This window comes from Nonomuraea sp. NPDC050663, assembly GCF_044456985.1.
Classification (GTDB): domain Bacteria; phylum Actinomycetota; class Actinomycetes; order Streptosporangiales; family Streptosporangiaceae; genus Nonomuraea.
In genome coordinates this window covers 1-56876 of the sequence record NZ_JBITGL010000031.1, presented here as the reverse complement: position 1 = coordinate 56876, position 56876 = coordinate 1, and the positions used below count along the sequence as shown (strand labels likewise).

The following is a 56876-nucleotide window of genomic DNA, read 5'->3' as shown; positions in this document are numbered from 1 at the left end:
CGGTGGCTTCCGAGTGGTTCCAGGAGGCCCTGCGCGACCCGTCCAAGCGCGACCGGTTCTGGTTCGCCGACGAGCCCGCCAACGAGTGGAAGTCGATCTTCGGCGGCCCCGCGTGGTCGCAGGTGGACGACGGCCAGTGGTACCTGCACCTGTTCGACCCGGGCCAGCCCGACTTCAACTGGACCAACCCCGAGGTTCACCAGGAGTTCCACGACGTGCTGCGCTTCTGGTTCGACCGGGGCGTGGACGGCATCCGCATCGACTCCGCGGCGCTGCTGGGCAAGGACTTCGCCGGCGGCGACCCCGACGGCTACACCGACCTGCCCGAGGTGCACGAGATCTACCGCTCGTGGCGGCGGCTCTCCGACGAGTACGACCAGCGCATCCTCATCGGCGAGGTCTGGTTCGCCGACCAGGAGCGGTTCGCCAGTTACCTGCGTCCCGACGAGATGCACACCGCCTTCAACTTCGACTTCCTGGCCGCTCCGTGGGACTGCGCGAAGCTGCGCGCCTCCATCGAGCAGACGCTCGCCACGCACATCCCGCTCGGCGCGCCGCCCACCTGGGTGCTGTCGAACCACGACGTGGCGCGCGTGGTCACCAGGTACGGCAGGGCCGAGACGTCGTGGGACCACGGCGAGCGGCGTGACGGCGTGCCGTCCGACCTCGAACTCGGCTACCGCCGATCCCGCGCGGCCGCGCTGCTCGCCATGGCGCTGCCCGGCTCCATCTACGTCTACCAGGGCGAGGAGCTCGGCCTGCCCGAGGTCGACGCCATCCCCGACGAGCTGCGCCAGGACCCCATGTTCACCCGCTCAGGCGGCACCGTGCCGGGACGCGACGGCTGCAGGGTGCCGATGCCGTGGTCGGGGGAGGAGCCGCCGTTCGGCTTCGGCGCGGGCGACACGTGGATGCCCCAGCCGGCCGACTGGCGCAAGCTCACCGTCGAGACGCAGGAGGCCGACCTCGGCTCCATGCTCAACCTCTACAGGACCGCGCTGACGATCCGGCGCGAGCACCTCGGCGACGGCTCGCTCACCTGGCTGGACCTCGGCCCCCAGGTGCTGGCCTTCACCCGCGAGTCGGGCCTGACCTGCGTGGTCAACTTCGGGCCCGACCCGGTGCGGCTCCCGGCACACGGCAGGCTCCTGCTGGCGAGCGGCTCGCTCGACGGCGACGCGCTGCCGGCCGAGACCGCGGTGTGGCTCGCCTGAGGCCACGATCCACCCCGCGTACGGCGGGCTGCCCCGTGCCGCCCGCCGTACCCGAAACTGCCCGGCGCAACACGACAGGCGGCTTGCGAGGAGCCGCGTCGGAGGTACCGGCGTGAAGTTCCGGATCCTGGGATCACTCACCGTCGACGCAGAGGCCGGCCCGGTCGATCTGGGCCCGGCCAAACAACGCACGGTCCTGGCGGCGCTGCTGCTGGAGGCCAACCGGATCGTCCCGGTCGACCGCCTGGTGGCGGCGGCCTGGGAGGGCGAGCCGCCCCGGTCGGCGGTGGCCAACGTCCGCACCTACGCGTCCCGATTACGCAAGCTGCTCAGGGAGCGCGTCGAGAGCCGCCCGCCCGGCTTCGTCCTGCACGTGGGCGACGACGAGCTGGACCTGGCCGCCTTCCGCGAGCTGGCCGGACGGGGGCGGGCCGCGCTGGCGGCCGGTCACGACGGCGAGGCGGTCGCCACCCTGGGCGAGGCGCTGTCGTTGTGGCGGGGCGCCGCGGCCGAGGACCTCAGCCGCTCGGCGGGGCTGGAGGCGCCGCTGGCGGCGCTCGACGAGCAGCGGCTGGCGGTGCTGGAGGACTGGATCGCGGCCAGGCAGCGGCTCGGGCACGACGGGCAGCTGATCGACGAGCTGCGGCGGCTGACCGACACGCATCCGCTGCGCGAGCGGTTGTGGTCGCAGCTCATCCTGGCGCGCTATCGCAGCGGGGACATCGGGGGAGCGCTGGCGGGGTACGCGCTGGCCAGGAACGCGCTGGCAGAGAACCTGGGCGTGGATCCGGGTCCCGAGCTGGTGCGCATGCACCAGGCGGTGCTCACCAGGGATCCCGCGCTCGACCTGCTCGACACCCACCCGCCGGGCCCGCCGCTCCGCCACCCCGCCGACAGCCGCCATCCGCCCGCTCCCGACCCCGGTGCGCGCCAGCACGCGGTGCCGCGGGAACTGCCCGCCGACACCTCCGTCCTGGTCGGCCGCGACAAGGAGCTGCACCTCCTGCTCGACTCCGTCATCGGCGGTCCCGAGCACTCCCACGGGCCCACCGTCCTGGTCCTGCACGGCCCGGCGGGCATCGGCAAGTCCGTCCTGGCCGTGCGCGCGGCGAGCCTGCTGGCCGAGCACTTCCCCGACGGCCAGCTCTTCGCCGACCTGCGCGGCACCGCGACCTCCAGGAAACAGCCGCGCAAGGTCCTGGCCGGCTTCCTGCGCTCGCTGGGCGTGCCCGACCGGCGCATCCCCGACGACGAGGACGAGAGCGCCGCCCGCTACCGCTCGATCACCGCCAACCGGCGGCTGCTCATCCTGCTGGAGGACGCGGCCGAGGAGGCGCAGGTCAGGCCGCTGCTGCCCGCCGCCCCCGGCAGCGTCGTCGTCATCACCGCCCGCCGCCCGCTGGCCGCCCTCGACGGCGCCGCCCACCTGCACCTGGAGCGCCTGCCGCCGGACGCGGCCGAGGAGCTCCTGGTACGGCTGTGCGGACCGGAACGGGTGGAGGCCGAGCGCGAGGAGGCCCGCCGCCTGGCCGCCCGATGCCGCGGGCTGCCGCTGGCGCTGCGCATCGCCGCCGCCCGTCTCGTCGCCGACCCCCTGCTTCCGGTGTCCGCGCTCGGCGACCATCTCGAATACGGAGACCTGACCATTCATCTCTCTTGATACATCGGCCATACATCGATGAATGTATGAGAAATAACGGCCCCCTCGTTAGTGTCGTTTCCGGTTCGGCAGGAACCTGATCGAGAGGAAATCGGAAATGGCACTGTTGGAAAAGGCGGCCGACCGCCTGCTCTCCATGGTGGCGCCGAAGAAGGAAGCGGCCGCCGCCTGCAACCCGTACTGCTGGTGGCAGCAGATCTGGGACGGCTGGTACCAGTACTGCTGCAAGTACCCGAACTGCGACGTCGTCTGCCGCTGACGTGAGGGTTCCCGGGGGCGGGCGGCCGGTCCGCCCCCGGAGACCCGAGGGATGCCATGAATGGTGTAGCAGCGGGTTGTCAATGGGCGCTCGGAATTGTTTTCCTGGCCGCCGTGGCCGGTAAGGCGCGCGATTTTCCGGGTTTTCGCTCGTCCCTTTCCTCGATGGCGCCAGGAATGGCCGGCTGGGCCGTTCCCGTCGTCATGGCCGAAATGTTCACCGCTTTGTCGCTGCTGATTCCCGCGAGCGCCCGGTGGGGTTTCGCGGCGGCCGCGGCGCTGTCGGCCGGGCTGGCCGCGGTCGTGCTGCGGGCACTGGCGCGCGGGCACCACGAGCCGTGCCCGTGCTTCGGCGTGAGCGCCAGGCCGCTGGGCCGCAGGCATGTCGTGCGCAACGGGCTGCTGATCGTGCTCGCCCTGGCCGGGCTGGCCTCGGGCGATCCCGCGGGGCCGGGCGCGGAGGGCTGGCCGGTGGCCGTGCTCGCCGGCGGGTGCGCGGCGGTCCTGCTGATCTTCTTCGACGACCTCGTCGAGCTGTTCCTCCCTGTCTCCAGGAGTGTGTGATGGTCTATCTCGTCGTCGTGCTGACCGTGTTGTGCCTGGTCAATCTGCTGCTCACGGTGGGAGTCGTCCGGCGGCTGCGCGAGCACACCGAGCTGCTGGCCGAACAGGCCGCCGCGCCGCCACCGCCGTTGCGTCCTGGCACGCGGGTGCCGGGCTACGCGGAGCTGACCGGCGCGACGGAGGAGAGCGTGATCGGCTTCCTGTCGCCCGGCTGCGAGCCGTGCCGCACCCTGCTGCCGGGCTTCCTGGAGCGCGCGGGCGCCGCAGGCTCCTCCCTGGCCGTGGTGGTCGGCGGCGCGGAGCGGGCCAAGGAGTACACCGACCGGATCACCGGGCACGTCGAGGTGGCCGTCGAGGAGATGGGCGGCCCCCTGACCTCGGCCTTCCAGGTCACCGTCTTCCCGACCTTCTTCGTGGTCGCCCCCGACGGCACCGTCCTGGGCAGCGGCAACGGCCTCACCGCGCTGGAGCGGCCCGCCGGGGCGGGCGCCAGGCCGTGACCGGGCGAGGGGGGACGAGGCCAGGGGGGACGAGTCCAGCGGGGACGAGGCACGCCGCCGCCGAAGCGGCGCGGCTGATCTGGGCCGCGGCGCCAGGCGGAGTGGCGGCCTTCCTGCTGGTGACGCTGGCGGAGGCGGCGGCCCCGGTGGTGGCCGCGTGGATGCTGAAGCTGACGCTCGACACGCTGGCGGCCGGGGGCGACATCCTGTGGCCCGCGCTCGGCATGGCCGCCACCGGGCTGGCCACGGCGACGGCGCCGCAGCTGACCCGCTACCTGTCGGCCGAGCTGGGCAGGCGGGTGGGGCTGCGCGCGCTCGACCGGCTGTTCACCGCGCTCGACCGGTTCGTGGGGCTGGCGCCCTTCGAGGATCCCGCCTTCCTGGACCGGCTGCGGCTGGCCCAGCAGGGGGCGAGCACCTCGGGGCAGTTCGTGTCCGGCGCGTTCGGCATGGCCAGGGCGGCGGTGACGCTCGCCGGCTTCCTGGCCGCGCTGCTGGTGATCAGCCCGCTGCTGGCGCTGGTCGTGGCGGTCGCGGCGGTGCCGGCGTTGTGGGCGGAGCTGACGTTGTCGCGCGGGCGCGCGGCGATGCTCTGGCGCATCACGCCCAACCAGCGCAAGGAGATCTTCTACAGCCAGCTCCTGGGCAGCGTGGAGGCCGCCAAGGAGATCAGGCTGTTCGGCCTGGGACCGTTCCTGCGCGGGCGCATGCTCGGCGAGCGGGACCGGGCGAACGCGGGACAGCGGGCGATGGACCGCAAGGAGCTGGCCGCCCAGGGCGGCCTGGGCCTGCTCGGCGCGTTGGCCGCGGGCACCGGGCTGGTCTGGGCGGTCCTCGCGGCGCGGCGCGGCGAGCTGACCGTGGGCGACGTCTCGCTGCTGCTGGCCGCCGTGGCCAGCACCCAGGTGGCGGCCTCCACCCTGGTGCGTTCGGCCGCCGACACCCACCAGCAGCTGATCATCTTCGGTCACCACACCGCCGTCGTCACGGCCGAGCCCGACCTGCCGCTGCCCGGCGCCCCCGCCGCGGTCCCGGCCGGAGGACAGGGCATCGAGCTGCGCGACGTCTGGTTCCGCTACAGCGACGAACACCCCTGGGTGCTGCGCGGGGTGAACCTCACCATCCCGACCGGCCGGGCCGTGGCCCTCGTCGGCCTGAACGGCGCGGGCAAGTCGACGCTGGTCAAGCTGCTGTGCCGCCTCTACGACCCGACCAGGGGCACGATCCTGTGGAACGGTGTGGACGTGCGCGAGCTGGACCCGGCCGAGCTGCGCGGGCGCATCAGCGCCGTCTTCCAGGACCACATGGGCTACGACTTCAGCGCCTCCGACAACATCGCGGTCGGCGACCTCACCGCCCACGGCGACCCGGCCAGGATCGGCTCCGCCGCGCAACGCGCGGGTGTCCACGACCAGCTGATGGCCCTGCCCCAGGGTTACGACACCCCGCTCACCCGCACCTTCGCCGACGGCACGGGAGCCGGGGTGATGCTCTCGGGCGGCCAGTGGCAGCGGGTCGCGCTGGCCAGGGCCATCCTGCGCGGTGACCGCGACCTCATGATCCTCGACGAGCCCAGCTCCGGGCTCGACCCGCAGGCCGAGCACGACGTGCACGAGCGCATGCTGCGCTACCGCGCCGGGCGCACCAGCCTGCTCATCTCCCACCGGCTCAACGCCGTACGGCACGCGGACACGATCGCGGTCCTGGACGAGGGGGTCATCGTGGAATCAGGACACCATGACGAGCTGATGGAAGCGGGCGGCGGCTACGCCCGGCTCTTCCACCTGCAGGCGCAGGGCTACCGCGACGAGCTGGTGACGCCGTGACCGCGGCGTGGATCGCCCTGGCCGCGGCCCTGCTCGTGGCTGTGCCCGTGGGGCTGCTGTGGTGGATCAGGAGCCGCTTCGTCGTCGTCACCGTCAACGGCGGCAGCATGCGGCCCACCTACGAGCCGGGCGACCGGGTGCTGGTGCGCCGGGTGGCGGCCGGGCGGGTCAGGGCGGGCGACGTCGTGCTGATGGCCAGCGCCGCCCCGGTGCTGCGCGGCGGGGAGGGGCTCGGGCTGGTCAAGCGCGCGCTGGCCGTACCGGGGGATCCGGTGCCGCGCGAGCGGGTGCCGGCGCTGGCGGGCGCGCGCGAGCACACCGTGCCGGAGGGGCGGGTCGTGCTGGTCGGCGACCATCCGGGCAGCGACGACTCGCGGCAGTACGGCTACTTCCCGCTGGCCGATCTGCTCGGCGTCGTCGTCAGGAAGTTGCCGTGAGCGGGCGCAGCGGCGGGCTGACCTGGGCGCAGCGCGAGTGGTTCATGTGGGTGCCTCCTGGTTCGCCCAGCGCCTTCGAGGCCAACCAGACGTGCGTGTCGCCCGGCTACGGCGCGGGGCTCGACCACGTGATCGCCGCCGTGCGCGACGTGCTGGCCAGGCACGAAGGCCTGCGCACGATCGTCAGCCACGAGCCTGGTGGCGTGCGCGAAGCCGGGCACGCGGCCGCCGACGTGCGGGCGGAAGGGCACGGGGCGGTGGGCGAGCTGCGCCAGCACGTGCGGGCGGACGAGCCGTTGGGGGAGCTGCGCCAGCACGTGCAGGCCGTCGACGAGCGGCTGGCCGACGTCGTCCGCGTGCACCGCGACGGCGGCGAGCTCGGCCAGGCCGCGTGGCACCCCTTCGACCTGACTGCCGAGTGGCCCGTCAGGGTGCACGTGTTCACCGTCGGGCGCCGGGTGCGCAGGATCGCCCTCGTGCTCGACCACTCGGCCGTGGACGCCTGGGCGATCCGGGTGCTCTGCTCCGACCTGGCCGCCGCGATCAGGGCCCGGTCCGCCGGGCTGGAGCCGTACGGCCCGCGCCAGGTGGAGCAGCCGATCGACGCCGCCGGCTGGGAGGCCTCGCCGCAGGGCCGGGCGCACCAGGTGCGGGCGGAGCGGTTCTGGCACGCCAGGCTCACGGACCTGCGCGAGCGGCTCGACGGCTACCGGGCCAGGCCCCGGGCGGGCCTGGGCCTGTCCGCCGAGCCGTACCACTCGTGCAGGCTGGCCTCCGGGCGGCTGGCCCGGGCGGCGGCGGCGCTGTCGGCGGCGAGCGGGTTGCCGGTCGCCTCCGTCTACCTGGCGGCGTTCGGCGTGACCGTGCGGCGAGCCGAGGACGCCCCGGCCGCCGGGGTCTTCGCGTTCACCGCCAACCGGCTGAGCGCGGGCGCCAAGGCCTCGGTGCGCAAGGCCGTCATGCACGCGCCCGTCGTCGTCGGCGACGGCGGTCTCGGCGACGAGCTGCACGGATGCGCCGCGCAGCAGCTGCACGGGCACCGCTTCGCCAACCTCGACCCGCGCGCGTCGACCCGGATGTGCGACGAGCTGCTCGGCGGCCACCACAGGACCGGGGTGGCGTACGCGCGCTTCAACTACATCGACGACACGGTGGTGGGACCGCTGGCCAACAGCCGCTCGCTCGACGAGGAGGCGATCCGCTACCAGGACCCGGCCGAGCAGGAGCGCCTGTTCCACCGCCGGCCGCGTGGCGACGGCGCGGAGTACCAGCTGACCGTGCAGCACAGCCCGGCGGGCGCGCTGCTGACGCTGGCCTGGCGCGAGGACACCGGCTGGGGCGAGCAGGCGGAGGACATGCTGCGCGGGCTGGCCGAGCTGGTCGTGGGGGAGGCGTCGCGATGAGCACCACGACCCGGCTGCTCGCGGCCCGCGCCGCCGAGAACCCCGACGGCCTGGCGCTCGTGCTGCACGGCGTCGGCGAGCTCACCCACGGCCGGTGGCAGGACCGCGCGCTGGCCGCCGCCCGCGGCCTCGTGGCGCGGGGGCTGCGGCCGGGCGAGCGGGTCGGCCTGAGGTACGGCGGGGCGGGCTGGCTCGACTACGCGGTCGCCTTCCTGGCGGTGCACCACGCGGGCGGCGTCGCGGTGCCGCTGCCCGCCCACCTGAGGGAGGCCGAGCTCTCCCGCCTGCTGGGGGACTGCGGCGCCACCGCCCTCCTGCACGACGACGACGGCCTCCGTTCGCTTGGACCGCTCCGCTGGCGAGCATCTCTCGCGGAGCTCGACGGAGCCGACGCCGACCTGCCGAGCCCGCCCTCGCCGGCCGACCTGGCGCAGATCCTCTACACCTCGGGCACCACCGGCAGGCCCAAGGGCGTGGCGGCGACCCACGCCAACCTCGCCTGGGGCAGGGGCGGCAGGCGGCGCCCCTTCGCCCACTCCAGGCACCTCGTCCACGCCTTCCCGATCGGCACCAACGCCGGCCAGATCATGCTCATGAACGCCCTCGACGCCCACCCGGCGGTGGTCACCCTGCCCGCCTTCACCCCGGTGCGCTTCGCCAGGCTCATCGAGGACCACGCCGCAGGCACCGTCTTCGTCGTCCCAGCGATGGCCGTCGAGCTGCTCGACTCCGGCGCGCACCGGCGCTTCGACCTGTCGAGCGTCCTGCTCCTCGGCTCGGCCGCGGCACCGCTGCCCGAGGCGGTCTGCGCCCGGCTGGCCACGGCGCTGCCGAGGGCGACGATCACCAACTACTACACCTCGACCGAGGCCGCCCCCGCCCAGACCGTCATGATGTACGACCCGGCCAGGCCCGGCAGCGTCGGCCGCGCCGTCGCGGGCGGCCAGGTCAGGATCGCCACCGCCGACGGCGAGCCGCTGCCCGTGGGCGAGACGGGCGAGGTGTGGCTGCGCTCGCCCGCCGTACCGCGCACCTACTACGGCGACCCCGAGTCGACCCGCGGCGTCTTCCGCGACGGCTGGATCCGCATGGGCGACCTGGGCCGCATGGACGCCGACGGCTACCTCTACCTCGTCGACCGGGCGGGCGACGTGGTCAAGTCGGGCGGCTTCAAGGTCTCCACGCTCCACGTGGAGGAGGCCGTCTACCAGCACGCCGACATCGTCGAGGCGGCGGTGGTCGGCGTGCCGCACCCGGTTCTCGGCACGCAGCTGGCCGCCGCGGTGGTGCTGCGCGCCCCGCTGCCGCCCGAGGATCTGCGGGCCTTCCTGGCAGGACGGCTGGCCCCGCACGAGCTGCCGGCACGCGTGGTGGAGCTGGAACGCCTGCCACGCAACGCCGGCGGCAAGGTCGACAAGCACGCGCTCCGCAGGAGGTTGGGATGAGTCAGGCATCGTTCGTGCAGCACGGGATGTGGGTCATGCGGGGCGCGGGCGCCGCCTACCACATGCCGATGCTCGTGGAGTTACCCGGCGAGGCCGACCCCGGCGTGCTGGCCAAGGCGTGCGCGGCGGTGGCCGAGCGCCACCCGCTGCTCTCCGGCGCCCTGCGCGAGCAGGACGGCGTGGCCGTGATGGTCCCCGCGACCAGGCCGCCCGAGCTGCGCGTGGCCCGCCCCGGAGAGAGCGTCGAGGACGACATCGCCCGCCCGTTCGACCTCGGCACCGGGCCGCTGGTGCGCTTCACCCTGTTCGCGCCGCGCACCCTGCTGGTGACCGCCCACCACGTCGCCTTCGACGGGCACTCCAAGGACCTGCTGCTGCGCGACCTGCTGGCCGCCTACGACGGCGCGGTCCAGGACCCGCCCGCCGCCGGCTTCGCCGAGCTCGCCGAGGCCGAACGTGAGCGGGTGGCGCGGGCCCTGCCCGAGGCCCGCGCCTTCTGGCGGCCGCGCTGGAGCGAGCCGGTGCCGGTGATGGTCGCCGGGCACCTGCTGAGCTCGCGCGCGTCGGGGCCGGGCGAGGTCCTGGCCTTCGAGCTGCCCAGGGTCGAGCTCGACGGGCTCACCGTCTTCGAGACCACGCTCGCCGCGCTGCACGCCCTGCTGTTCCTGTACGGCAACAGCCGGGTCAGCACCGCCGTGGACCTGTCCACGCGGCGCCCCGAGAGCGAAGAGGTGATCGGCCCGTTCGTCAACGAGCTCCCCGTCGAGTCACGCCCGGACGCCGGCCTGCCCTTCCACCGCTTCGCCGGATCGTTGCGCGCCGAATGCCGGGCGATCTACCGGCACCGGGAGGTGCCGCTGGCCCGCGCGGTGCCGGGCCTGCGGCCGCACGCCGCGCTCGCGCCCGTCTCGCTCAGCTACCGCAGGCGGCAGCCCTACCACGGGACCGCAGGGGTGGACTGGCTGGTGCACAACGGCGCGGTGCGGGGCGAGCTGCAGCTGCAGATCGTCGACGACGGGCAGGTCCTGACGGCCAGCTTGCGCTGCTCGGCGCGTGCCGCCGCCGTGGCGGGCGAGCTGGCCGCGCACCTGCGTGCCGTACTGGAGCAGGTCGCGGCCACGCCGCTGGTGGCGATCGGCGAGCTGGCCGAACCGGCGGCGGAGCACGTCGCGCAGGCCGCCGCTCCCGAACCCCGGGCTGCGGCGGGGCCAGTCGACGAGGAACTGGCCGGAAGGTTGCGCGCCATCTGGGAGGAGGTCCTGCAGATCTCGCCGATCGGCGTGCACGACGACCTGTTCGACCTCGGCGGTCACTCGCTGACCGTCACCCAGATCATCGCCCGCATGCAGGGGCAGCTCGGCATCGAGGTGCCGCTCGACCTGTTCTTCGACAATCCCACCATCGCCGGAGTGCTCGATGAACTGCGCGCCCGCTGATCTGGAGGCGATGCTGATGATCAGGCACTTCGAGCTGGCGCTGCTCGACCTGTTCGCGCGGGGCGAGCTGGGCGGCACCACGCACACGTGCCTGGGCCAGGAGTACGTGCCCGTCGCGCTGACGCCCCTGCTCGGCCCCCGCGACCACGTGTTCAGCAACCACCGCGGGCACGGCCACTATTTGGCCAGGTTCGGCGACCCCCACGGCCTGCTGGCCGAGATCATGGGCCGCGAGGGCGCGATCTGCGGCGGCGTCGGCGGCAGCCAGCACATCCGCCGCGAGGGCTACCTGTCGACGGGCGTGCAGGGCGAGAGCCTGCCGCTGGCGGCGGGCAGCGCCCTGCACCTCAAGCGCACCTCGCCGGGTGCGCTGGCCTGCGCCTACATCGGCGACGGCACCTGGGGACAGGGCGCCGTGTACGAGACGCTGAACATCGCCGCGCTCTGGAAGCTGCCGTTGCTGGTCGTGGTCGAGCACAACGGCATCGCCCAGTCCACACCCGCCTCCGCGCACCTGGCGGGCGACATCGCCGGTCGCGCCGCCGCCTTCGGCGTGCGTCACGTGACCGTCGGCTCGCTGGAGGTCGGCGAGATCAGGCAGGCGCTGGAGCCGCTCGTCGCCGAAGTGCGGCTCGGCGAGCCGCTGGTGGCCGAGTTCGTCACCCATCGGCGCGGGCCGCACAGCAAGGGCGACGACACCCGCGACCCAGCCGACGTGGCCCGCATCCCCGACTGGCACGCCCGCCACGCGGCGTCGGGCGGCTTCGAGGCGATGGACAGGGCGGCGCGCGAGCTGATCGCGGCCGTCGTCGCGGAGGTCTCCGCCCGCCCGCCCGCGCGCCGGGAGGAGGCATGAGAGTGGCGGAGAACCTCAACGCCGCCCTGCACGGCGTGCTCGGCGACGACCCGGACGCCTACCTGCTCGGCGAGGACATCCTCGACCCGTACGGCGGGGCCTTCAAGATCACACGCGGCCTGTCGGAACGTTTCCCAGGACGCGTGCTCGGCACCCCGATCAGCGAGAACGCCATCACCGGCATCGCCACCGGGCTGGCCCTGGCCGGCGACACCGCGATCGTCGAGATCATGTTCGCCGACTTCGTCGCGCTGGCCTTCGACCAGATCTACAACTGCGCCAGCAAGTCGGTCACCATGTTCGGCTCGCGGGTGCCGATGCGCCTGGTCGTGCGCTGCCCCTCGGGAGGCGGGCGCGGCTACGGGCCCACCCACAGCCAGAGCCCGATGAAGCACTTCATCGGCATGCCGGGCCTGGCGCTGTACGAGATGTCGCCGCTGCACGACAACCGGGCGGTCTTCGCCGAGATGCTGGGGCGGGCGCAGCCGTGCCTGTTCTTCGAGGACAAGGTGCTCTACACGCGGCGCATGTACGACGTGCCCGCGCCGTTCCGCTGGGAGGCGGAGGGCGGCGTGGCCAGGGTGTGGCTGGACGAGCGGCCGGACTGCGTGATCGTCGCGCCCGGCGGCATGGTGCCCAGGGCGCTGGAGGCGATGCGCTCGCTGCTGCTGGAGTCGGAGATCAGCTGCACGCTGGTGGTGCCGTCGCGGCTGTACCCGTTCACCGCCGACGTGCCCGCCGCGCGGGCGGTCGTCGTGGTCGAGGAGAGCACGGCGGGCGGCACCTGGGGATCCGAGGTCGCGCAGGTGCTGCACCGGCGGTTGTGGGGCTCGCTGCGCCGGCCGGTCACCCAGGTCAGCTCCAGAGACAGCGTCATCCCCGCCGCCGCGCACCTGGAACGCGAAGTGATCGTGGACGCCGGCGACATCCGCGAGGCCGTGAAGGGGGCGCTGCGTGACTGACATCAGGGTGCCGAGACTCAACTCCAACGACGCCGACTACCTGGTCGTGGAGTGGCTGGCGGGCGACGGGAGCGAGGTCGAGGAGGGCGAGCCGCTCGTCGTGGTCGAGACGTCCAAGACCGCCGAGGAGCTGGAGAGCCCGGCCGCGGGCTTCGTGCGGCACGCGGTCGCGGCCGGGACCACGGTGACACCCGGCCAGGTGATCGCCGCCGTGACGGCCCACGCAGCCCCCGCCGTGACGGCCCACGGAACGCCCGCCTCGACGCCCGCCTCCGTGATGGCCCAGGGCGCCCCCGCCGTCGCGCAGGCCCCGCTCCCGGCCGCCGGCGGCCCGGTGATCACCGAGCCCGCCCGCGCGCTCATGGCCGAGCGCGGCCTCACCGACGAGCAGGTGCGCGGGCTCGACGTGCCCGTCGTCCGCCGCGCCGACATCGAAGGCCTGCTCGCCGCCGCCCCCGCGATCACGCTGTCGCGCGTGCAGCAGGCCGTCGGCAGGGCCGTCGCCCTGTCGCACGCCACCATCCCCGCCGCGTACGCCGTCGTCCGCATGGACCTCGGCGCCGCGCTCCAGCGTGCCACCCGTCTCACCCGCGAAGTGCGCCGCCCCGTCGGCCTGGCCGAGCTGTTCGTCCACGCCGTCGCGGGCCTGCATCCCGCCTTCCCGCTGTTCTTCGCCACGCTCGACGGCGACAGAGCCGTCCTCGCGCCGGCGCCCCAGGTGGGCGTCACCCTGGACCTCGGCCACGGCCTGTTCGTGCCCGTCGTCCACGACACCTCCGACCTGGCCCGCATCGCCGTACGCCTGACCGAGCTCAGGCTCGCCGCCGCGAGCGGGACCTTCCGCGCCGAGGACCTCGACGGCGCCACCATCGCCGTCACCCTGCACACCGAGGCCGAGGTGATGCTCGCCATCCCCTTCGTCTTCCCCGGCCACGCCTGCGCGCTGGCGGTCACCGCTCCCCGGCCGGAACCCGTGGTGCTGCCGGACGGCACCATCGCGGCCCGGACCATCGCGCACATCGGCCTGGCCTACGACCACCGCTTGATCAACGGACGAGAGGCCGCGTCGTTCCTCGGCGCGCTCAAGGAGGCTCTGACGTGACGACTACCGACCACGTGATGCGCCAGTGGCTGGCCCAAGCCCTGTCGCGATGTTGCGAAGGACGGCTGAGCGCCGACGACATCATGGCGGCCGACTGCTCGTTCCTGGCCATGGGGGTCGACTCGATCGCCATGGTCAGGCTGGTGGACGCCGTGGAGTGCGAGTTCGACGTGATCCTCGACGGCCGCTTCCCCGAGGACCTGGACGCGCTGGCCGCCCTCCTGGAGCTCGAGACCTCGGGGGCCGGCCATGGCTGACCGGGTGGCGATCGTGGGCGCTGGCCTGGCGGGCTCGCTGCTGGCGCTGTTCCTGGCCCGTCGCGGCCACCGGGTGGAGGTCTACGAGCGGCGGGGCGACCCGCGCGCGATCGGATGCGAGGAGGGCCGCTCGATCAATCTGGGACTGTCGGCGCGCGGCATCCGCGCGTTGCGGCTGGCCGGACTGTGGGAGCGTGTCAGAGCCGTGTCGGTGCCGATGCGCGGACGCATGGTGCACCCGCCCTCCGGCCCGCCCTTCTTCCAGCCGTACGGCCGTGACCCCGGCCAGATCCTCTACTCGATCCGCCGCGACGCGCTCAGCTCGATCCTCATCGACCAGGCCGAGAAGCAGCCCGGCGTGCGCTTCTTCTTCGACGCCCAGGTCAGCGGCATCGACAGGGAGGCGCCCGCGATCACCGTCTCCGGCCGGGGACGCGTGGAGGCCGACTTCGTCGTCGGCGCCGACGGAGTCTCCTCCCTGGTACGGCGGGCGGTGCCCGGCGGCGTGCGCACCGACGTGCTCGAATGGGGGTACAAGGAGCTGCACCTGCCAGAGACCGACCGGCTGCAGGCGCTGCACGTCTGGCCTGGCCAGGGCGCGCTCATGGTCGCCCACCCCAACCTCGACGGCTCGCTGACCTGCACCGCCTTCCTGCCCCACGACGTCATCGCCGGCCTGTCCGGCCGCCGCGCCGTCGAGGCCTTCTTCGAGCGGGTCTTCCCCGGCTCGACGGAGCTCGTGCCCGACCTGGCCGGGCAGTTCGCCGCAGGGCCGGCCGGCCAGCTGACCACCGTCAGGTCCACGAGCTGGCACCACGCCGACCGCCTGGTCCTCGTCGGCGACGCCTGCCACGCCGTCTACCCCTTCTACGGCCAGGGCATGAACTCCTCGCTGGAGGACTGCGTGGTCCTGGAGGAGTGCCTGGCCCGCCATCCGGGCGACCGCCTGGCCGCCTTCGCCGACTACCAGCGCCTGCGCAAACCGCACACCGACGTGCTCGCCGACCTGTCGGCCGACAACTTCCTGGAGCTGCGCGACCGGCTGCGCTCGCCGCTGCACCTGGCGCGCAAGCACGCCGACGTGGTCCTCAACCGGCTCTTGCCCCGCCACTGGCAGCCGCTCTACACGATGATCTCGCACACCACCATGCCGTACGGCGACGCGCTGCGCCGGGCCCGCCGCCAGGACGCCGTGCTGCGCGCCGCCGCCGGGGCGGGACTCCTGGCGGGCGCCGCCCTGCTCATGCGCGGAAGGGCGGCGCTCATGCGCGGAAGGGCGGCCAGGACGTGATCGTCCATCCCGACGACCCCGCCCTGCGCCTGGTCGACGTGGGCGCGCTGGAGGAACTGGCCGAGCCGTACAGGGACGCCGCCGCGCGGGTGGCCGCGTGGGCGCGCGAGTTCCTGTGCCGCCCGCACCCCGAACTGGGCCGTCGCGGCCCCGTCTGCCCGTACGCGCAGGGCTCCATCGACCGCGCCCGGTTCTACCTGGCGGTACGGCCCGGCGTCCCGTCGTCGGTCGCCGAGGTGGTGCGCGCGCTGGAGCCGTACCGGGCCTGGTTCGCCGAGCTCGCCCCGCGCGAGAAACCCGACTCCCTGCACACGGCGGTCCTGGTGCTCTTCCCCGACGCGGGCGACCGGCTCGGCCTCATCGACGGCGCGCAGCAGGAGCTGAAGGACGACTACGTGCCCGACGGGCTGATGATCGGCGAGTTCCACCCGGGGCCGCCGGACAAGGGCGGCCTGTGGAACCCCGACCTGCGCCCGCTGGCCGCGCCCGTGCCGATGCTGGTCATCAGGCACATGGTCGCCACCGACCTGCCCTTCCTGGCGGGAGACGCCGCCCACCTGCTCGCCTACCGGCGGCTGCACGGCGAGGCGCGACAACGGCGCGTTCCTGAGCACCTGCGAGAGGCGGTGGCAGAACGGTGACGACCGTCGTTCTGAGCCCGGAGCAGGAACGCCTGTGGTTCCTGCAGCAGGCCGGGCTGGGCGGGGAGGCCTACCTGGTGTGGGCGGCACACCGGCTGTCGGGCGAGCTCGACGTGCCACTGCTCGGGCAGGCCGTGGGCACGCTGGTGGAACGCCATCCGGCGCTGCGCACGGCCGTCGTCGCCGGGGTGGACGGCAGGCCGGAAGGCCGGGTGCGCTCCCGCGTGGACGTGCCCTTCGAGGTCGCGCCGCCCGCCACGCAGGAGCGGGCCAGGGAACTGGTCGACGCCTTCGTGGCCGAGCCGTTCTCGCTCGGCAGGGCGCCGCTGGTTCGGGTGCTGCTCGTGCCCCTGGGCGAGAAGGAGCACGTCCTGGCGCTGGCCGCCCATCACCTCGCGTGCGACGGGCCCTCGCTGGAGGTGCTGGTCGACGAGCTGTACCGGCTCTACGGGGGCGAGGCGTTGCCCCCGCCGCCCGAGGTGTCGCCCGGGACCGGCGACCTGACCCAGGCACGTGCCTACTGGCGGGAACGGCTCGCCGGTGCGCCCGCCGTCCTGGACCTGCCGCTCGACCGGCCCCGCCAGGACCGGCCCGGCTCGCCCGGCGCCCGCCACACCCTCCGGCTGCCGCAGGAGCTCGTCGACGGGCTGGCCGTGGCCGTCAAGGAGACCAGGGCCAGCGCGTTCATGCTGATGCTGGCCGCCGTGGCGGTCGTGCTCGGGCGGTTCGCCGACGAGGAGGACGTGGTCGTCGGCAGCCCGGTCAGCAACCGCGAGCATCCCGGCGCGGTCGGCATGTTCGTCAACACCCTCGCCCTCCGCGCCGACCTCACCGGCGACCCCACGCTCGGCGAGCTGGTCAGCCGGGTGCGGCGCACCGTGCTGGGCGCGCTGACGCACCGGCGGCTGCCGTTCGACGAGGTCGTGGAGCTGTCGGGTGTGGCCAGGGACCGGCGGCACAACCCGCTGTTCCAGGCGATGCTCGTCGTCGACCTGCCGGGAGAGGGCGTGCGCGACGTGCCGGGGCTGGAGGTCGTGCCCTACGACCTGCCCGCGCCGCCCGTCGCCCGGTTCGACCTGACCGTGGTGGCCTCGCTGGGCGCCACGGGCACGCTGGCGCTCGACTACGCGGCCGGGCTGTTCGACGAGGCGACGGTGGCCACGATGGCCGACCACCTGGTGAGCGTGCTCGGGGCGCTGACGGGGGACAGGGACAGGCGGCTGGGGGAGCTCACCTTCCCCCGAACGCACATCGCCCCAGCCCAGGGGCCCTTCCCCGCGGTCGAGCCGGTGCACGAGCAGGTCGCCCGGCGCGCCGCCGCCGACCCCGGAGCGCCCGCGCTGATCGGAGACGGCATCACGCTCACCTACGGGACGCTGGAGCGGCGCGCCAACCACCTGGCCCACCGGCTGCGGGCGCTCGGGGTCACCACGGGCGAGACGGTCGCGGTCGTCCTGCCCGCCGGCCCCGACGCGCTGGTCGCCATCCTGGGCGTGCTCAAGGCGGGCGGCGCCTACGTGCCGCTGGATCCCGGGCAACCGGCGGCGCGGCTGGCCGGGCTCGTCGCCGACGCCGGATGCCGCGCCGTCATCGGGACCGAGATCACCGTCGGCGATCACGAGGCCGAGCACCCGCCGCCCCGCGTGGCCTCCGACCTCGCGTACGTGATCTACACCTCGGGCTCCACCGGCCGCCCCAAGGGCGTCGCCGTGGGTCACGACAGCCTCGCCCGCCTGACCGAGGCCTTCCGTGACGTGCACGACTGCTTCGCCCCTGGCCAGCGCGTGCTCATGATCCCGCCGCTGACCTTCGACGCCTCGGCGGGCGACCTGTTCCCCGCGCTCACCGGCGGCGCGGCCCTCGTCGTGCACCCCGATCCCGCCGAGCTCGACGGCCCTGGACTGGTCGCCTTCTGCGCCCGGTACGGCGTCACCGCGGTCGACACCGCCTCCGCGTTGTGGCGGAAGTGGACGGAGGAGCTCGGCCCCGTCCCCGCCGACTGGCCGGTGACCACCATGATGGTCGGCGGCGAGCGGGTGCCGATCGACTCCCTGCGCGCCTGGGCACGCAGGACCGGCGGGAAGATCGCGTTCTACAACCACTACGGCCCCACCGAGGCGACGGTCTGCGCGACCGTGCACCGGACCGTCGACGGCGGCGACACGCCCGTCTCCCTGCCCATCGGCCGCCCGCTGCCGCACGTGCGCGCCCACGTCCTCGACCGCCACGGCAGGCGCGTGCCCACCGGGGTGCGCGGCGAGCTGCACCTGGGCGGGCCGTGCCTGGCCAGAGGCTACGTCGGCGGCCCCGAGCTCACGCGCGCCGCCTTCGTGCCCGACCCCTTCGCCGGCGGGCTCATGTATCGCACCGGCGACCTGGTCAGGCAGGACGCCGACGGCGTGCTGCACTTTCTGGGACGCGCCGACCGGCAGATCAAGCTGCGCGGACGTCGCATCGAGCCAGGAGAGGTGGAGTCGGCGCTCGCCGCCCACCCGGCCGTGCGGGAGTCGGCTGTCGTCGCCCGCGACGAGCTGCTGATCGCCTACGTCACCGGGCGGCCCGCCGGCGACCTGCGCGACTTCCTGCGCGAACGGTTGCCCGGCCACCTGGTGCCCTCGGCGTTCGTGTGGATGGACACGATCCCGCTGACCGCCCACGGCAAGGTCGACGAGGCGGCGCTGCCCGCACCCGTGCTGGGGGCCGCCGCCTACGAGCCGCCGTCCGGACCGGTCGAGCAGACGCTGGCCCGGATCTGGGAGCGGCGGATCGGGGTGGAACGGGTGGGCAGGCACGACGGGTTCTTCGAGGCCGGCGGGCACTCGCTGCTGGCGGCCTCCGTGGTGGCCGACGTCGAGAGGGAGCTGGGGGTGCGGCCGCCGATCGCGGCGCTGTTCGCCGCCCGCGACCTGGCGGCGCTGGCCGCATCCCTGACCCCGGCGGACACCCCGGCGGACACCTCGGCGGACACCTCGGCGGACCGGGCCGCGCTCGCCGCCGACCTGGTGCTGCCCGCCGACATCGAACCGGGGCCCCGCCGTACGGGACGTCCGCGCCGGATCCTGCTCACCGGCGCCACCGGCTTCCTCGGCCCGCACGTCCTGGAGGAGCTGTCGCGCCACGACGGCCTCCAGGTGCGGTGCCTCACCCCCGACGGCACCGGAGGGGTGCGCGGCGACCTGACCCGCCCGCTGCTCGGCCTGCCGCCCTCGGCGTTCGACGAGCTGGCCGAGGAGACGGACCTCATCATCCATCTGGCCAGGCAGGTCAGCTTCGTCCTGCCGTACGGGCGGCTGCGCGCGGTGAACGTCACCGGGACGGCCGGGATCCTGCGCCTGGCCGCGACCGGGCCGGTCACCCCCGTGCACGCCGTCTCGACCCTGGGCGTGTTCCTCGGCCACCCCGGCACCGTCACCGAGCGCAGCGTTCCGGCGCGACCCCGGTCGGGCGACTACTACCTGAGCCGGTGGGCGGGCGAGCGGCTGGCGCTCACCGCCAGGGAGCGGGGCCTGCCCGTCACCCTGCACCGGCCCGCCCGCGTGGGACCGCACAGCCGCACCGGCCGGTGGAGTCCAGGCGACCACCTGGCCCGCATGATCATCGCGTCGGCCCAGCTCGGTCTCGTCCCCGACCTGGCACACGAGGAGGACCTGTTGCCCGCCGACCACCTGGCCCAGGCCGTCGTACGGCACGCGCTTGCCGGCGCCCCCGCCACGCTGCACCACTTCAACGAGCTGACGATCGGCTACCCGGAGATCGCCGCCGTCCTCACCGAGGCGGGCGCGCCCGTCGACCTCGTCCCCTGGCGCACCTGGCTGGCCGCCGCCCGGAACCGTACCGACCTGGCCGTCACCCCCCTGATGCCGTCGTTCACCGACGAGCCGCCCCTGGCGGAACGCCCCCGCTTCGACTGCCGCGCCACCAGGGCCGCCACCAGGGCCGCCATCAGGGCCGCCACCGGTCTGCCCGGCCCGCCCTCGGCCCGCGACCTGCTCGCCCTCGCCGTCGAGCGGTTCGCCGCCGACGGCCTCCTGGAACGGGTCCCGTCATGCCGGGGCTGAGCGCGCGGCGCTTCGCCGGGATCTGGACGGCCGAGCTGGTGTCGGTGATCGGCTCCAGCCTGACCGCGTTCGTGCTGAGCGTCTGGGTCTACCAGGAGTCCGGCTCGGAGACGCAGTTCGCGCTGAACATGCTCTGCGCCACCCTGCCTGGCCTGCTGATCACCCCGTTCGCCGGGGTGATCGTCGACCGCTTCGACCGCCGCGCCGTGCTGCTCCTGGCCGACGGAGGGGCGGCGGCCGTCACCCTGGTGCTGGCCGCCCTGGCGCACACCGGGCACCTGCAGGTCTGGCACGTCTACCCGGCCACCGTGGTCGCCGCCGTCTGCGGCACCTTCCACCTGACCGTCTACCAGGCGATGACGCCCCTGCTCGTGCCCGAACGCCACCTCGGCCGGGCCAACGGGCTGCTGCAGACCACGTTCGCGCTGCAGATCGCCGCCCCCGTGCTGGCCGGGACGCTGATGGAGGCGGTGGGGCTGCGCGGGGTGTTCCTGCTCGACCTGCTGTCGTTCGCCGTCGTCGCGTGCGTGGTCGCGTCGACCCGGCTGCCGCGGTCGATCCTGCGTCCCGCCGCAGACGCCGTGCCGCCCTCGCTCGGGGCCGACCTGACCTTCGGCTTCGCCCGGCTGCGGGCCGGCGGGCTGCTGCCGCTGGTCGCGGCGTTCGCGGCGTTCAACTTCGTGTTCGCCGTCGCCGGGGTGCTGATCAGGCCGCTCATCCTGTCGTTCACCACGCCCGCGACGCTCGGCCTGCTGGTGTTCGCCGGCGGGGCTGGGCTGTTCGCCGGGAGCCTGGTCATGGGCGCCTGGGGCGGGCCGCGGCGCAAGGTCGCCGGGGCCGGGGTGTTCATGCTGCTCGGTTCCGTCGCCCTGGCCGGGCACGCGCTGCGGCCCTCCGTGCTGCTGATCGCGGTGGTGGCGCCCGTGTTCCTGTTCACGATTCCCGTGGTGAACGCCTGCCTGACCACCGTGCTGCAGAGCCGTACGGAGGCCTCGGCGCAAGGGCGGGTGCTGGCCAGCGCCAGGACGGTCAGCCAAGCCGCCGTGCCGCTGGGGTACCTCATCGCGGCCCCGCTGGCCGAGCACGTGATGGCGCCCGCGCTCCTGCCCGGCGGGGCCCTGGCCGGGGTGCTCGGCGGGGTGCTCGGCACGGGGGAGGGGAGGGGCATCGCGCTGGTCTTCCTCGCCGACGGGGCGCTGCTGCTCGTGGCGGGGGCGGCGACGTTGCTGCTGCCGAAGCTACGCCGCCTCGACGCACCCGCCCGTCCGCGCCTGCCCGCTTCCGTCTCGTCTCCCACGTCCTGAGAGAACCCGATGCCCCTGCCCCTGACCCCCGACGACGCCGCGCCCTACCTCGACGGCCGCGCGCCCGGCGCGCACCTCGACGTGGTCGGCGCCATGACCGTGCACGCCGTCGCCGCGGCGCTGCGCCTGGGCGTCTTCGCCGCCCTGAGCGCCCCCGCCGACGCGCCCGCCCTCGCGCGCACCCTCCGCGCCGACCCCGCAGCCCTCGCCCTCCTGCTCGACGTGCTGGTCGCGACCGGCTACCTCGCCCGTGAAGGCCCCCGCTACCGCCGCACGCCGCTCGCCGGAACCCTCGACTGGTACGGCGACAGCCTGCTGTTCTGGCACGAGATGACCGGCCAGTTGTGGGGCGGCCTGACCGAGTCGGTGCGCAGCGGCGAGCGCGGCGCCGACTTCTACACCTGGCTCGGCGACCGCCCCGAGGCCCGCTCCCGCTTCGAGACCATCCTGTACGGCCAGGCCGGCTGGCTCAGCACCGAGATCGTCACCCTGGCGCCCCCGCCACCCGATGCCACGCGCCTGCTCGACCTCGGCGGCGGCCACGCCCGCTACAGCCTCGCCTACTGCGCCGCCCACCCCCGCCTGCACGCCACGGTCGCCGACCTGCCCGCCGCCCTCGACGCGGGGATCACCGCCGCCAAGCAGGCCCAGCTCCACGAACGCGTCACCTTCGAGGGCCGCGACCTCACAGCCGCGCTGCCGCACCGGGACCAGGACTGTGTCCTGCTCTTCAACCTCCTGCACGGCTTCCCCGCCGCCCAGGCGCGCGCCCTGGTGGCCACCGCCGCCGGGACGCTGCGCCCCGGCGGCCGCCTGATCATCCTGGAGCGCGACCCGGAACGCGCGGCCGACCCGGTGACCAGCGCGTTCAGCCGCCTGTTCGCGCTCAACCTGCACCACACCCAGGGAGGAACCCTGCACACCCTCGCCGACCTGGCGGCCTGGTCGCGGGAGTGCGGCCTGGCTGAGCCGGCCGTCGCTGACCTCACCCGGTCGCCGGCCCACCGGCTCCTGATCGCCGATCTGCCTCCTGGAACTCCTCGGCCGTGATCCCCAGCAACACCACGTCCTCGTAGCGGCCCGCCGCGTACCTGCTGCGCCTGCGGCGGCCCTCGGTGACGAATCCCAGCGCGCCGTGGAGCTTCAGCGAGCCCTCGTTCGAGGCGTAGACCTCGATGTCGCACTTCTGGAAACGCCGCTCGCCGAACATGTAGCGCAGGAGCAGGGCGATCGCCTCGCGGGCATAGCCCCTGCGCTGGTGCGGGTTGCCGACCGCGATGCCGTACCCGAACGTGCCGTTCACGCGGTCGGCGTGGTGAGTGTTGATCATGCCGACCGGCGTGTCGTCGTGCGCGTCCGCGATGACCAGCCGGAACTCGTCGAGGTCCGGATCCTGCCCGGCCAGCTCCTTGGCCCACGCCCGCGCCCGTTCGGCGGACCGGGGCGGGGTGACCAGCCAGCCGTTGCGCTGGTCGTCGGAGAAGCCGTCGAAGACGGCGAACGCCTCCCAGTCGCCCGGCTCCGCGCCGCGCAACCGAACCCGCTCGCCCACCCACACCGAAGTCATGACCCCATGATCGCCGATCAGCGGATCCTGGCTCCATAGGCGTGCTCGACCCTCATGGTCATGAGCACCCGCCGGTCGGAGACCATGACCTCCCGGTACTCCTCCCAGTCGGGATGCTCGCCCGCGGCCTTCCGGTAGTAGTCGACCAGCGCCTCCACCTCCGGCCCCCGCGGATCGGATCCCGGCCCCGTGAGCGTGGCCACGCCCTCGACGGTCGCCCACTCCCACCCGTCGGCGCTGGTCACCGTGAGGGTGGCGCGCGGGTCACGACGCAGGTTGGCCGTCTTGGCCCGGCCCTCCGTCATCGACACGTGCAGGATGCCGGACTCCGGATCGTAGTAGGGCGTGACCGGTGAGAGCTGGGGCCGCCCGTCCGACTTGATCGTCGCCAGGATGCCCAGGCGGCTGCGGGCGAGCAGCGCGAGCGGGTCAAAGGCAGTATCGGTCATGGTCGTGCTCCCGATGGTGTGCGGAACTGATCGATCAGGGCAGCGTAGCTCTCACCCTCCCGCCCCGCCGCGACCGCCCGCCTCGCGACCTCCCTGACGAATCCCGGCAGACCTGGATCGACGCCGAGGACCTCGCTCTCCTCCACGAGGTGGTCCATCGCCGCCAGGTGCGTGGCGACGGTCGCGTCCGTCGCCGGGAAGTCGCCCTTGTCGATCTGCTCGGCATAGCCGGGCAGCCAACCGGCGACGGTCCCCACCGTCGGCCCGGCGACCGCCGCGAACGCCGACGCGTCCACTCCCGCCGCCGTCAGCATCGCCGCACCGTGCAGGAAACCGTTCAGGACACTCCACATCACCCCCAGCAGGGCCACGTCGTAGAGCGAGGCGAGGCCGTGGTCCTCGCCCAGGTGGAGGCTCTGCCCGCCCAGGGCGCTCAGGGCGGTCTGGTGGCGGTCGAACGCCTCGCCGGGCCCGCTGTACAGCACGACGGCCTCGTCGGTGGCGATCGCCTGCGGGATCGCCATGATCGCGCCGTCCAGGTACGAGGCGCCACGCGCCGCCGCCCACTCAGCGGTGCTCCTGGCCTGCTCCGCCGTCCCCGACGTCAGGTTCACCACCGCCCGCCCCGCCAGCTCCAGCGGGTCGAGCAACTCGCGCGCCGCCGCGTAGTCCGTCACGCACAGGACGACGAGCTCGCTCGCCGCCACCGCTTCCGCCGCCGAACCCGCGGCCTTCGCCCCCTGGGCGACGAGGGGCTCAGCCTTGCTCGCCGTACGGTTCCACACGGTCGTCTCATGCCCGGCGGCCAGGAACGCGCCGGCAAGTGCCTGGCCCATGAGGCCCAGGCCGATTACGGAGATCTGCATGGCAGTATCAAAAACGTTGATACCGGTATGAAGGTCAAGCAGGGGAGCGAGCATGCTGATCGGGGAGCTGAGCCGCGTCACCGGAGTACACGCCCACCAGCTGCGTTACTACGAGGCGCAGGGGCTGCTCGAGCCGCGCCGGGGCGGCAACGGGTACCGGGAGTACGGCGAGGACGCGGTGCTGACGGTCACCCAGATCCGGCGCCTGCTCGCGGCGGGATTGTCGACGCAGGAGATCGCTTACATCCTGCCGTGCGCCACCGGACCGGAGCCGGAGCTGTACGCGTGTGAGGAACTGCTGGAAATGCTCAGGGCGCGGATGAGCGGGCTGGACGAGCACATCGGCACGCTCATGCAGTCGCGGCGGGCGCTGAGCGACTTCATCGCGGCCACGGAGGAGCGGGTGGCGGTCTGACGCCCGGGGTGGGGTCTGACCGCCACCCCAGGGTGCGGTCCTCCTACTGGACGCACAGGCAGAACGGATGCCCCGCCGGGTCGAGGAACACCCGGAACGTCGTGCCCGGCTGGTGCTCGTGCTTGGTCGCCCCCAGCTCGAGCACCGCCGCCTCGCCGGCGTCGAGGTCGTCGACCATCAGGTCGATGTGCATCTGCTGCGGCACCTCCTGCGCCGGCCACTTCGGCGGCGTGTAGTCGTCGACCTCCTGGAAGGAGATGCAGGCCCCGTAATCGGCCTTGATGTCGGCCCAGCCGGGCGAGGCCTCGACCTTCCAGCCGAGCATCGCGGCGTAGAAGGCAGCCAGGGCCTCGGCGTCGGGGCAGTCGAGGACGGTGGTCGGGAAGGATGCGATAGCCATGCCGAGCACCCTAGGCGGGGAGGCTGACGTTTTCCGTCCGGATTGAACCTCAAATCGTCTTAACGGTCTCGCCCCATTCGCCGGGGAACGGGCGAGAACGTGGCCGAATCTGGACAGGGCAATTCAGCTGCCGAAAAAAGCCATCTAAGATCCGGACCGGGGCATAGAGTGCCAGTCCGATGTCTCCCTAAGGATGCGCTGAGTGTCAGATTCTCCACCGCGACCGCCAGGGGCTGACCAAACGACCGCGGCCTTGACGGTGACCATTCTGATCGGACTGGGCCAGATACTCGCGGTGTGGACTCCCGAGGCCAGGCTCGTCATGGGTCTGCTCTTCCTGGTGATATGCGTCTATCTGCTTCAGAAGTTCTGGGACGGGACTTCGCGGCTGTACAGGGTGCTCGGCATTGTGAGCATCGCCGTCGTCCTCGTGGTCACCTCTTTCGCCGCCGCCGGCCTCGTCGCCGACCGAGCCGAGCCCGCCGCCAAGCCCGCCGCCAAGCGCGAGACCAGCACCCCCTCGCCCGCAGCCAGCGCCTCTCCCTCCGCCAGCCCGTCGCCGTCGGTGTACACCGTCAGTTCGAGCACCGACAAGCCCGAAGGGGCGATGTTCCTGGCCGACCTGGGAGAAAGCGCCGAGTCGTCGGACAACGTGAGCTCACTCGGAGAGTTCGACCTCAACGGCGTGGCATATGAGAAGAGCGTCAGAGTGGACGCGGGATGCACGAGCGCGGAGTTCTCCGCGACCGGGCGGGGCAAATGGGTGGACTTCACTTTCGAACCGTCCTACTCGTCCTTTCAGGCCATCATCGGCTTGGACGATTCGAGCAGCAGAAGGGTCGAAAGCCTGTCTTACCGGATCTTTGTCGGCGGATTCGAGGTCGACTCTGGAACGATCTACGCGGACGGGCAGGAACGGCTCAACATTCCCATCGTCGGTGCCCGGCAACTGCGTCTCCTGGTCGACCCTTCGGACTACGTGAGCTGCTCGTCCGTCAGCAGGGACGGTGACATCATCTGGGGCAACGCGGTCCTCCTACCCTGATACCGGGGCGTTTCCATGACCACTAGGCTGATCGTTCGCCGGTGGAAGGGGGATGGTTGACGATGGCCGCGGAAGAGGATTTCAAGCAGGTCGGCGACGAGCTGGCCGACCTGGGAGTGCGGGTCTCCAGGATGATGGGCAGACCCGCGCTCAAGGACCAGGCGGGCAAGGTGTTCGCGAGCCTGCAGCGGGACGGGGCGATGGTGTTCCGGCTGGTGAGGGATACAGCGGAGCACGCGGCCGCGCTCGAGCTGCCGGGGGCCTCGTTGTTCGACCCGATGGGGCAGGGCAAGGTGGTCAAGGACTGGGTGGTCGTGCCGCACTCGTCAGTGGACAAGTGGACCGACCTGGCCGAGGCGGCGCTCAGCCGTCCGCGTTGATCGCCGACGTTGCGCGGTCTCCCTGACGTTCATGAGGTGTGCCAGTTCGGGGTCAGGCTGATTCCGGCGCTCTGGCTCAGCGTGAACCGCTCGTCGCCCCGCAGGAGCAGGTGGAGTCTCCTCGCCGGAGAACACCGTTCCGGCCGCTCGCAGAGAATGGTCGGGGCGCTGGGGCCGGTAGCCCTTGGCCGAAAAGCGAGTGGCGCGCAGCGAGCCAACGGAGAGGCGAAGCGGCGTCTGTGGGAGCCGCATCGTCACCGCTGTCGCTGATCGAGGTGGCAGCCCGCAGCCGTCGACCACGGCGACCATGCGGGGTCCGGGGCGGCAGCCCCGGCTGGGGGTCTTGGGGGGCTCGGCCCCCCAAAGGAGGGGAGTCCGAGCTCGACCAGCGCCGAAGGCGCACGAGCGGCGAGGCCCATGCGGTCAGGCGGAGTCGCGGATGACCAGTTCCGTGGGAAGGATGATCGGGTCCGAGGGGCCGCCCTGGAAGAGGCCGAGCAGGAGCTGCACCATCGCCGAAGCCTGGTCGGACACGGGGTGGCGCATGGTGGTGAGCGGCGGGTCGGTGTACTTGGCCGCCTCGATGTCGTCGAATCCGACGAGCGCCACGTCCCCGGGCACGCTGCGCCCGGCCTGGCGGAGCGCCTGGAGGGCGCCGACGGCCATGAGGTCGTTGGCGACGAACACGGCGTCGAGGGACGGGTCGTCGCGCAGGAGCTGGCGCATGGCGATGGCGCCCGACTCGCGGGTGAAGTCGCCGACGGCGACGATGGAGCGGCGGTCGGAGTCGCGCAGAACGTTGCGGTAGCCGGCGAGCCGATCCTGGCCGGCGATCATGTCGAGTGGTCCCGCGATGGTGGCGATGCGGTTGCGGCCGCTGTCGAGGAGGTGGCGCACGGCCTTCTCGGCGCCGCCGACGTTGTCGTTGTCGACGAAGGGGATGTCGATGGGTACGGCGGGCCTGCCGTACGACACGACGGGCACCCGCATGCGGGCGATGGCCGAGGGCAGCGGGTCGGCGCCGTGCATGGAGATGAGCATCACGCCGTCGACGTGGCCGCTGGCGATGTAGCGCTCCACTCGGGCGTGTGACTTGGCCGTGGAGGCCAGCATGAGGACGACCTGCTTGTCGGCCGCCTCCAGCTCGAGGGAGGCCGAGCGGATGACGGTGGCGAACAGGGGGTCGTCGGAGAAGACGCGGGTGGGTGGCTCGGACACCACGAGGGCGATGGAGTCGGTGCGCTGGGTGACGAGGCTGCGGGCGGCGGAGTTGGGCACGTAGCCGAGCTCGTCGATGGCGCGGACCACGACGTCGCGGATGTGGGGTGCGACGGTGGTCTGGCCGTTGACGACTCGGGAGACGGTGGCGCGGGAGACGCCCGCTCGCGCCGCCACCGCCTCCAGGGTCGGACGCTTCATCCCTTGATCCCGCCGGCGAGCAGGCCGCGGACGAAGTATCGCTGCATTGAGAGGAACACCACGAGAGGAATGATGACAGAGACGAAGGCTCCGGCGGTCAGCCGCTGCCATTCGTCGCCGCGAGTGCCCGCCATCTGCGCGAGCCGTACGGTCATCGGCGCGGATTCGGCGGTGCCGCCCGCGAAGATGAGGCCGACGAGCAGGTCGTTCCAGACCCACAGGAACTGGAAGATCGCGAAGGTGGCGAGGGCGGGTGCGACGAGGGGCAGGATGATCCGCCGGATGATCTGGCCATGGGTGGCGCCGTCGACGCGGGCGGCCTCGATGAGGTCGCCGGGCAGTTCGGCCATGAAGTTGTGGAGCAGGAAGATGGCGAAGGACAGGGCGAAGCAGGTGTGGGCGAACCATACCTGGACGAATGGTTGCATCTCGCCCAGTTCCCAGGCGGGCAGCAGCGTGACCCCGAAGACCGTGACGCCCTGGGAGAAGAACGACAGCAGCGGGACCAGGGCCATCTGCAGCGGCACGATCTGCAGGGCGAAGATGCCGAGGTAGATCCAGTCGCGCCCGGGGAACTTCAGCCAGGCCAGCGCGTAGGCCGCGAGGGCGGCGAAGGCCAGGGGGAAGAGCACCGAGGGCACGGTGATGACGACGGAGTTGATCAGGAAGCGGAACAGCTGCCCCGAGGACGACGAGGAGCCGAAGAGCACCTCCTGGTAGTTCTCCAGGGTCAGGTTCGGCGAGCCGAAGAAGGTCCACCAGCCGGTCGACTTGATCTCGTCCTCTGGACGGAACGATGACAGCAGCAGGCCGAAGGTGGGGGTGGTCCACAGCAGCGCGATGATCAGCGCGATCAGCGAAGCCGTACGGGTGGCGAGCTTGCTCCGCACGCGAGAGGCAGCGTTCATCGGGCCTTCTGCACCTTTCGCTGGTACCAGACGATCGGCATGACCAGCACGAACAGGAAGACCGCCAGCGCGGCGCCCTTGCCCGTCTCGCCGAAGCGGAAGGCGTTGTTGTACATGTCGACCGCGATGACGCTGGTGTCGAAGTTGCCGTTGGTCATGGTCCTGACGATGTCGAAGAGCTTCAGGGTGCCGATGGCCTGGGTGACACCGACGACGATCACGGCGTTCCTGATGGAGGGCAGGGTGACGCGGAAGAACATGGAGAACGGCCCCGCTCCGTCGAGCTTGGCCGCCTCGACGATCTCGGCGGGGATGCCCTTGATCGCCGCGGACAGCACGACGGTGGCGAAGCCCGCCTGGATCCAGACCAGGACCAGGATCAGGAAGAAGGTGTTGTACGGCGCTTCCAGCAGCCACTGGCGGGGCTCTCCGCCGAGCCAGACCATGATCTGGTTGAGCAGGCCGATCTGGTCGGCCTCCTCGGGCCGGTAGGCGTAGACGAACTTCCAGATGATGCCCGCGCCGACGAAGGAGATCGCCATGGGCAGGAAGACCAGCGCCTTGGCCAGCCGCTCGAAGCGGGTGCGGTCGACGAGCACCGCGTAGACCAGGCCGATCGAGGTGACCAAGAGCGGGGTCAGCACCAGCCAGATGAGCGTGTTGCGCAACGTCAGCAGCGCCTCGGGCTGGGTGAACATCCAGACGTAGTTGTCGAGCCCGACGAAACGCTGGGAGTCGCCGCTCATGAAGGACAGCAACGCGGTCCTGATGGTCGGCACCAGCAGGCCAATGGTCATCAGGATGAGGGCCGGGGCCAGCATGATCGTCGCGGTGAACCGCGATGTGCGGTCGAGCACCAGGATGATCAGGCCGACCACGGCGAGGAAGGCGACGACGCCGAGCAGCAGCATGACAAGCTTGGGCTGCTCGGCGCCGAAGTCGAAATCGAGATCCATATGATCAGTTGGTGGGCCAGGACTTGTCGATGGCGTCGAGCGCCTCCTGAGTGCTCTTGCCGTTGATCCAGGCCGTCATCTCCTTCCAGAAGGTGCCCGCGCCCACGGCGGCCGGCATCAGGTCGGATCCGTCGAAGCGGAAGACCGTGGCCGGGTCGCGCAGGATCTCCATCGACAGCTTGTCGATGGGGTTCTGGGCCAGGGAGATGTCGACGCCCTTGTTGGCCGAGACGTAGGTGGCCAGCTTCATGCGCGCGTTGGCGAACTCAGGGCTGGTCAAGTACAGCTGCATGGCCTTGACCTCGGGCTTGTCGGTGAAGGCCGCGACGAACTCGCCCGCGCCGAGCACCGGCTTGGAGGAGGTGTCGTTGCCGGGCAGGTAGAAGGCGAACACGTCGCCGTCCTCCGCCACCTTGGTGCCCTCGGGCCAGAAGTTGGCGTAGAAGGAGGCCTGGCGGTGCAGGCCGCACTTGCCGGTCGTGATCGGGACGCCGCCCTCCTGGAAGGCGGTGGAGGAGATGGACTTGACCGGTCCGTAGCCGCCGTTGACGTACTTGTCGTTCTTGAGGATCGCGCCGACCTTGTCGACCGCCGTGACGACCTTCGGGTCGTTGAACTTCAGCGTGTGGTCGACCCACTGGTCGTAGCCCTCGGGCCCGACGTCGCGCAGGATGATGTCCTCGATCCAGTCGGTGGCCGGCCAGCCGGTGGCGTCGCCCGACTCGATGCCCGCGCACCAGGGCTTGATGCCCTTGGCGGCGATGGTGTCGGTGAGGGTCATCAGCTCGGCCCAGGTGGCGGGGATCTTCCACCCGTTCTCGGCGAACATCTTGGGTGAGTACCAGACGAACGACTTCACGCTCGCGCCCAGCGGGGCGGCGTAGAAGGTGCCGTCGACGGTGCCGTACTTCTTCCAGTCGGCCGACCAGTTCTGGTCGGTCGCCGCGGTCACCTCGGGGGTGGCGGGCTTGAGCTTGCCGGCCTTGGCGAAGCGGGCCAGCAGGCCGGGCTGCGGGAAGAAGGCCAGGTCGGGCGGGTTGCCGCCGTCGACGCGCACCTGGATCTGCGCCTCGAACTCGCCGGTGCCCTCGTAGGTGACCTGGACGCCTGTGCACTCGGAGAACGGCTTCCAGGTCTGCTCGAAGAGCTCGGCCTCCTTGTCGCGGATCGGCGAGTAGATGGAGATCTTGGTGCCTTCGAACTTGCCGTACTTGGCGAACGGCTGGCACTCGGCCGAGACGGGCGCGGGAGCGCCGCCGGTGGCCTGGGGGGTTTGTTCCTGACTGGTTCCACAGGCCGAGGCAAGGAGGGCGAGGCCTATGGATCCAACCAGCAGCGGGCGACGAGACATGGGGTGAGCCTCCAGTGAAGTGGGAGCGCTCTCTAAGCTGTTAAACCGGTGTAACAATGTCAATACCAGGATGATTACGGAGAGCGTTCACCGCTCCACAGCGATCTCATCCGGATAACGATGGGGTGGCCGGGCGGCCACCCCACCCGCTCACCAGCCGTTGGCGCCGATGACCTGCTTGTACCAGAGGGCGCTGTCCTTCGGCGTGCGCACCAGCGACTCGTAGTCGACGTGCACGATACCGAAGCGCTTGTCGTAGCCGAAGGCCCACTCGAAGTTGTCGAGCAGCGACCACACCAGGTAGCCGCGCACGTCGGCCCCCTGCTGGATGGCGTGGTGCACCGCGCCCAGGTGGCCCTCCAGGTACGACTGCCTGCCCGGGTCGTGGACGCGGCCGTCGACCACGACGTCGTCGAACGCGGCGCCGTTCTCGGTGATCATGAGCCCGACCTCGGGATAGTCCCGCGAGAGCCGTACCAGCAAGCGCGACAGCCCGCTCGGCACGATGGGCCAGCCCATCGCGGTGGTCGGCGCGTCGGCGGGGCTGAAGCGCACGTCCTGCGAGCCCGGCCAGGCGGCGTCGGCGGGCGTGCCGGGCCCGGCCTCGACCACGGTCGGGTTGTAGTAGTTGATCCCGATCAGGTCGATCGGCTGGTTGATGGTCTCCAGGTCGCCGTCCAGGATGTGGTCCAGGCCGCCCTGCAGCGAGCGGGCCCGCAGCACCTCCTCCGGGTAGCGGCCGCGCAGCGCCGGCTCCAGGAACTGGCCCTGAAGGAGCGCGTCGACCCTGCGCACGGCCTCGGCGTCGGCCTCGGAGGCCTCGGCCGCCGGGTCGTGAACCTGTGCGGGCGTCATCACCGGCGAGGCGTTGACCACCAGCATGATCTGCTCGGCGCCCTGGGCGCGCAGCGCCTGCGCGGCCAGGCCGTGGGCGAGCAGCAGGTGGTGCCCGGCCTTGAAGGACTCGGCGGCGTCCGTACGGCCCGGCGCGTGCACGCCGTTGCCATAGCCGAGGAACGCGCTGACCCACGGCTCGTTGAGCGTGGCCCAGTTGCGCACCCGGTCACCGAGCTTGTCGTACACGGCGCGCGCGTAGTCGGCGAACCGGTAGGCGGTGTCGCGGTCGGTCCACCCGCCCCTGTCCTCCAGGGCCTGCGGCAGGTCCCAGTGGTAGAGCGTCACATACGGGTCAATCTCATGCTCAAGCAGTTCGTCAACAAGCCTGTCGTAGAAAGCCAGCCCCGCCGGGTTGACCGCACCCTGGCCGTCGGGCTGGACCCGGGGCCAGGCCACCGAGAACCGGTAGGCGCCGAGGTTCAGCTCCTTCATCAGCGCCACATCGTCGCGGTAGCGGTGATAGTGGTCGCAGGCCACGTCGCCGGTGTGGCCCTCGAAGACCTTGCCGGGCGTGTGCGAGAAGGTGTCCCAGATGGACTGGCCGCGGCCCTCCTCCTTGACCGCTCCCTCGATCTGGTAGGACGCCGTCGCGGCGCCCCAGATGAAGTTCTCAGGGAAGACCACGGTCCCCCGAGCTGCCATGGTCGTGATCGTCATCCCTTGACGGCTCCTTGCATGATTCCTCCGATGATCTGCTTGCCGAGCAGCGTGAAGATCAGGACCAGAGGCAGGGTTCCCACCGCGGTCCCGGCCAGCCCGAGCACGTAGTCGTTGGTGTAGCCGCTGGCCAGCGTGGACAGGGCGACCTGGACCGTCGGGTTCTCCGGGGTCAGGACCACCAGCGGCCAGAAGTAGTCGTTCCAGGCCGTCATGAACGTGAGCATGCCGAGCACCGCGGCCGCGGGCCGCGCCGTCGGGATCACCACGTGCCAGAACAGGCCCCAGGTGGTGGCGCCGTCGACCCGGCCGGCTTCGAGCAGCTCGGTCGGCAGCGCGCGGGACAGGAACTGCGTCATGAAGAAGACGCCGAAGGCGTTGACGAGCGAGGGCACGATGAGCGCGTAGAGCGACCCCGTCCACTCGATCTTCACCATGAGCATGTAGAGCGGGATGATGCCGAGCTGAGCAGGGACCATCATGGTGCCCACCGTGATCAGAAGCATGGCGTTCCTGCCCCTGAACCGTAGCTTGGCGAAGGCGAATCCGGCCAGGGTCGACAGGAACATCACCGACAGCGCGATCCCGCCCGCGACGATGACGGAGTTGGCCAGCGCCAGCCAGAACGGCACGGTGTCGAAGACGCGCGAGACGTTCTCGAAGAAGTTGCCGCCGGGCAGCAGCGGCGGCGGCACCTCGGCCAGCGCCGAGTTGTGACGGCTGGCCACCACGATGCTGTAGTACAGCGGGAAGGCGGAGAAGAACGCCACCGCCGTCAGGCACAGGTAGGCGAAACCCTTGCGGCTCATTTCAGCGCCCCTCCCATCCGGCGGGTGAGCAGGTAGTTGATCCCGGCTGCGATCAGGACGAACAGGAACATCACCCAGGAGGCGGCCGAGGCGTAGCCGAAGTCGAAGCTGGTGAAGCCGACCTCGTAGACGTAGAGCGAGAGTGTCTGGAACTGCCGGTCGGGCCCACCGCTCGCCACGCCGCCGCCGCTGGTCTGGCCGAACAGCAGGGGCTCGGCCATGATCTGCATCGCGCCGATCGTGGAGACGATGACCACGAAGATGATGGTCGGCTTGATCATCGGAATGGTGATCTTGCGGAGCTGCTTGAAGCTGGAGGCGCCGTCGATCGTGGCGGCCTCGTAGAGCTCCTTCGGCACGGCCTGCATCGCGGCCAGGAAGATCAGCGCGTTGTACCCGGTCCACCGCCACATGATCATCACCGAGATGGCCACATGGCTGCTGGCCGTACCCTCGTGCCACGCGATCGGCTCCACGCCCACCAGGCCGATCACCCAGTTGATCACGCCGTAGTCGCGGCCGAACAGCTGGCTGAAGATGACCACGACGGCGACCACGCTGGTGACGTTCGGGACCAGCATCGTGATGCGGAAGAACGTCTGCGCCCTCAGCGGCCTGTTCAGCAGGTGCGCCAGCCAGATCGCCAGCACCAGCTGCGGCACCGTCGAGATGACGCCGATCGACAGGGTGTTGAAGGTGGCGTTCCAGAAGTAGTCGTCGCCGAACAGCGTGGAGAAGTTGTCCAGGCCGATGAAGGTGTGCTCGTCGGAGGTCAGCGTCCACTCGTGCAGGCTGACCCAGGCCGTGTAAATGAGCGGGAACAGGCCGAAGGCGCAGAACAGCAGGAAGAAGGGGGCGACATAGGCGTACGGCGATGCCTTCATGTCGAGTGAGTGGGACAGGCGTCCCTTGGGACGGTGCCGCCCCGGTTCCGATTTCACCGCCCTCATGACCTCGGGCGCGCGCGTGGTCATCGTTACTCCTTCAGAGGTGGATTCGCGGGCATGGAATCGCGGCGCGGGCCCGGCACTCCGCCGGCCCCGCGCCGCACCCCCGAGCTACTTGATCTTCTTGACGTCCTCGAGCACCTGGGCCCAGGACTCGTCAGGCGACTGCTTGCCCTGCTCCACGCGGCCCAGGCCGTTGCCGATGGCGGTGCGCACGTCGGCCTCCTTCGGGCCGAGGTGCTGCGGCTTGAGCGCCTTGGCGGCGTCGGAGTAGATCTTGCCGATCGGGGCGTCACCGAAGAACGGCTTGGTGAACGACTGGATCGACGGGTCGTCGTAGAGCGCCGGGATCGAGGGGAACGTGCCCTCCTCCTTGAAGACCTTGGCCTGGTTCTCCTTGGAGGTCAGGAAGTCGATCAGCTCGGCGGCCTCCTTCGGGTGCTTGCCCATCTTGGGCAGCATCAGGTGCGAGCCGCCGCTGTTGCCGGAGCCGCCGGGCACGGTGGCGATGTCCCACTTGCCGGTGGCGTCCTTGGCCTGCTCCTGGATGAAGCCGGTCATCCAGGCCGGGCAGATGATCGTGGCGAACGAGCCCTTGGCGAACCCGGTGTTCCACGGCGGCGAGAAGGCGGCGAGCTTGGCGCTCAGGTTGTTCTGGGAGATGGCGTTGGACAGGTCCCAGGCCTTCTTCACGTCGGGGTTGCTGTCGACGATGATGGTGTCGCTGGCGTCGTACAGGCCGGTCGGGGCCTGGTTGACCATGGCGCGGAAGATCTCACCGGGGGAGTCGACGAACTTGGCTCCCGCCACGTTGGCGGCGGAGAACTTCTTGCCCGTCTCGATGTACTGCTCCCAGGTCGGCCAGAGGGCCGCGACCTCGTCGCGGTTGCTGGGCAGGCCGGCCTTCTCGAACAGGTCCTTGCGGTAGCACATGGCCAGGCCGCCGACGTCGGTGCCCAGGCCCATGATGGTGGAGCCGTCCTTGCTGACGCCCTGCGCCCACTTCCACTCGAGGTAGTCGGCCTGGCGCTTGTCGAGCCCGAATTCCTTGAGGTTGTGGAACTTGGCGGGCTGGGAGGTGAAGGTGCTGATGTAGCCCACCTCGACGGCCTCGATGTCGGCCGCTCCCGCGTTGGTGGCAAGGCGCTTGATGAGGTTGTTGTGGTGGTCGTTGAACTGCGTGACGCGCTCGACGATCTCCACGTTGGGGTGGGTCTTCTTGAACTCCTCGTACAGCGGCTTGAAGCCGAAGTCACCGAACAGGCCGATGGTGAGGGTGATCTTCTCCGCGGGCTTGGCGGGGTCCGCCGTCGAACCGGTGCCCGTGCTGGTGCCCGTGGTGCCACCGCCGCAGGCGGCGAGGCCGAGGACCAGCAGCGACGCGGCGACAGCCCGCCGGGCCGTGGAATACGGACTGGCCATGGAAACCATCCCTGGGTTGCTAAATGATCATGGAGAGAGCGCTCCCTCAGAGGGTGACGCAGGCTTAACCTGGCCGTCAACGCCCGGAAACGTAACAATCTGTGATACGAGAGAACGCTCTCTCGATCATTTGGCGTCTTTGCAGGTAGCGGCACAAAAGGGAGGGAGCGCTCTCCGAAGTTTCTGGAGGAAGGTCTCAGCCGCGGGTGGCGGAGCGGGCCCTGACCCCGTCGCCGCCCGACAACACCTGGCCCAGCACCCGGGCGTACATGCGCCCCGGACTCGGCTCCGTCGTGAGGAATCCGGGAAGCATCGGCAGGTCCACCGCGAAGGGCTGCAGCAGGGAGTAGAGCTCGTTCACGTCGGAGGGCCGGTCCTCCGGGCGCTTCTCCAGCAAGGCGGTCAGGACCCTGCCCAGCTTGGGCGGCAGGCCGGGGATGGCGGGAGCCGGCTCCTTGACCTGCTTCTCGAAGACCGCGTAGTCGGTGGGGCCGGTGAACAGCGGCTGCCCGGTGAGCATCTCGTGCAGCACGCAGCCCAGGGAGTACAGGTCGCTGCGGGCGTCGGAGACACCTCGCTGGATCTGCTCGGGAGCCATGTAGGCGGGGGTGCCGAGGATCTGCCCGATACGGGTGAACTGGGCGACGTCGGCCTCGCGCAGCATCGCCAGGCCGAAGTCGAGCACCTTGACGCTGCCGTCGGGGCAGAGCATGAGGTTGGTCGGCTTCAGGTCGCGGTGGCAGATCGACAGGGCGTGGGCGGCCGACAGGACCGCGCACGACTGGGCGGCGATGGCCGCCGCCCACGGCACCGGCAGCGGGCCGTGCTCGCTGACCACGTCGCCCACGGTGACGCCCTGGATGAACTGCATCACCTGGAACAGGCGCTGCTCGTGGGTGCCGAAGTCGTACAGGACGGGGGCGCCTGGATGCTCCAGCCTGGCCAGGATGCGCGCCTCGCGGATGAAGCGGCGTTCGAGCTCCTCGTCGGGGACGCTGGTGAAGCGCAGCAGCTTGACCGCCACCCGCCGGTCGAGGTGCCGGTCGTGTCCCGCGTAGACGGCGCCCATGCCACCCTGGCCGAGAGGGAGGTCGTCGAGAACGTAACGGTCGCCGATGACCATGAACCCCCCTCCCTGTCCTACCGGAAAAAGCTACACCTTTACGGCGTGGCAGGGCTTTCCGGAGAAGGGAGCAGATGCCCGTCGGCCAGACCCTCGAAACCCAGCCGGATCAACGACTGGCCGAGCGCGGCGCTCTCGCGCAGGGTGGCCTCCAGCAGGACCAGGGAGCGGAACGACCTGCCGTACTCCCGCTGATCGGCCAGCGGGAGGCGGGGCAGGCGCGTGCGGCGGGCGTCGAACCGGCTGGATCCCGCGGTGGGCCTGCTGGATCCGGCCGCCCGCAGGAAGCCGGCCAGGAAGTCGGGGTCGAGCCGCGCGGGGTCGGGGCGGTAGAGCGTCAGGTGCGGGCCCAGCGCGACGCCGGAGAAGCCGACGACCCTGACGCTGGAGTAGGAGGCCACGACGTCGCCTGGCTCGACCATGACCAGCTCCTGGCCGGCGTCGGCCCGCCCGGAGGGCGCGGCGCCGTGGAGCATGTCGTCGCCGGTGAGCACGGGCACCTCGCCGCCGTTGAGCACCATGCGGGCGGGCGCCTGAAGGATCGTGAGCAGACCGGCCCTGGACAGGTCGCCGACGGTCGTGGTGGCGTGGCCGGCCGGCTGGTCGAGCACCTTGAGGTCGGGCGGCGAGGCGGCGACGGCCAGGAAACGTTCGCGCGTCTCGGCGAAGAGCCTGCCCAGGTCGTCGCGGCGCTGGTGGAGCGCGGGCGTCAGGTCGACGTCGTCGGTCAGCAGGTCGATGATGCGCACCCCTGGACCGTCGAGGCTCACCTCCGCCAGGTCGGGACCGGCCTCGACCAGGGCGATCTCCGACGGCGGGCGCTCGCCCTGCAGGGGCCGGCGCAGGATCCACAGATCGGAGGCGCCCACGTTGACCACGGCGCGGATCGCGCCGGCGCGGAGCAGGTTGGCGCGGATGCGGCGCCCGGCCTTGCGGGAGGCCGCGGCGGGCGGCATGACGACGGCGACCGAGCCGCCCGGCCTGACGCGGGCCAGGCAGTGCTGCACCCAGGCCAGCTCCGGCTCGCCGCGCGGCGGCAGGCCGTACTCCCACCGGGTGTCGGCGGTCAGCTCCTCGTGACCCCAGGAGCGCTCGCCGAAGGGCGGCTCGCACACCACCGCGTCGGCCTGCTCATCGGGGAAGCCGTCGCGACGCAGCGAGTCGCCCGCCACGACGCGGGCAGGGACGCCGGTCAGCGCGAGGCGGGCGGCGCTGATCGCGGCCGAGGTCTCGCTGAGCTCCTGCCCGAGCGCTCTGGACGGCGAGGCCGCCAGCAGGAGCGTGCCCACCCCGCAGGCGGGGTCGAGCACCGTGCCCGTCGTGGCGCCGGCCAGCCGCACCATCAGCGCGGCCAGATCGCCGCGGGTGACCGACAGCTGGCGCGAGTGCGCCTCCAGGTAACGCTCGCAGAGCAGCTCGTAGGCGGCGGCCGGCCCCAGCTCGGCGGCCATTTCGGTGACCAGCGCGGCCACGTCCGGCTCCAGAGAGTGATCTTCACCGGTCAGCAGGGCACCGGCCTGGGCGACCAGTTCGGCCAGTCGCAAATCTCCTGCCGCTTTCAGGCGTTGCCACACCCGATCAGCGGTCGATACCTGGTAGGACTTGCCGTAGCGGCGTAGCCACGCCTCCACCTGGCGCAGCGAGAAGAGGGGCTGGCTGGTCGTGCCGTCGATGGGCTGGGGAAAATCGTCATGACGACGACGCCAGTTGCTGACCGCGGCCCGCCCGACGCCGGCGAGCCGGGCGATGTCGCCGGCGTTGACGGTCGGGTCGTGGCTCATGGAAGTACGGTAGCACGCTTGTGAAGTCTTTCAACCAATGATTTACTGGTGTCTATGAAGCACAACATCCGCTATGCCGCGGGATCAGACGTCGGCCGCCGCAGAGAGCAGAACGAGGACGCGGGCTACGCGAGCGCGCGCCTGCTCGCGGTGGCGGATGGCATGGGTGGACACGCGGCGGGGGAGCTGGCCAGCTCGGCCGCGATCGCGGTGATGCGCGAGCTCGACACGAAGCTGCCCGAGACCGGCGCCGACCTGGAGGCCGCGCTGGAGGGCGCGGTGGCCGAGGCGGGGCGCCGCCTGGTCGAGCTGGCGGAGATCGACCCGGCCCGCAGGGGCATGGGCACGACCGTGACCGCCATGTTGTGGGACGGATACTCCTTCTCGCTGGCGCACCTCGGCGACTCGCGTGGCTACCTGCTGCGCGACGGCGCGCTCTACCAGATGACCAAGGATCACACGCTGGTCCAGTCGATGGTCGACGAGGGACGGATCACCGAGGACCAGGCCGCGGTTCACCCGCGCCGCTCGATGGTGCTCCGCGTGCTCGGCAGCGAGGGCAGGGCGGATCCCGACATGGCGCTGCGCGAAGCCCAGCTCGGCGATCGTTACCTCCTGTGTTCCGACGGCCTCACCAACGTGCTCGGCCCTGAGACCCTGCACGAGGTGCTGACCACGCTGGCAGACCCGGCCGCCGCCGTCCAGCGGTTGATCGATCTGGCGAACGAGGGAGGTTCGCCCGACAACGTCACCGTGGTCGTCGCCGATGTGGTCAGCCCCGGCGAAGGGGATGAGATGGTCTACCGCGTGGGGGCGGGGGCCTAACCTCTGGAGTGCTATTTCACCTCATAGGTTGACAACTTCCGGATGTCTGGCGCGGTCCGCCGATACGGCAATTACAGTCCATCGGTAGCCGCCTCGTTCTCTGTGGAGGAGTCGTCCTGGATCCGATCGGTGAAGATCTCCTGGAAGCGGTACGCCCTGAACTCGGCTATCGGGAGAAGGGCGGCCAGTACACGAAATACGGTGAGTGGTACGCGGATCGGCTCAACGACTCCCAGTACCGCAACGCGCCCTGGTGCGACATGTTCCTCGCCTGGGCGGCGGAGAAGGCGGGCGTCGAGGACTTCGTGGGCCAGTTCGCCTGGACCCCCTCTCATGCCGCCTGGTTCATCAAACACGGCGCGTGGTCGACGACCCCCGAGCCCGGAGCGCTGGTCTTCTTCGACTGGAGCGGCGGCAAGAGCTACAAGGGCATCGACCACGTGGGCATCGTCGAGCGCGTCGACGGCAAGAAGATCCACACCATCGAGGCCAACGTCGACCGGGTCTGGCTCAAGCGCAAGGTCCGCACCGGCGACAAGATCGTCGGATACGGCTTACCGAGCAAGGTGCAGACCGCGCTGAAGGTCACGCCCGAGCCGATGCAGGGCAAACCCGAGTCCGTCACGGTCCTGGCCGAGCGCGAGGAACCCGCCGACCGCCCGTTCGACGGCCCGATCATCCCCATCACCATCCTGCTGGGCATGGTGCTGAGCATCGTGGTTGGAGCGCTCCACCTCACCGGACGCCGCCGCGGCACCCACCGGTTCCTCGCCCGCGAGGCCCCGCAGCCGGTTCGATTGCACCCCTATTCGAAGCGTGAGAAGGCCGGAGCTGGGAAATAGTAGGACGTCCTAGTATCTTTCGTCTTGGCACCTCACGAAGGAGTGACAGGACGTGCACGTACCGGCCCACCCCGTACGGTTCGTGACCGCAGCGGCATTGTTCGACGGCCACGACGCCGCGATCAACATCATGCGGCGCATCCTCCAGACGCAAGGCGCCGAGGTCGTGCACCTCGGCCACAACCGATCCGTCGACGAGATCGTCACCGCCGCCATCCAGGAGGACGTGCAGGGCGTGGCGATCAGCTCCTACCAGGGCGGTCACGTCGAATTCTTCAAGTACCTCGTCGACCTGCTGCGCGAGCGCGGGGCCGGGCACGTCAAGGTGTACGGCGGAGGCGGCGGGGTCATCGTGCCCGACGAGATCGCCGACCTGCAGGGCTACGGCGTGACCCGGATCTTCTCGCCCGAGGACGGGCAGAAGCTGGGACTGCCCGGGATGATCAACCAGCTGATCGCCGAGTGCGACCAGGAACCGGGACAGGCGCCCACGGTGGAGGCCGTGCTCTCGGGCGACCAGCCGGCGCTGGCGCGCGCGATCACGCTCATCGAGTCGGGGCGCGCGCCAGAGGAGCTCCTCGCGGGCATCCGCGCGGCCGGGACCGGGACCGCCCAGGATGAGACGCCCCGCCACCTGGCCCCCATCCTCGGCATCACCGGCACCGGCGGCTCCGGCAAGTCCTCACTCACCGACGAGCTGCTGCGCCGCTTCCGCCTCGACCACGACGACAAGCTGCGCATCGCCGTCATCGCCATCGACCCCACCCGCCGCAAGGGCGGCGGCGCGCTGCTCGGCGACCGCATCCGCATGAACGCCCTCGGCGCCCAGACGTACTTCCGGTCCCTGGCCACCAGGGGCGCCGCCGCCGAGGTGCCCGCCCACCTCGACGACGTCATCGCCGCCTGCCGGGCCGCCGGCTACGACCTGATCATCGTCGAGACCCCCGGCATCGGTCAGGGCGACGCCGGGATCGTGCCGCACGTCGACGTGCCGATCTACGTCATGACGCCCGAGTTCGGCGCGGCCTCCCAGCTGGAGAAGATCGACATGCTCGACTTCGCCGAGGCCGTGGTCATCAACAAGTACGAGCGCCGCGGAGCCGAGGACGCCCTGCGCGACGTGCGCCGCCAGCTCGTGCGCAACCGGGCCGCGTTCGGCGTCTCGCCCGACGACATGCCCGTCTTCGGCACCATCGCCGCCCGCTACAACGACGCCGGCGTCACCGCCCTCTACCAGCACCTGCGCGGCCTGCTGACCGACAAGGGCCTGCCCGCCGGGCCCGGCCTGCTGCCGAAAGTCTCCGGCCGCACCTCGCAGACGGCCGCCGCGATCGTCCCGCCCAAGCGGGTGCGCTACCTGGCCGAGATCGCCGAGACGGTGCGCGACTACCACGCCGAGACCGAGCGCCAGGTCGAGATCGCCCGCCGCCGCCAGCAGCTGACCGCCGTCCGCGCCCTGCTCGACGCGCCCGAAGGCAAGCTCGACGAGCTCCTGCGGCGGGCCGAGGGCGAGCTGAGCGAGGAGAGCAGGAGCCTGCTGGAGGAGTGGCCGAGCCTGCGGGAGCAGTACACGGCCGACGAGCTGGTCGTGAAGGTGCGCGACAAGGAGATCCACACCCCGCTGTGGCGCGAGACGCTGAGCGGCAACCGCATCCCGCGCGTCGCCGTACCCCGGTACCAGGACCACGGCGAGCTGCTGGCATTCCTGCGGCGCGAGAACCTGCCCGGACGCTTCCCCTTCACCGCGGGCGTCTTCCCCTTCAAGCGCGACGACGAGGACCCCACCCGCATGTTCGCGGGCGAGGGCGACCCGTTCCGCACCAACCGCCGCTTCAAGCTCCTGTCGGAGGGCCAGCCGGCCACCAGGCTCTCGACCGCCTTCGACTCGGTGACCCTCTACGGCAACGACCCGGCGCTGCGCCCCGACATCTACGGCAAGGTCGGCACCTCGGGCGTCTCCATCGCCACGCTCGACGACATGAAGGTGCTCTACGACGGCTTCGACCTGAGCGCGCCGAACACGTCGGTGTCGATGACGATCAACGGTCCCGCCCCGACGATCCTGGCGTTCTACCTCAACGCCGCCGTCGACCAGGCGGTCGAGCGTTTCACCGCCGAGCACGGCCGCGTGCCGTCCGCCGAGGAGCACCAGGAGCTGAGGGCCAGGACCCTCTCCACCGTGCGGGGGACGGTCCAGGCCGACATCCTCAAGGAGGACCAGGGCCAGAACACCTGCATCTTCTCCACGGAGTTCAGCCTGCGCATGATGGCCGACATCCAGGAGTGGTTCGTCAGGCAGCGGGTGCGCAACTTCTACTCCGTCTCGATCTCCGGCTACCACATCGCCGAGGCCGGGGCCAATCCCATCAGCCAGCTGGCCTTCACGCTGGCCAACGGTTTCACCTACGTCGAGGCCTACCTGGCCAGGGGCATGCGGGTCGACGACTTCGCGCCCAACCTGTCGTTCTTCTTCTCCAACGGCATGGACCCCGAATACAGCGTGCTGGGCCGGGTGGCCAGGCGCATCTGGGCCGTCGCGATGCGCGAGAGGTACGGCGCGGGCGAGCGGTCGCAGAAGCTGAAGTACCACATCCAGACGAGCGGGCGGTCGCTGCACGCCCAGGAGATGAACTTCAACGACATCAGGACCACCCTCCAGGCCCTGATCGCGATCTACGACAACTGCAACAGCCTGCACACCAACGCCTACGACGAGGCGGTGACGACCCCGAGCGCCGAGTCCGTACGGCGGGCCATGGCGATCCAGCTGATCATCAACCGGGAGTGGGGCCTGGCGCGCAACGAGAACCCGCTCCAGGGCGCCTTCGTCATCGACGAGCTCACCGACCTGGTCGAGGAGGCGGTGCTGAAGGAGTTCGAGCGCCTGTCGGACCGGGGCGGCGTGCTGGGCGCGATGGAGACCGGCTACCAGCGCGGCAAGATCCAGGACGAGTCGATGCTCTACGAGACGCGCAAGCACGACGGCTCGCTGCCGATCATCGGCGTGAACACCTTCCGCGGCCCCGACGAGGCGCCGCAGAAGAAGCTGGAGCTGGCGCGCGGCACCGAGGACGAGAAGCAGTCGCAGCTGCGGCGGCTGGAGGCCTTCCACGAGCGCAACCGGGCCGAGGCGCCGCAGGCGCTGCGGCGGCTGCGCGAGGCGGCGATGTCCGACGGCAACGCCTTCGAGGTGCTGATGGACGTGGCCAGGGTCTGCTCGCTGGGGCAGATCACCGACGCGTTGTTCGAGGCGGGCGGACAATACCGGCGTAACGTCTGAGGCGGCAGGGTATCCCCCGGAAATGGGGGATATCTTTGCGCGCCTGCCCGAGCTGGGTGACGGACTGGCTGAGCTCTACAAGGACCTGCACACCCACCCCGAGCTGTCGTTCGCCGAACACCGCACCGCCGGGGTGGTCGCCGAACGGCTGCGCGCACTCGGCCTGGAGGTGACCGAGGGCGTCGGGCGCACGGGAGTGGTGGGCCTGCTGCGCAACGGTGCGGGCGCGACCGTGCTGCTGCGCGCCGACTTCGACGCGCTGCCCGTCGAGGAACGCACCGGCCTGCCGTACGCCAGCACGGCCCGCGGCACCGACCCCGACGGCAACGACGTGCCGGTCATGCACGCCTGCGGCCACGACGTGCACGTCACGTGCCTCATCGGCGCGCTCGACCTGCTGGCGGGCGAGCGCGAGAGCTGGTCGGGCACGGTCATGGCGGTCTTCCAGCCGGCCGAGGAACTCGGCTCTGGCGCCCAGGCCATGGTCGACGACCGGCTCTACGAGCGGTTCGGCACCCCAGACGTCGTGCTCGGCCAGCACGTCGCGCCCGCCCCGGCGGGATGGGTCGGCATCCACGCCGGCCCCGCCTTCGCCGGCTCCGACGGGCTCAGGGTCACCCTGTACGGCAAGGGCGGCCACGGCTCCCGGCCCGAGACCACGATCGACCCGGTCGTGATGGCCGCCGCGACGATCATGAGGCTGCAGACCATCGTGTCGCGCGAGGTGGCGGGAGGCGAGACCGCCGTCGTCACCGTGGGCTCCGTCCACGCGGGCACCAAGGAGAACATCATCCCCGACGAGGCGGAGCTCAAGCTCAACGTCCGCAGCTACACCGAGCCCGTCAGGACCAAGGTGCTGGGCGCCATCGAGCGCATCGTCAAGGCCGAGGCGGCGGCCGCCGGAGCGCTCAAGGACCCGGCGATCGAGTCGCTGCACGGCTTCCCGGCGCTTGTCAACGACGCCACGGCCACCGCCAGGGTCGAGGCCGTGCTGAAGGCGACGTTCGGCGAGGACAAGGTGATCGACCCGGGCGCGGTGACCGGCAGCGAGGACGTCGGGGTGTTCGCCACCGCGACCGGCGTGCCGCTCGCGTACTGGCTGCTGGGCGGCATCGACCCGGAGACCTACCTGAAGGCCCTCCAGGCGGGCACGGTCGAGCAGGACATCCCCGCCAACCACTCGCCGCTGTTCGCACCGGTGATCGAGCCGACGCTCAGCACGGGGGTGAAGGCGCTGGTCGCGGTGGCGTTTGAGTGGTTGTCGCCGCACCGCTAGGCTTCCCGCCATGTTTCGGCGTTTGATCCCTTTGGCGGCGCTTGCCGGGCTGGTGGCCGCCTGCGGCGGAACCGGCGAGATGGGCGCGCAGCTCGCCAACGACGGCAACAAGATCCTGGCCGAGGGCGGGTGGACGGATCCGTCCGTCACCAGCAGGGCGGAGGAGTGCAAGGACGGCTGGGCCGTCTATCGCGCCGCGGCGCTCCTGCCGAGCTCCAAGCCCGAGGCCGAGGCGCTCAGCGACGCTCTTGCGACCGTCAACGAGCGGCTGACCAGCGCGGGCTACACCGCCGATCCCGCCAACGAGGAGGCGGGAATGCTCAACGGCGGGGTCAAGCTCGCCTTCTCCAAGCCGAACGTGACCTTCAAGGTCACCGTCACCCGGCCGGGGGAGTCCGGCGTGGGCGTGATGCTGCAGGGCTCCACCGCCTGTTAGCTATCCTGGCAACGTGATCACGACACTGGCGGTGGAGAACTACCGGTCGCTGCGCCGCCTGGTGATCGAGCTCGGCCCCCTCACCGTGGTGACCGGGGCCAACGGCAGCGGCAAGTCCAACCTCTACCGCGCGCTCCGCCTGCTCTCCGACGCCGGGCGCAACGGCGCGGTGGCGGCGCTGGCCCGCGAGGGCGGGCTGGAGTCCACGCTGTGGGCGGGCCCCGAGCAGGGCGCCCGCAGGGGGCGCGCCGTCCAGGGCACGGTGCGCGGCTCGTCCGTCAGCCTGAAGCTCGGCTTCGCCGGCGACGACCTCGGCTACGCCGTCGACTTCGGCCTGCCCGTCGGGGGCGAGGCGTCCTCGGCCTTCAACCTCGATCCGCAGATCAAGAGCGAGGCCGTGTGGGGCGGGCCGATCCTGCGCCCCGCGACCCTGATCGCCGAGCGCCACGGCCCCGTGGCCCGCGTGCGCGGCGACGACGGCTGGGAGCATCTGCCCTACCGGCTGCAGGCCTTCGACAGTGTGCTGGCCGAGGTGGCCGACCTCGATCTGCTGATGATCCGCGAGCGCATCCGCTCCTGGCGGTTCTACGATCACCTGCGCACCGACGCCGACGCCCCGGCGCGGATGGCGCAGATCGGCACCCGCACGCCCGTGCTCGGCCACGACGGCGCCGACCTGGCCGCCGCGCTGCAGACCATCGTCGAGATCGGCGACGCCGAAGCGCTCGACAAGGCCGTCTCCGACGCCTTCCCCGGCAGCGCCGTCCAGGTGGCCCAGATCGGCGGCGGACGGCTGGAACTGCAGCTGCGCCAGCACGGCCTGCTGCGGCCGCTCAGCGGGGCCGAGCTGTCCGACGGCACCCTGCGCTACCTGCTGCTGGTGGCCGCGCTGCTGACCCCGCGCCCTCCGGCCCTGCTGGTGCTCAACGAACCCGAGACGAGCCTCCACCCGGATCTGCTCGACCCGCTGGCCGAGCTGGTGTCCACCGCCGCGGGCAAGACCCAGCTGGTCCTGGTCAGTCATGCCCGGCCGCTGGTGGCGGCGCTGGCCGAGCGTGGCGCGTCGGTCGTCGAGCTGGTCAAGGAGCTGGGCGAGACCCGGGTCGAGGGCTACGGCCCGCTCGACGGCCCGGCTTGGACCTGGCCGAAACGCTGAACGTCGATTTTGGCCCGTTCCAAAAACGTCACCCGCAGAGCGAGCAGTGGGTACGGCGGCGCGCGTGGCGGCGGGCGTGCCCGCGCGGTGCGCCCGAGAGTGAGGCGTCGCTGGTGAGGATGGCCAGCTCCAGCCGCCGCAGATCCGCCGAGGGCTCCAGGCCGAGGTTCTCGGTCAGGTAGCGGCGCCCGTCACGGTAGGCCTGGAGCGCGTCGGCCTGCCGTCCGGCACGGTACAGGGCGATCATCAGCTGGCCGCGGAACCGTTCCTGCAGCGGGTACTCCTTGACCAGCACCGACAGCTCGCCGATCAGGTCGGCGTGCCTGGCCAGGCGCAGGTCGGCGTCGATGCAGTCGCCCAGGGCCGCCAGCCGCTCCTCGTTGAGCCGGGTGGCCTCCTGGTGCAGCAGCGGGGTGTCCTCCAGCCCGTGCAGGGCCGGCCCGCGCCACAGCCGCAGCGCGCTGTGCAGGAGCTGGCTGGCCTCGCTGACCCGCCCGGCCGCCAGGTGGCGCCGGCCGTCGAAGACGAAACGTTCGAAGCGGTGGGCGTCGACGGCTTCGGCGGGCGCGTGCAGGGCGTAGCCCGAGGAGCGTCGGACGATCACCTCGCGGGTGCCCAGGATGCGTCGAAGACGATGTAACTGCAGGCGCAGCCGGGTGCTGCCGAGCTCGCCCGCCTCCGGTCCCCAGAGGGCGTCGATGAGCACGTCGGTGTGGACGACCGTGCCCGCGCGGCACAGCAGGAGCGCCAGGAGCGCCTGCTGCTTGACCGACCGCACCGGCAGTTGGGAATCGCCGTCTATGACTTCGAGAGCACCCAATATTCCGAATCGCACGGCTCGCTCCTGGATCCTCACAAAGATTTTTGGACTAAAGGAGGATAAAGCCTGCACGGAGAGTGCAGGCGCTGTTCCGGAGAGAAACCGACGGGAAACTGAAGTGAAACTCCCTGATCTCACACTGACTTCATCATTCGCTCCATGTCGGAGATAAATCCATGAAAAAAGGCTATTTGGCGTGGACAGCCCTCCCGATGGTGCTAGGCCTCACATCGGTTCCAGCCACCCATATCTCCCCTAAGCCGAATATCGGGCAAAGCGTCTCGCGCGACGGTCACGACCACGGCGCACCCGACCGGGGGGAGGTCGCCAGGCCCAAGCCGGAGAAGGGCAAGGCGCTGCCCAAGGTGAAGCTCGCCCCCATCGAGGTCACCTCCGGCGCCCAGGCCAGAACCCTGGCCGCGCCCGTCACGAACAAGGTGGGCCTGCGCGCCCTCGTGGTCGCCGTCGACGGGGACGACTGGGGCCTGGCCACCTGGAAGGCGGTCCTGGACCGCGTCGGCATGCCGTACGACGTCGTCCAGACCAGGACCGAGGCGCTGCCCGACCTCCTGCGCGCCGACGGCGCCGGCAAGTACAACGCGATCCTGCTCACCAACAACTCGCTGCTCTACCACGACGGCAGCGGCTTCGTCAGCGGCCTGGACGCCCAGGAATGGAACGCTCTATGGGCCTACGAGCGTGACTTCGCGGTGCGCCAGGTCTCGCTCTACACCGCCTACGGCAGCTTCCCCGAGGACTACTGCCTGCGACCCGGCACCGAGAACGGCAACGCGACCAACGCCACCCTCACCACGCAGGGCGCGCCGGTCTTCGACTACCTCAAGTCGAACGTGTCGATCCCGATCACGCTCTCCTACGTCTACCGCTCCGCCCTGCAGCCGGGCTGCGCCGCCGAGCCGATCCTGCAGTCGGGCAGCGACGTGCTGGGCGTCAAGAGCACCAGCACCGACGGCCGCGAGCGCATGGCGCTGACCTTCACCTCCAACCAGTACCTGCCCCAGGCCGACCTGCTGACCTACGGCCTGCTGCGGTGGGCGACGCGCGGGCTCATGCTCGGCGAGCGCAAGCACTACCTGAACGTGGACGTGGACGACTGGTTCAACTCCACCGACCACCTGCTGGCCGACGGGACGATCTCGCCCACCCCGTTCCGCATCACCCAAGGCGACGCCTCCAGCACGCTCTCCCAGCAGAACGCCTTCCGCTCGGCCAACCCGCTGGCCGCCGGCTTCAAGCTCAACATCGCCTACAACGGCGAGGGCGCCAACCCGAACGGGCTCGTCCTGTGCCTGCTCAACCTGGGCGGCGAGCCCCTGAGCAACTGGTCGAAGTGCAACCAGGGCCAGTTCACGTGGATCAACCACACGATGACCCACCCGAAGATGAACGACACCGACTACACGACCAGCCTCAACGAGATCAACCAGAACCTCACGCGGGCGCAGCAGATGGGCATCCCCGTCGACAGGACCGTCCTGAAGACCGGGGAGTACTCCGGCCTGGGCGTCTACCACCCGGACCCCAACAACGACATCGACCCGCCCACGGACTTCGGCCTCGCCGCCTCCAACCCGAACCTGCTGCAGGCGGCCAAGGCCGCAGGCGTGAAGTACCTGCACGGCAACATGTCGTTCAACAGCCACAAGCCGAGCTGCTTCAACTGCGGCACCTACCACCCGCTGGAGCCGTCGCTGCTGATCGTGCCCGACTGGCCCGTCAACGTCGCCTACCACGTCACCAACCAGGCGGAGGAGACGACGTTCTACAACTCCTACTACGGGCCGCAGGGCAAGTTCCCCTACTGGCCGGTCAACCAGACCTACACCCAGATCGTCGACCACGAGTCGAACGTCGGCCTGCAGCACGTCATGTCGGGCTCGGTCTATTCGCACACCTTCCACCAGGGCAACCTGCGCAACTACGGCGGCAACAAGAACCTGACCTTCGACTGGATCAACGCCGTCGTCAACAAGTACAAGTCGTACTACAACGTCCCGCTCGTCACGCCGAACTGGGGCGGCCTGGCCGGCTACGTCGCCGGCCGCAACGCCCACTTCTCGGCCCTCACCGCCGGCGCCGACGCCGTCTACGACCGTACGGCCGGCACGATCACCTTCACCTCGCCCGCCAACGGCTCGGTGCTGGCCACCAACGCCGGAGGCACCGCTTACGGCACCGACAAGACCGCGACCATCGCGCTCACCGCCGGCACACCCGTCACCGTCGTTGCGAGCCCACGCCCGTGACATCGAAGGTCACTCTGGTTTCCGAGGGCACCTACCCGTTCGCCATGGGCGGTGTCAGCGTCTGGATGGACCAGCTCATCCGGGGCATGCCCGACTACACGTGGGACGTCGTGACGCTCACGGTCGACGGCGCCGAGCGCCCGGTCTGGGACCTCCCGGACAACCTCGACCAGGTCATCTCGCTGCCCCTGTGGGTGAGCACCCTCCGGCGCTCTTCTCGAGCGCCGGAGGCGTCCTTCCACACGGCCTACGGGGAGTTCCTGAGGATGATCCTCACCCCGGCCGTCATGGGGGAGGGCAGCCGGCAGTTCATCGGCGTGCTCGAGGAGCTGTCGGGCTTCCCCGACCTGCTCGGCGCGATCACCAGCACCGAGGCGCTGACCCAGCTGATGGACTGCTGGTACTGGAACCGGCTCGACGGCATCAACCTGGCCGACGCCATCACCGCCGCCAACCTGCTGGGTCACATGCTGCGCCCGCTGGCCGCCGAGCCGATCAGGACCGACCTGACACACGTGGCCATGAACGGGCTGAGCATGCTGGTGGCGATGGCCGCCAAGTGGAGGTACGGCACGCCCATCGTGCTCTCCGAGCACGGCGTCTACCTGCGCGAACGTTACCTGCAGTACCTGACGGAGCCGGTCAGCCACCCCGTGCGCGTCATGCTCCTCAGCTTCTTCCGCCGCCTGGCCGGCGCCTCCTACGCGATCGCCGACCGCATCGCGCCGCACTCCTCCTACAACAAACGCTGGCAGGTGCGCGGCGGCGCGGACCCCTCGCGGATCCACGTCATGTACAACGGCGTCGACCCCATCGACTTCCCGCTGGCCACCGGCGAACCCGACCGGCCGACCCTGGTCTTCATGGGACGCATCGACCCGCTCAAGGACCTGCACACCCTGATCCGCGCCTTCGCGATCATCAGGGAGAAGCTGCCCGACGCCGTGCTCCGCATGTTCGGCGGCACCCCCGAGGGCAACGAGACCTACCATGCGAGCTGCCAGGCCCTCATCGAGGAACTGGACCTGGTGGGCTCCGCCATCCTGGAAGGCAGGGTCACCTCGCCCGTCCACGCCTACCACGCGGGTCACATCGTGATGCTGACCAGCATTTCCGAGGGCTTCCCCTACACCGTCGTGGAGGCCATGGCCTGCGGCAGGGCGACCGTGTGCACCAACGTCGGCGGCGTGGCGGAGGCGGTGGCCGAGGCCGGGATCGTCGTCGCGCCCCGCGACCACGTCGCCGTGGCCGACGCGGCCGTACGGCTGCTGACCGACGCGCCGCTGCGCGCCCGCATGGGCGCCCTGGCCCGCAAGCGTGTCCTGGAACGTTTCACCCTGCAGCAGTCTCTTGACGACTATCGCCAGGTCTACCAGGAGTTACTGTGAGCGATGAACTGGCCGATCAATTACGGCCGAAGCTCGTCCACGCCGTCGAGCCGCTCCAGGTGGCCGCCGCGCTGGAATCCGAGGGCTTCAACGACAAGATCGCCCGTGACCGCTACGGGCACACCGACGTCTTCTCCCTCGCGGAGGAGGTCTACGCCCGGCTGGCCCGGGAGGCGCGACCGCCGGTGGAGGCCGCGCCCCGCCGTCCCCGCATGCTCGCCCAGCTCAGCCACGGCCTGCTGTACGGCATGCCGGGCGCCCTGCTGCCGGCCACCTCGGCGCTGGTCGGCGCCCAGTGGCTGATGCCGGGCCTGGTCCTCACCACCGGAGCCGGCTGGATCCTCGGGGGCTGCATGGCCCGCATGGTGTACGGCAAGCCGGACTCCGCCTGGACGGTCATGGTCTACGGCCTGGTGGCCGGAGCCCTGGCGGCGCTGGCCATCGGGCTGCTGGTCCAGGGCCCTGCGGCGCTGCTGGCGCTCTGCGTCGTGCAGATCACCTTCCAGCTCTGCTCCGGCATGCTGCTCATCCACCACCAGGAGGCGCTGCTGGCCGTCCTGATGGGACCGGGAGTCGTCGCGGGCGTCACCTATCTCGTCATCGGCACGCCGTTCGCCGCGATCGTGGCGGTCGTCGTCGGCACCCTGTGCATCGCGGGCGTCACGGGAGCGGCCCTCGTGCTCACCTCACGGCAACGCGCGCCGCTGGCCGTACCCAGGGGTCTGCTCCTCGGTCTTCTCCACAGCCTGCTGACCGCGCTCTTCCTGCTCCAGGCCGAGGCCCGCTACGTGGTGGGCCGACCCGACATCGCCGTCGCCGGCGCCGGGCTGGTGCTCGGCATGGGGGTGCTGGAGTTCCGCGCCCACTGCTTCGAGACCGACGTCCGCTCGGTGATCAGGCAGGTGTGCTATCCGGCCGAGTTCACCCGCAACGGCCATCGGCTGCTGCTCGCCGGGCTGGGCATCTGCCTGGCGGTCCTGGCCGTGTTGTCGGCGCCTCCGCTGCTGCTGGTCTCGATCACGGCCGAGGGCGCGGTCATGGCCCTGGCGCACGTCGTGCTCGGCGGCGCCTACTTCCTCGCCTTCCTGCTGGCCAACCAGGGCAGAGTCGTCGAACTCTGCCTGGCGCAGGGGGCGGCCCTGCTCATCCATCCAGGCCTGCGGCTGGTCGCCCCCGTCCCGGTGCTCTCGGACACCCTGCTCTTCCTGGCCGCCTGCCTGCTCTTCCTCTGTCTTCTGCTCGTCCTGATGGCCGCCCGCCTCAGGGACGTGTGGGCCTACCGATAGGAGCATTCTCATGCACGTCGTCATCCTCGCCGGTGGCAAGGGGGTGCGCCTGCGCCCCTACACCTCCGCCCTGCCCAAGCCACTCGTGCCGATCGGGGAGGAGTACGCCATTCTCGACATCATCCTGCGGCAGCTCGTCTCCCAGGGCTTCACCAGCGCCACCCTGGCCGTGGGCCACCTCAGCCCGCTGATCAGGGCCTTCGTCGGCGACGGCTCACGATGGGGGCTCCAGGTCGACTACACCGAGGAGGTCAAGCCGCTGTCCACCATCGGGCCGCTGTTCTCCATCCGCGACCGGCTGCCCGAGCACTTCCTCGTCATGAACGGGGACGTGCTGACCACCCTCAACTACGCCTCGCTGCTGACCTCGCACGGGCTCAGCGGAGCCCCGCTGACCGTGGCCACCGCGCCGCGCGTCGTCAAGATCGACTTCGGGGTGCTGGAGGCGGGATCCGGATTCATCACCGGATTCCGGGAGAAGCCGCTGCTGTCCTACCTGGTCAGCATGGGCGTCTACGCGCTGTCGCGCAGCGCCATCGACGACTACCCCGAGGGCATGTCGTTCGGCTTCGACGAACTGGTGCTCGACCTGCTGGCCAGGCAGAGCCCGCCGGCCGTCTTCGAGTTCGACGGCTACTGGCTCGACATCGGGCGGCCCGACGACTACGACGAGGCCAACGCGCGCTTCGAGGAGTACCGGGCGCTGCTGCTGCCGCCGGAGAAGGAGCCGGTGGCATGAGCGAGACCTCGGGGGGCCCGCGCCGGGTGCTGCTCTTCGGCGCCTCCGGCTTCATCGGCCGCTGGGTACGCGCCCAGCTCGACGGCGACCCGCGCGTGTCCGAGCTGCACTGCCCGGGCCGCGCCCGGCTCGACCTGCTCACCGCCGGCGCCGCCGAGGTCGCCGACCTGCTGGCCGAGACCCGCCCCGACCTGATCCTCAACTGCATGGGCAAGCTCACCGGACCGCCCGACGTGCTGATGCGCGCCAACGCCGGCGTCGTCGCCCTGCTCCTGCGGACCATGGCCGAGATCGCGCCGTCCGCCCGCCTGGTACGGCTCGGCTCGGCCGCCGAATACGGCGCCAGCGTGCCCGGCTACACCATCCAGGAGGACGACGCCACCCTGCCGCTCAGCGACTACGGCGTCAGCCACCTCGCCGGAACCGGCCTGGTGCGCAACAGCCCGCTCGACGCCGTGTCGCTGCGCGTCTTCAACCCCGTCGGCCCCGGCACCTCCGACGCCAGCGTCCTGGGCCGGGCCGCCGACCTCCTGCGGGAGGCCGTCGCCACCGGCGCCTCCTCGATCACCCTCGGATCGCTGGCCGCCATGCGCGACTTCGTCGACGTCAGGGACGTCGCCGACGCCGTCGTGGCCGCCGCCTTCGCCCCCTCCATGCCCGAGCGGATCTTCAACGTGGGCAGCGGCCAGGCCCTCCCGGTCAGGGTGCCGGTGGCGCTGCTCGCCCGCGAACACGGCTTCCACGGCGACATCCACGAGAGCGAGCCCAGCTCGGCCCGCTCCGCCGCCGTGCAATGGAGCCAGGCCGACATCGGCCGCGCCCGCCGTCTCCTCGGCTGGGAGCCGAAACGCACGCTCGAGACCTCCGTCCGTGACATGACACAGCTAGGGAGCACGATCAATGCCTAAGACCGTCGCCGTCGTCGGCATGGGGTACGTGGGCCTCACGCTCACCGCCGCCATGGCCCGCAACGGCTACACCGTGTACGGCGTGGACGCCAACCCGTCGGTTGTGGAGGCGCTGTCCAACGGGCGCATCCACGTGTTCGAGCCCGGCGTGGCCGAGGTGTTCGCCGAGCACCTCGGCACCCGGATCCACGTCGGCGCAACCATCCCGGACCAGCCGCTGGACGCCGCCATCCTGGCCGTCTCCACCCCCGTCGTGAACCAGACGCCCGACCTGTCGAACCTGGAAGCGGCCGCCGCCCACGTGGCCGAGCGGTGCCGCCCCGACACCCTCGTGGTCGTACGGAGCACCGTGCCGGTCGGCACCAGCCGTACGGTCGTCCTGCCCCGCCTGTGGCCGGACGCCCGGCTGATCATGGCGCCCGAGCGGACCATCCAGGGCCAGGCCCTGCGCGAACTCGTGGAACTGCCCCAGGTCATCGGCGGGCTCGACAGCCCCAGCCTGGCCGCCGGCATCGACCTGTTCGAAGGGCTGGCCGACCAGATCGTTCCGGTGTCGAGCCTGGAGGCGGCCGAACTGGTCAAACTCTCCAACAACTGCCACACCGACCTGATCTACGCCTACGGCAACGAGGTCGCGCTCATCGCCGAGCAGCACGGGCTCGACCCCCTGGAGGTCATCGCCGCCACCAACCTCGACTACCCGCGGCCCGACCTGGCCAAGCCCGGTTACGTGGGCGGCGGCTGCCTGTCGAAGGACCCGTACATCATGCTCGCCAGCGGCGCCTCCTCGCTCGTGCGCTCCGCCCGCGAGCTCAACGAGCGCCTGCCCGCCCACGTCGCCTCCCGCATGGTCGACCTCATCCGCGAGGAGTTCGGCACCTGCGAAGGCATCCGCCTGTCGGTGCTCGGCTGGGCCTACAAGGGCTGGCCCGCCACCGACGACATGCGCGGCACCCCCATCGAGGTGATGATGCCGATCTTCCAGGTCGCCGGGCTGATCGTCCAAGGCCATGACCCGCTCGTGCCGGAGGAGGTGATCAGGCAGTACGGCGGGCAGCCGATGAGCCTCGACAAGGCCGTCTCCTCCGCCGACGCGCTGCTCGTGATCAACGACCACCCCGACTACCGCGAACTCTCCATCGAGGAAGCGCAGGCCAAGGTGGTCTTCGACTCCTGGCGCATCCTCGACGAGGAGACCGTGCTGGAGCGGGGCGCCCGCTACGCCGGGATCGGATACGCCCGATGAGGGCCCTGCTGCTGGGCGGCGCCGGCTTCATCGGCCTGCACCTGGCCCGCCGACTCCTCGCCGACGGCCACTCCGTCACCATCGTCGACGACTTCTCGCGCGGCAAGCACGACTTCGGCGACCTCGGCGACGTGCGCTCCCTCGACCTGACCCTGGCGACCTCCTACGCCTCCCTGGACAAGGACGGCTGGGACCAGATCTACATGCTGGCCGCCATCGTCGGCGTCAGGAACGTCGAAGCCGACCCGGGCCGCGTCCTGCGCGTCAACTCCCTGGCCCTGCTCCACCTGCTCGACTGGATCAAGCCGGGGCAGCGCCTGTTCTTCGCCTCCACCAGCGAGGCCTACGCCGGAGGCGTCTCGGCGGGGCTCGTCCCCGTGCCCACCCCGGAAACGGTCCCGCTCCTCATCGAGGACGTCGGCTCGCCGCGCTACAGCTACGCCATCAGCAAGGCGCTCGGCGAAGCCGCCGTCCTCCACAGCCCGGCCGCCGCCGTCGTCGGACGCTTCCACAACGTCTACGGGCCCCGCATGGGCGCCGACCACGTCATCCCCGAACTGTCCCTGCGCGCCCTGCGCGGCGAGGACCCCTTCCGCCTCTACGGCTCCGACCAGTCACGCGCCTTCTGCTACGTCGACGACGCCGTCGAAGCCATGGTCAGGCTCATGGACGCCGACTTCACCGGCATCGTCCACATCGGCAACCCGGACGAGACCAACATCGGCGACCTGGCCAAACTCGTGCTCCGCGTCGCCGGAGCCTCACCCCAGATCGACCCCGTCCCCGCCCCGCCCGGCTCCGTCGCCCGCCGATGCCCCGACATCACCCTCCTCCAGCAGGTCACCGGCTTCACTCCCCAGATCTCCCTGGAAGAAGGCGTACGCCGCACCTTCGCCTGGTACCAGGAGCAGCTGTGAGGAAGCCGATCTGCTTCTACTACGGCGACAAGGAGCTGGAGCGGCTGTCCCGCTTCGAGAAGGTCGTCCTCCAGGCCGACTTCTACTCCCCGTCGGAACTGGCCGAGCTGCGCTCACGCGGCGTCCACACCCTCGGCTACCTGTCGCTGTCCGAGGACGTCGGCCCCGCCGCCCCATGGCAGCGCACCGAACGCAACCCCGACTGGGGCGGCGCCTTCGTCCACGTCGGCGACCCCGGCTGGATGGCCCACGTCGTCGACCAGGCCCGCCACGCCGTCGCCGGCGGATTCGCCGGACTCTTCCTCGACACCCTCAACCTCGAGCAGACCTTCCCCGAGGACCTTCCCCACCTGCTCACCCTCATCGCCGCCATCAGAGAGGAGGCCCGACCCGACTACCTGCTCGCCAACCGCGGCTTCGCCCTGCTGCCGCAACTGGCCTCGCTGGTGGACGGGATCCTGTTCGAGTCGTTCTCGGCTCGATGGGTGGACACCGAGCACTACGCGCCATGGCCGGACGACGTGCTCGCCTTCCACGGACAGGTGGCGGAGCAGCTGCTGGAGTACGACCTGGACCTTTACGCGCTCGACTATGCGGACGGGCGGGAACTGACGGACTTCGCCTATCGGCGGGCGCGGGAGTTCGGCATGCTGTGCTTCGTCAGCGATCGAGCCCTGTCCCGCATCTGACGTCGCTTGGGCCTCGCTGGTCTTGCGCCTTCGGCGCTTGGGGGGTCGGGCTGTGCCCAGTGGGGGGGGGGGGGGGGGGGCCCCCCCCCCCCCCCCCCCCCCCGGGCCGGGGGGGGCCCCGGGGCCCCCCCCGGGGGGCCCCCCCCGCCCCGGGGGGGCGGCCGCCAAACGGGTGGGGGGGGCCGGGGCCCGCCC

At 71.2% G+C, this 56876-nt stretch carries 51 protein-coding genes (1 of these 51 running past the window's edge); 36 read left to right on the top strand and 15 right to left on the bottom strand.

Annotation, left to right across the window (positions count from 1 at the left end):
* The 19 genes from ACIBH1_RS47665 to ACIBH1_RS47575 form a co-directional block, all read left to right on the top strand.
* Nucleotides 1-1214: the 3' portion of a glycoside hydrolase family 13 protein gene (locus ACIBH1_RS47665; protein WP_397320775.1), read on the top strand. The gene continues 313 nt to the left of window position 1, outside the view; only the last 1214 of its 1527 coding nucleotides appear in the window; its start codon lies off the left edge, out of view; its stop codon occupies nucleotides 1212-1214.
* A 112-nt stretch (nucleotides 1215-1326) separates the two neighbouring features.
* Nucleotides 1327-2874, top strand: a complete 1548-nt coding sequence (locus ACIBH1_RS47660) for a BTAD domain-containing putative transcriptional regulator (protein WP_397320774.1) — start codon at nucleotides 1327-1329, stop codon at nucleotides 2872-2874.
* 97 nt (nucleotides 2875-2971) lie between these two features.
* The gene (locus tag ACIBH1_RS47655; protein ID WP_397320773.1) at nucleotides 2972-3133 is read left to right on the top strand and encodes a hypothetical protein; all 162 of its coding nucleotides are present in this window, start codon (nucleotides 2972-2974) and stop codon (nucleotides 3131-3133) included.
* Between the two features lie 56 nt (nucleotides 3134-3189).
* The gene (locus ACIBH1_RS47650) at nucleotides 3190-3696 is read left to right on the top strand and encodes a MauE/DoxX family redox-associated membrane protein (RefSeq protein WP_397320772.1); all 507 of its coding nucleotides are present in this window, start codon (nucleotides 3190-3192) and stop codon (nucleotides 3694-3696) included.
* Nucleotides 3696-4196 carry a TlpA family protein disulfide reductase gene (locus ACIBH1_RS47645; protein WP_397320770.1) on the top strand — a complete coding sequence of 167 codons (501 nt, stop codon included), beginning with the start codon at nucleotides 3696-3698 and terminating at the stop codon, nucleotides 4194-4196. The genes ACIBH1_RS47650 and ACIBH1_RS47645 overlap by 1 nt, the downstream gene beginning before the upstream one ends.
* 101 nt (nucleotides 4197-4297) lie before the next feature.
* Nucleotides 4298-6022, top strand: coding sequence for an ABC transporter ATP-binding protein (locus ACIBH1_RS47640; RefSeq protein WP_397320769.1), 1725 nt, complete (start codon nucleotides 4298-4300; stop codon nucleotides 6020-6022).
* Nucleotides 6019-6459 carry a S26 family signal peptidase gene (locus ACIBH1_RS47635; RefSeq protein ID WP_397320768.1) on the top strand — a complete coding sequence of 147 codons (441 nt, stop codon included), beginning with the start codon at nucleotides 6019-6021 and terminating at the stop codon, nucleotides 6457-6459. The genes ACIBH1_RS47640 and ACIBH1_RS47635 overlap by 4 nt, the downstream gene beginning before the upstream one ends.
* Entirely contained in the window at nucleotides 6456-7862 is a 1407-nt protein-coding gene (locus ACIBH1_RS47630) for a hypothetical protein (protein WP_397320767.1), read from the top strand. Before ACIBH1_RS47635 ends, ACIBH1_RS47630 begins: the two co-directional genes overlap by 4 nt.
* Nucleotides 7859-9307 carry a class I adenylate-forming enzyme family protein gene (locus ACIBH1_RS47625; RefSeq protein ID WP_397320766.1) on the top strand — a complete coding sequence of 483 codons (1449 nt, stop codon included), beginning with the start codon at nucleotides 7859-7861 and terminating at the stop codon, nucleotides 9305-9307. Before ACIBH1_RS47630 ends, ACIBH1_RS47625 begins: the two co-directional genes overlap by 4 nt.
* Complete coding sequence (locus ACIBH1_RS47620; RefSeq protein WP_397320765.1) at nucleotides 9304-10743, top strand: condensation domain-containing protein; 1440 nt, start codon at nucleotides 9304-9306, stop codon at nucleotides 10741-10743. The genes ACIBH1_RS47625 and ACIBH1_RS47620 overlap by 4 nt, the downstream gene beginning before the upstream one ends.
* Nucleotides 10724-11599 (top strand): thiamine pyrophosphate-dependent dehydrogenase E1 component subunit alpha, encoded by an 876-nt coding sequence (locus ACIBH1_RS47615; RefSeq protein ID WP_397320764.1) that lies wholly within the window; start codon nucleotides 10724-10726, stop codon nucleotides 11597-11599. Before ACIBH1_RS47620 ends, ACIBH1_RS47615 begins: the two co-directional genes overlap by 20 nt.
* Nucleotides 11596-12561 (top strand): alpha-ketoacid dehydrogenase subunit beta, encoded by a 966-nt coding sequence (locus ACIBH1_RS47610; RefSeq protein WP_397320763.1) that lies wholly within the window; start codon nucleotides 11596-11598, stop codon nucleotides 12559-12561. Before ACIBH1_RS47615 ends, ACIBH1_RS47610 begins: the two co-directional genes overlap by 4 nt.
* Entirely contained in the window at nucleotides 12554-13663 is a 1110-nt protein-coding gene (locus tag ACIBH1_RS47605) for a 2-oxo acid dehydrogenase subunit E2 (RefSeq protein ID WP_397320762.1), read from the top strand. Before ACIBH1_RS47610 ends, ACIBH1_RS47605 begins: the two co-directional genes overlap by 8 nt.
* On the top strand, nucleotides 13660-13920 hold the full coding sequence (locus ACIBH1_RS47600) for an acyl carrier protein (protein ID WP_397320761.1): 261 nt from the start codon (nucleotides 13660-13662) through the stop codon (nucleotides 13918-13920). The genes ACIBH1_RS47605 and ACIBH1_RS47600 overlap by 4 nt, the downstream gene beginning before the upstream one ends.
* Nucleotides 13913-15211, top strand: coding sequence for an FAD-dependent oxidoreductase (locus ACIBH1_RS47595; RefSeq protein WP_397320760.1), 1299 nt, complete (start codon nucleotides 13913-13915; stop codon nucleotides 15209-15211). The genes ACIBH1_RS47600 and ACIBH1_RS47595 overlap by 8 nt, the downstream gene beginning before the upstream one ends.
* Nucleotides 15208-15852: a DUF6875 domain-containing protein gene (locus ACIBH1_RS47590; RefSeq protein ID WP_397320759.1), complete on the top strand. Its 645-nt coding sequence runs from the start codon at nucleotides 15208-15210 to the stop codon at nucleotides 15850-15852. The genes ACIBH1_RS47595 and ACIBH1_RS47590 overlap by 4 nt, the downstream gene beginning before the upstream one ends.
* Nucleotides 15849-19910: an amino acid adenylation domain-containing protein gene (locus tag ACIBH1_RS47585; RefSeq protein WP_397320758.1), complete on the top strand. Its 4062-nt coding sequence runs from the start codon at nucleotides 15849-15851 to the stop codon at nucleotides 19908-19910. The genes ACIBH1_RS47590 and ACIBH1_RS47585 overlap by 4 nt, the downstream gene beginning before the upstream one ends.
* Nucleotides 19898-21214 carry an MFS transporter gene (locus tag ACIBH1_RS47580; RefSeq protein ID WP_397320757.1) on the top strand — a complete coding sequence of 439 codons (1317 nt, stop codon included), beginning with the start codon at nucleotides 19898-19900 and terminating at the stop codon, nucleotides 21212-21214. Before ACIBH1_RS47585 ends, ACIBH1_RS47580 begins: the two co-directional genes overlap by 13 nt.
* Nucleotides 21215-21223: 9 nt before the next feature.
* Nucleotides 21224-22264, top strand: a complete 1041-nt coding sequence (locus ACIBH1_RS47575; RefSeq protein WP_397320756.1) for a class I SAM-dependent methyltransferase — start codon at nucleotides 21224-21226, stop codon at nucleotides 22262-22264.
* Here ACIBH1_RS47575 and ACIBH1_RS47570 read toward each other — a convergent pair.
* The 3 genes from ACIBH1_RS47570 to ACIBH1_RS47560 are packed head-to-tail and all read right to left on the bottom strand — an operon-like array spanning nucleotide 22200 to nucleotide 24096.
* Nucleotides 22200-22781 carry a GNAT family N-acetyltransferase gene (locus ACIBH1_RS47570; protein WP_397320755.1) on the bottom strand — a complete coding sequence of 194 codons (582 nt, stop codon included), beginning with the start codon at nucleotides 22779-22781 and terminating at the stop codon, nucleotides 22200-22202. The genes ACIBH1_RS47575 and ACIBH1_RS47570 overlap by 65 nt on opposite strands.
* Nucleotides 22782-22798: 17 nt before the next feature.
* Entirely contained in the window at nucleotides 22799-23230 is a 432-nt protein-coding gene (locus ACIBH1_RS47565) for a PPOX class F420-dependent oxidoreductase (protein ID WP_397320754.1), read from the bottom strand.
* Nucleotides 23227-24096, bottom strand: a complete 870-nt coding sequence (locus tag ACIBH1_RS47560) for an NAD(P)-dependent oxidoreductase (RefSeq protein WP_397320753.1) — start codon at nucleotides 24094-24096, stop codon at nucleotides 23227-23229. Before ACIBH1_RS47560 ends, ACIBH1_RS47565 begins: the two co-directional genes overlap by 4 nt.
* Nucleotides 24097-24148: 52 nt before the next feature.
* On the opposite strand from ACIBH1_RS47560, the gene ACIBH1_RS47555 reads away from it, so the two are divergent.
* Nucleotides 24149-24511 carry a MerR family transcriptional regulator gene (locus tag ACIBH1_RS47555; RefSeq protein WP_397320752.1) on the top strand — a complete coding sequence of 121 codons (363 nt, stop codon included), beginning with the start codon at nucleotides 24149-24151 and terminating at the stop codon, nucleotides 24509-24511.
* Nucleotides 24512-24554: 43 nt separating this feature from the next.
* Here ACIBH1_RS47555 and ACIBH1_RS47550 read toward each other — a convergent pair whose 3' ends face one another.
* Entirely contained in the window at nucleotides 24555-24911 is a 357-nt protein-coding gene (locus ACIBH1_RS47550) for a VOC family protein (protein WP_397320751.1), read from the bottom strand.
* Nucleotides 24912-25170: 259 nt separating this feature from the next.
* On the opposite strand from ACIBH1_RS47550, the gene ACIBH1_RS47545 reads away from it, so the two are divergent.
* Complete coding sequence (locus ACIBH1_RS47545; RefSeq protein WP_397320750.1) at nucleotides 25171-25956, top strand: NPCBM/NEW2 domain-containing protein; 786 nt, start codon at nucleotides 25171-25173, stop codon at nucleotides 25954-25956.
* Nucleotides 25957-26018: 62 nt separating this feature from the next.
* On the top strand, nucleotides 26019-26336 hold the full coding sequence (locus tag ACIBH1_RS47540; RefSeq protein WP_397320749.1) for a hypothetical protein: 318 nt from the start codon (nucleotides 26019-26021) through the stop codon (nucleotides 26334-26336).
* Between the two features lie 423 nt (nucleotides 26337-26759).
* Here ACIBH1_RS47540 and ACIBH1_RS47535 read toward each other — a convergent pair whose 3' ends face one another.
* From ACIBH1_RS47535 to ACIBH1_RS47490, 10 genes are all read right to left on the bottom strand, one after another.
* On the bottom strand, nucleotides 26760-27755 hold the full coding sequence (locus ACIBH1_RS47535; RefSeq protein WP_397320748.1) for a LacI family DNA-binding transcriptional regulator: 996 nt from the start codon (nucleotides 27753-27755) through the stop codon (nucleotides 26760-26762).
* Nucleotides 27752-28663, bottom strand: coding sequence for a carbohydrate ABC transporter permease (locus ACIBH1_RS47530; protein ID WP_397320747.1), 912 nt, complete (start codon nucleotides 28661-28663; stop codon nucleotides 27752-27754). Before ACIBH1_RS47530 ends, ACIBH1_RS47535 begins: the two co-directional genes overlap by 4 nt.
* A complete protein-coding gene (locus ACIBH1_RS47525) occupies nucleotides 28660-29619 on the bottom strand; it encodes a carbohydrate ABC transporter permease (RefSeq protein ID WP_397320746.1) in 960 nt (319 codons plus the stop codon). The genes ACIBH1_RS47530 and ACIBH1_RS47525 overlap by 4 nt, the downstream gene beginning before the upstream one ends.
* A gap of 4 nt (nucleotides 29620-29623) precedes the next feature.
* A complete protein-coding gene (locus ACIBH1_RS47520) occupies nucleotides 29624-30970 on the bottom strand; it encodes an ABC transporter substrate-binding protein (RefSeq protein ID WP_397320745.1) in 1347 nt (448 codons plus the stop codon).
* 150 nt (nucleotides 30971-31120) lie between these two features.
* Nucleotides 31121-32524, bottom strand: a complete 1404-nt coding sequence (locus ACIBH1_RS47515) for a GH1 family beta-glucosidase (RefSeq protein ID WP_397320744.1) — start codon at nucleotides 32522-32524, stop codon at nucleotides 31121-31123.
* Complete coding sequence (locus ACIBH1_RS47510; RefSeq protein ID WP_181611651.1) at nucleotides 32521-33333, bottom strand: carbohydrate ABC transporter permease; 813 nt, start codon at nucleotides 33331-33333, stop codon at nucleotides 32521-32523. Before ACIBH1_RS47510 ends, ACIBH1_RS47515 begins: the two co-directional genes overlap by 4 nt.
* Nucleotides 33330-34307 carry a carbohydrate ABC transporter permease gene (locus ACIBH1_RS47505; protein WP_397320743.1) on the bottom strand — a complete coding sequence of 326 codons (978 nt, stop codon included), beginning with the start codon at nucleotides 34305-34307 and terminating at the stop codon, nucleotides 33330-33332. The genes ACIBH1_RS47510 and ACIBH1_RS47505 overlap by 4 nt, the downstream gene beginning before the upstream one ends.
* Nucleotides 34308-34391: 84 nt before the next feature.
* Nucleotides 34392-35702, bottom strand: coding sequence for an extracellular solute-binding protein (locus ACIBH1_RS47500; RefSeq protein ID WP_397320742.1), 1311 nt, complete (start codon nucleotides 35700-35702; stop codon nucleotides 34392-34394).
* A gap of 196 nt (nucleotides 35703-35898) precedes the next feature.
* The gene (locus ACIBH1_RS47495) at nucleotides 35899-36825 is read right to left on the bottom strand and encodes a serine/threonine-protein kinase (protein ID WP_397320741.1); all 927 of its coding nucleotides are present in this window, start codon (nucleotides 36823-36825) and stop codon (nucleotides 35899-35901) included.
* 38 nt (nucleotides 36826-36863) lie between these two features.
* Nucleotides 36864-38606 (bottom strand): N-6 DNA methylase, encoded by a 1743-nt coding sequence (locus ACIBH1_RS47490; protein WP_397320740.1) that lies wholly within the window; start codon nucleotides 38604-38606, stop codon nucleotides 36864-36866.
* A 54-nt stretch (nucleotides 38607-38660) separates the two neighbouring features.
* Here ACIBH1_RS47490 and ACIBH1_RS47485 point away from each other — a divergent pair, with 54 nt between their 5' ends.
* The 6 genes from ACIBH1_RS47485 to ACIBH1_RS47460 all read left to right on the top strand — a co-directional run bounded on the left by ACIBH1_RS47485 (nucleotide 38661) and on the right by ACIBH1_RS47460 (nucleotide 46421).
* A complete protein-coding gene (locus ACIBH1_RS47485) occupies nucleotides 38661-39431 on the top strand; it encodes a PP2C family protein-serine/threonine phosphatase (protein ID WP_397320739.1) in 771 nt (256 codons plus the stop codon).
* 62 nt (nucleotides 39432-39493) lie between these two features.
* Nucleotides 39494-40273, top strand: coding sequence for a CHAP domain-containing protein (locus ACIBH1_RS47480; RefSeq protein ID WP_397320779.1), 780 nt, complete (start codon nucleotides 39494-39496; stop codon nucleotides 40271-40273).
* Nucleotides 40274-40325: 52 nt separating this feature from the next.
* The gene (icmF, locus tag ACIBH1_RS47475) at nucleotides 40326-43553 is read left to right on the top strand and encodes a fused isobutyryl-CoA mutase/GTPase IcmF (RefSeq protein WP_397320738.1); all 3228 of its coding nucleotides are present in this window, start codon (nucleotides 40326-40328) and stop codon (nucleotides 43551-43553) included.
* Between the two features lie 22 nt (nucleotides 43554-43575).
* Complete coding sequence (locus ACIBH1_RS47470; protein WP_397320737.1) at nucleotides 43576-44829, top strand: amidohydrolase; 1254 nt, start codon at nucleotides 43576-43578, stop codon at nucleotides 44827-44829.
* A 10-nt stretch (nucleotides 44830-44839) separates the two neighbouring features.
* The gene (locus tag ACIBH1_RS47465) at nucleotides 44840-45265 is read left to right on the top strand and encodes a hypothetical protein (RefSeq protein WP_397320736.1); all 426 of its coding nucleotides are present in this window, start codon (nucleotides 44840-44842) and stop codon (nucleotides 45263-45265) included.
* Nucleotides 45266-45278: 13 nt separating this feature from the next.
* Nucleotides 45279-46421, top strand: a complete 1143-nt coding sequence (locus ACIBH1_RS47460) for an AAA family ATPase (RefSeq protein ID WP_397320735.1) — start codon at nucleotides 45279-45281, stop codon at nucleotides 46419-46421.
* A 28-nt stretch (nucleotides 46422-46449) separates the two neighbouring features.
* Here ACIBH1_RS47460 and ACIBH1_RS47455 read toward each other — a convergent pair whose 3' ends face one another.
* On the bottom strand, nucleotides 46450-47256 hold the full coding sequence (locus ACIBH1_RS47455) for a BTAD domain-containing putative transcriptional regulator (RefSeq protein WP_397320733.1): 807 nt from the start codon (nucleotides 47254-47256) through the stop codon (nucleotides 46450-46452).
* 350 nt (nucleotides 47257-47606) lie between these two features.
* On the opposite strand from ACIBH1_RS47455, the gene ACIBH1_RS47450 reads away from it, so the two are divergent.
* Genes ACIBH1_RS47450 through ACIBH1_RS47415 form a run of 8 tightly spaced genes read left to right on the top strand, consistent with a single transcriptional unit; the run spans nucleotide 47607 to nucleotide 56681 of the window.
* Nucleotides 47607-49508 carry a hypothetical protein gene (locus ACIBH1_RS47450; RefSeq protein ID WP_397320731.1) on the top strand — a complete coding sequence of 634 codons (1902 nt, stop codon included), beginning with the start codon at nucleotides 47607-47609 and terminating at the stop codon, nucleotides 49506-49508.
* A complete protein-coding gene (gene pelF, locus ACIBH1_RS47445) occupies nucleotides 49505-50896 on the top strand; it encodes a GT4 family glycosyltransferase PelF (protein ID WP_397320730.1) in 1392 nt (463 codons plus the stop codon). The genes ACIBH1_RS47450 and pelF overlap by 4 nt, the downstream gene beginning before the upstream one ends.
* Complete coding sequence (locus ACIBH1_RS47440) at nucleotides 50893-52182, top strand: hypothetical protein (RefSeq protein ID WP_397320728.1); 1290 nt, start codon at nucleotides 50893-50895, stop codon at nucleotides 52180-52182. The genes pelF and ACIBH1_RS47440 overlap by 4 nt, the downstream gene beginning before the upstream one ends.
* A gap of 10 nt (nucleotides 52183-52192) precedes the next feature.
* Entirely contained in the window at nucleotides 52193-52921 is a 729-nt protein-coding gene (locus ACIBH1_RS47435) for a sugar phosphate nucleotidyltransferase (protein ID WP_397320727.1), read from the top strand.
* The gene (locus ACIBH1_RS47430; protein ID WP_397320726.1) at nucleotides 52918-53829 is read left to right on the top strand and encodes an NAD-dependent epimerase/dehydratase family protein; all 912 of its coding nucleotides are present in this window, start codon (nucleotides 52918-52920) and stop codon (nucleotides 53827-53829) included. Before ACIBH1_RS47435 ends, ACIBH1_RS47430 begins: the two co-directional genes overlap by 4 nt.
* Entirely contained in the window at nucleotides 53822-55075 is a 1254-nt protein-coding gene (locus ACIBH1_RS47425) for a nucleotide sugar dehydrogenase (protein ID WP_397320724.1), read from the top strand. Before ACIBH1_RS47430 ends, ACIBH1_RS47425 begins: the two co-directional genes overlap by 8 nt.
* On the top strand, nucleotides 55072-55992 hold the full coding sequence (locus ACIBH1_RS47420; protein WP_397320722.1) for an NAD-dependent epimerase/dehydratase family protein: 921 nt from the start codon (nucleotides 55072-55074) through the stop codon (nucleotides 55990-55992). Before ACIBH1_RS47425 ends, ACIBH1_RS47420 begins: the two co-directional genes overlap by 4 nt.
* Nucleotides 55989-56681, top strand: coding sequence for a hypothetical protein (locus ACIBH1_RS47415; RefSeq protein ID WP_397320721.1), 693 nt, complete (start codon nucleotides 55989-55991; stop codon nucleotides 56679-56681). The genes ACIBH1_RS47420 and ACIBH1_RS47415 overlap by 4 nt, the downstream gene beginning before the upstream one ends.
* The last annotated feature ends 195 nt before the right edge of the window (nucleotides 56682-56876 follow it).

Excerpts from the sequence above, each read along its gene's own strand:
- ACIBH1_RS47500 (WP_397320742.1), bottom strand. The coding sequence starts at position 35,702 with ATGGCCAGTCCGTATTCCACGGCCCGGCGGGCTGTCGCCGCGTCGCTG.
- ACIBH1_RS47655 (WP_397320773.1), top strand. The coding sequence starts at position 2,972 with ATGGCACTGTTGGAAAAGGCGGCCGACCGCCTGCTCTCCATGGTGGCG.
- ACIBH1_RS47495 (WP_397320741.1), bottom strand. The coding sequence starts at position 36,825 with ATGGTCATCGGCGACCGTTACGTTCTCGACGACCTCCCTCTCGGCCAG.
- ACIBH1_RS47505 (WP_397320743.1), bottom strand. The coding sequence starts at position 34,307 with ATGACCACGCGCGCGCCCGAGGTCATGAGGGCGGTGAAATCGGAACCG.
- ACIBH1_RS47570 (WP_397320755.1), bottom strand. The coding sequence starts at position 22,781 with ATGACTTCGGTGTGGGTGGGCGAGCGGGTTCGGTTGCGCGGCGCGGAG.
- ACIBH1_RS47565 (WP_397320754.1), bottom strand. The coding sequence starts at position 23,230 with ATGACCGATACTGCCTTTGACCCGCTCGCGCTGCTCGCCCGCAGCCGC.
- ACIBH1_RS47595 (WP_397320760.1), top strand. The coding sequence starts at position 13,913 with ATGGCTGACCGGGTGGCGATCGTGGGCGCTGGCCTGGCGGGCTCGCTG.
- ACIBH1_RS47420 (WP_397320722.1), top strand. The coding sequence starts at position 55,072 with ATGAGGGCCCTGCTGCTGGGCGGCGCCGGCTTCATCGGCCTGCACCTG.
- ACIBH1_RS47425 (WP_397320724.1), top strand. The coding sequence starts at position 53,822 with ATGCCTAAGACCGTCGCCGTCGTCGGCATGGGGTACGTGGGCCTCACG.
- ACIBH1_RS47550 (WP_397320751.1), bottom strand. The coding sequence starts at position 24,911 with ATGGCTATCGCATCCTTCCCGACCACCGTCCTCGACTGCCCCGACGCC.
- ACIBH1_RS47530 (WP_397320747.1), bottom strand. The coding sequence starts at position 28,663 with ATGAACGCTGCCTCTCGCGTGCGGAGCAAGCTCGCCACCCGTACGGCT.
- ACIBH1_RS47615 (WP_397320764.1), top strand. The coding sequence starts at position 10,724 with ATGAACTGCGCGCCCGCTGATCTGGAGGCGATGCTGATGATCAGGCAC.
- ACIBH1_RS47520 (WP_397320745.1), bottom strand. The coding sequence starts at position 30,970 with ATGTCTCGTCGCCCGCTGCTGGTTGGATCCATAGGCCTCGCCCTCCTT.
- ACIBH1_RS47465 (WP_397320736.1), top strand. The coding sequence starts at position 44,840 with ATGTTTCGGCGTTTGATCCCTTTGGCGGCGCTTGCCGGGCTGGTGGCC.
- ACIBH1_RS47560 (WP_397320753.1), bottom strand. The coding sequence starts at position 24,096 with ATGCAGATCTCCGTAATCGGCCTGGGCCTCATGGGCCAGGCACTTGCC.
- ACIBH1_RS47525 (WP_397320746.1), bottom strand. The coding sequence starts at position 29,619 with ATGGATCTCGATTTCGACTTCGGCGCCGAGCAGCCCAAGCTTGTCATG.
- ACIBH1_RS47575 (WP_397320756.1), top strand. The coding sequence starts at position 21,224 with ATGCCCCTGCCCCTGACCCCCGACGACGCCGCGCCCTACCTCGACGGC.
- ACIBH1_RS47485 (WP_397320739.1), top strand. The coding sequence starts at position 38,661 with ATGAAGCACAACATCCGCTATGCCGCGGGATCAGACGTCGGCCGCCGC.
- ACIBH1_RS47625 (WP_397320766.1), top strand. The coding sequence starts at position 7,859 with ATGAGCACCACGACCCGGCTGCTCGCGGCCCGCGCCGCCGAGAACCCC.
- ACIBH1_RS47645 (WP_397320770.1), top strand. The coding sequence starts at position 3,696 with ATGGTCTATCTCGTCGTCGTGCTGACCGTGTTGTGCCTGGTCAATCTG.
- ACIBH1_RS47430 (WP_397320726.1), top strand. The coding sequence starts at position 52,918 with ATGAGCGAGACCTCGGGGGGCCCGCGCCGGGTGCTGCTCTTCGGCGCC.
- ACIBH1_RS47535 (WP_397320748.1), bottom strand. The coding sequence starts at position 27,755 with ATGAAGCGTCCGACCCTGGAGGCGGTGGCGGCGCGAGCGGGCGTCTCC.
- ACIBH1_RS47490 (WP_397320740.1), bottom strand. The coding sequence starts at position 38,606 with ATGAGCCACGACCCGACCGTCAACGCCGGCGACATCGCCCGGCTCGCC.
- ACIBH1_RS47610 (WP_397320763.1), top strand. The coding sequence starts at position 11,596 with ATGAGAGTGGCGGAGAACCTCAACGCCGCCCTGCACGGCGTGCTCGGC.
- ACIBH1_RS47555 (WP_397320752.1), top strand. The coding sequence starts at position 24,149 with ATGCTGATCGGGGAGCTGAGCCGCGTCACCGGAGTACACGCCCACCAG.
- ACIBH1_RS47435 (WP_397320727.1), top strand. The coding sequence starts at position 52,193 with ATGCACGTCGTCATCCTCGCCGGTGGCAAGGGGGTGCGCCTGCGCCCC.
- ACIBH1_RS47470 (WP_397320737.1), top strand. The coding sequence starts at position 43,576 with ATGGGGGATATCTTTGCGCGCCTGCCCGAGCTGGGTGACGGACTGGCT.
- ACIBH1_RS47540 (WP_397320749.1), top strand. The coding sequence starts at position 26,019 with ATGGCCGCGGAAGAGGATTTCAAGCAGGTCGGCGACGAGCTGGCCGAC.
- ACIBH1_RS47510 (WP_181611651.1), bottom strand. The coding sequence starts at position 33,333 with ATGAGCCGCAAGGGTTTCGCCTACCTGTGCCTGACGGCGGTGGCGTTC.
- ACIBH1_RS47515 (WP_397320744.1), bottom strand. The coding sequence starts at position 32,524 with ATGACGATCACGACCATGGCAGCTCGGGGGACCGTGGTCTTCCCTGAG.
- ACIBH1_RS47620 (WP_397320765.1), top strand. The coding sequence starts at position 9,304 with ATGAGTCAGGCATCGTTCGTGCAGCACGGGATGTGGGTCATGCGGGGC.
- ACIBH1_RS47650 (WP_397320772.1), top strand. The coding sequence starts at position 3,190 with ATGAATGGTGTAGCAGCGGGTTGTCAATGGGCGCTCGGAATTGTTTTC.
- ACIBH1_RS47580 (WP_397320757.1), top strand. The coding sequence starts at position 19,898 with ATGCCGGGGCTGAGCGCGCGGCGCTTCGCCGGGATCTGGACGGCCGAG.